Here is a 54,747-nt window from a genome sequence, read left to right as displayed (position 1 = left end):
CGACGAGCGACGCGGTGGTCGTCGGCGACGACCCGACCGGGGAGCCGGCGGCGTTCTCGGGCAGCGCTACCCCGGTCGGCGCGGCGGCCCGCGTCTGCGTCCGGGACGCGGTCCGCGCGAGCCTGCGGTCTCGGTACCCGGACGGCGAGTACCCCGGCCCGACGGCCGACGCCGAGCACGGCGTCGTCGCCGACGACCGGGCGGAGGTCTTCGATCTATGACAACAAACCACACAGACGGCGACGACGGCGACGCAGACGCATCGACAGACGAAGAATCGGCCGAGAGGGACGAGAACCCGGCCGCCCGAACTCCCGGCGGCGGCGCGGCCCCCGAACCGGCGCCGATCGAGCCGGCCGCGCCCGAGGAGTTCGGGCTCGTGCAGGCGTGGTGGGGCGACGGCAAGGGGAAGACCACGGCGGCGATGGGGATGGGGTTCCGGGCCGCGGGCCACGGCTACCGCGTCCACATGCTCCAGTTCATGAAGGGCGGCGCCGACAGCGTCGAAGGCGTCAGGGGGGAGTACAACGCGGTCGCCGCCATGCCCGGCTTCTCCTACGAGAACGCCGGACACTACGGCTGGCACGGGCTCCTCGACGGCTCCGCTGACGACGAACACGAGGCGAAGGCGAGCGCGGCGTTCGAGCGCGCGGAGGCGCTCGTCGCGGGCGCCGCCGACGCGGACCTGACCGAACCGCTCCCGCTCGACGGCGACTCCGACGAGGGCGTCCACATGCTGATACTCGACGAGGTGCTGTACGCCGCCGACCGCGGGCTCGTCGATCCCGACGATGTGGTCGCGCTCGCGGAGTCGAAACCCGAGGCCCTCGAACTCGTCCTCACCGGGAGCCACGACGAACCCGCGTACCTCGACGGCGTGGCCGACCTGATCACGAACGTCCGGAAGGAGACCCACCCGTTCGACGCGGGCCACCGCGCCCGGCGGGGGACGGAGTACTGAGGCCGTGAGCGAGACGGGAGACACCGGCGAGACGGCGGACACCGTGCTGATCGCTGGCACCGCGAGCCACGCCGGCAAGAGCACGCTCGCGGCCGGGCTCTGTCGGCTCCTCTCGCGCCGGGGCGTCTCGGTCGCGCCTTATAAGGCTCAGAACATGAGCAACAACGCCCGGGTCGCGCTCGCGCCGGACGGCGAGTGGGGCGAGATCGGCGTCTCGCAGCACGTGCAGGCGCGGGCCGCCCGCGTCCCGGCGACGACCGACATGAACCCCGTCCTGCTCAAGCCGCGCGGGGACGGCGAGAGCCAACTGGTGATCGACGGCGAGGCCGTCGGCCACTTCGCGGCCGGCGAGTACTACGAGTCGCACTGGGAGCGCGCGCGGGAGGCGGCGGTCGCGGCCCACCGCCGACTGGCCGCCGACCGCGACGTGATCGTCGCGGAGGGGGCGGGTAGTATCGCCGAGATCAACCTCCACGACCGCGACCTCGCGAACGTCGAGTGCGCCCGGTTCGCCGACGCCGACATCCTGATCGCGGTCGACATCGAGCGCGGCGGCGCCTTCGCGAGCCTCTACGGGACCCTCGAACTCCTCCCGGACGACGTCCGCGAACGCGTCGCCGGCGCGGTCATCACGAAGTTCCGCGGCGATCCCGCACTCTTAGAGCCCGGCATCGCGGAGATCGAGGAGCGGACCGGGGTTCCGATCGTCGGCGTCGTCCCCTACGACGACCCCGGGCTCCCGGCGGAGGACAGCCTCTCGTTACCGGACGCGGGAGAAACCGGCGACGGGGGCACCGGAGCCGCCCTCGGCGCCGACGGCGGCGCCTCCGACGAGGAGACCGTCCGGATCGCGGTCCCCCGGCTCCCCCGAATCTCGAACTTCACCGATCTGGCTCCCCTCTCGCGCGAACCGGGCGTTCGGGTCGTCTACGTCCCGCTCGACGCGTCCAACGGTGAGACCGATTCCCCCCTCGTCGGCGCCGACGCGGTCGTGCTCCCCGGCTCGAAGAACACGGTCGACGACCTGCTCGCGCTGCGCGAGGCGGGACTCGACGAGGCGCTCCGACGCTTCGAGGGGCCGATCGTCGGGATCTGCGGCGGCTACCAGATCCTCGGCGAGCGGATCACGGGCGCCGAGATCGAGGGCACCGGCTCGCGGTCGACGGTCACCGGCATCGGCGTGCTCCCGGTCGAGACCGACTTCTCGCCCGAGAAGCGCGTCGAGCACGTGACCCGGTCCGTCGACGGCGTCGGCCCGCTGGCGGGGGCGACCGGGACCGCCACGGGCTACGAGATCCGCATGGGTCGGTCGTCGCCGACCGCGGAGACAGCCCGGCCGCTGGGGCCGGAGAGCGCGGCGACCGACCGGGCGCTGGGGACCTACCTCCACGGCCTCTTCGAGAACGAGGCGGTTCGCGACGCCTTCGTGGCGGCCGTCTTCGAGGCGGCGGGCACACCGAGGCCCGCGGGAGGGTCGGCGTCGGCCGGGAGCGCGGACGACGCCGACCGGTCGCCCTACGACCGCGCCGCCGACCTCGTCGCCGACCACGTCGACCTCGCGGCCGCGGGGCTCGGCGACGCGTGCTGACCCCGCTCGCGACGACTCGGCTCGGGCGGGCTCCCGACACCGCCGCCGGAAGGTATATTGTTTTGAGTACCCAATACTGGTGTATGAGCGACACCGCGGACGCGACCGACGGGACCGATTCGGCGAAGAGCGAGCGCGAACGCATCCGCGAGCGCAAGCTGCGGGAGCTACGGGACGAACTGGAACGCGAGGGCGAGATCGGCGGCGGGCCGGCCGAGACGGCGGACGACGACCGGGCGTCGACGACTCCGGCCGAACCGATCGAGGTCGGGGGGCCCGAGGAGTTCCGGCGCGTCGTCGACGAGCACGACGTGGTGTTGGTCGACTGCTACGCCGACTGGTGCGGCCCCTGTCAGATGATGGAACCGACGATCGAGGCGCTCGCGAGCGACGCCGACGCCGCCGTGGCGAAGGTCGACGTCGACGCCAACCCCGAAATCGCCCAGCAGCTCGGCGCTCGGAGCATCCCCACCCTCCTCGTGTACGCCGGCGGCGAGGCGGTCGACCGGTTCACGGGCGCGCAGGACCGCGCGACGCTGGAGTCGGCGATCGAACGCGCCGCCTGACCGACGGGACCGCCCCGCGACCGCGGCGAGGACGGCCGGTCGCGCAACCCCTAAGACGCGAGCGACGCGACTGATCGTATGAATATCGCGATACTCGGCGGTACGGGCGACATCGGACAGGGGCTCGCGCTCCGGCTCGCGGCCGACACCCCCCACGAGGTCACCATCGGCTCGCGCGACGCGGAGCGGGCGGAGACCAAGGCCGAGGAGTACACGACCGAGCTCGACAGCCGCGGCCTCGACGCCGCGGTAGCGGGCGCCGAGAACGAGGCGGCCGCCGCCGGGGCCAAGGTCGTCGTGCTCGCGGTCCCGCCGTACCACGTCGGCGACACCGTCGAGGCGATCGCCGACGCGCTCGCTCCCGGCGACGTGCTCGTCTCGCCGGCGACCGGGATGAAACGCGACGACGAGGGCTTTCACTACCACCGGCCCGGCGCCGGCTCGGTGACGCGGATCGCCGCGGACGCCGCGCCCGACGGGGTCGACGTCGTGGGCGCGTTCCACAACCTCGCGGCCGCCCGCCTCGCGAACCTCGACGCCGACCTCGGGATCGACACGCTCGTGATCGGCGACGACGAGGACGCGAAGGCGACCGTGACTGACCTCGCCGAGGGGATCGAGGGGCTGCGCGCGCTCGACGCCGGCGGCATCGCCAACGCCCCGGAGATCGAGGCGCTCACGCCGCTTCTGATCAACGTCACGGAGAACAACGACGGGCTCAACGACCTCGGGATCGAGTTTAAGTAATCCGAGGCCGGCGACCGTTCCGTTAGGCCTTTGCGCGACCGGTCCCTCCGGGCGATAGATGGAGTACCTGGAGCGCCGGGTCGCGCTGGTCGAGGAGCGGCTGGAGGCCGTCATCGACGAGGTCGAGCCCGACGAGCTGTCCGAGGAGGTCGGCCACGTCGTCCTCGCCGGCGGCAAGCGGGTCCGCCCCGCCGTGACGATCCTCGCCTGCGAGGCGTTCGACGGCGATCCCGACGCGGCCGTCGACTTCGCGGCCGGGATCGAGTTCGTCCACAACGCGTCGCTCGTGATCGACGACATCATCGACCGCTCCGAGGTGCGCCGCGGGACGCCGTCGGCGTGGGCCGAGTACGGCTACGGCCCGGCGATCATCGCCAGCGACGGGCTCCTCGGCGAGGCGTTCGCGCTCTTCTCCGCCGAGCCCCGCGCGATGCGGACCGTCGCCGAGGCGCTCGTCGAACTCGGCGAGGGGGAGGCCACCGAGCTGGCCGCCCGCCCCACCACCGAGGACGAGTACATGGAGCTCGCCCGCCGGAAGACCGGCGCGCTGTTCCGGGCGGCCGCCGAGCTGGGCGCGATCGCCGGCGGCGCCGACCCCGACGCGGTCGACTCGTTCGGCGAGTACGCCGAGCGCGTCGGCGTCGCCTTCCAGATGCGCGACGACGTGCTCGACGCGACCGCGGACGCGGACGACCTCGGCAAGCCGACCGGGCAGGACGCGGAGATGGATCGGCCCTCGGTCCTGCAGGTCACGTCGCTGTCGCCCGCGGAGATCGACGAGCGCGCCCGCGAGCAGTCCGAACTCGCCTTAGCCGCGCTCGACGACGCCGACCCGCCGGAGACGGAGGCGATCGAGTACCTCCGCGATCTCGCGGAGTTCGTCGTCGTGCGGGAGCGGTAGGGGGAAGAGAAGAGCGGAGAACGACCCGCGCCGATCTGTTTCTCGACCAATCGCCAAAAATGCGCGCGGAGCTACCGCGACGACGCCCCGGCCTCCGGAGCGTCGTGGTCCGCTTCCCACTCCTCGCGGGCCGTCTCCACGTCCTCCGGCTGTTCGTTCAGCAGGCACGCGGAGGGGTGCTCCCCCGCCGGCAACGCGGGTTCGATCGCCTCGCAGGGCGACCGGTAGCGCTCCCGCAGCGTCGCCGCGGCGGTCTCGCGGTCGCCGTCGGCGAGCGCGCGGATCGCCTCGCGGACCGTCTTCTCGTCGTCGGCCGGGAGCTCCGTGTCGAACGCCTCCTCGCGGAGCGAGTCGACGAACGCCGCCCGGTCCTCCCGATCGGGGTCGCCGACCTGCTCCCACCGCAGGTCCACGTCGATGTCGCCGTTCTCGATCCGGGTCCTAAACTCGCCGATCTCGTGGAACGTCGCCTGCGGCACGTCCAGCCACGGCGGCTGGATCAGCTCCGGACACCGCGTCCGGAACGAACAGCCCGAGGGCGGGTTCCGCGGCGAGGGCACGTCGCCGCGGATCGTCTCGACGGTGCGGCTCCGCTCGTCGGTGTCCGCCCGCGGGACGGACTCCAACAGCGCCTTCGTGTACGGGTGTTGCGGATTCTCGAAGATCTCCTCGGTGGGGCCGATCTCCACGACCTTCCCGAGGTACATCACGGCGACCCGGTCGGAGATGTGTCGCACTACCGAGAGGTCGTGTGCGATGAACAGGTACGTCAGGTCGCGCTCGGCCTGCATGTCGGCGAGCAGGTTCAACACCTGCGCCTGCACGCTCACGTCGAGCGCGGAGACCGGTTCGTCGAGGACGATGAACTCCGGATCGATGGCCAGCGCGCGGGCGAATCCGATGCGCTGGCGCTGCCCGCCGGAGAACTCGTGGGGATACCGGTCGATCTGGTCGGCCGAGAGCCCCACCTCCTCTAAGAGGGTCTCGGCGCGCTCGCGCCGCTCGGCACTGGTCCCCACGCCGTGGATCGCGAGCGGCTCCGTGATGATCTCCCCGGCGGTCATCCGCGGGTCCAGGCTGGAGAACGGGTCCTGGAACATCACCTGCGCCCGCCGTCTGAACGCGTTCAGTCCGTCGCCGGAGAGCTCGAAGACGGGCTCGCCGTCGAACGTCACGGAGCCGCCGGTGGGATCGCGGAGGCGCATCAGCGTCTCCGCGAGCGTCGACTTCCCGCACCCGGACTCGCCGACGACGCCGAGCGTCTCGCCCTCGCGGACCTCGAAGGAGACGCCGTCGACCGCCCGAACCGCCTCCGGCTCCGCGCCGGTCAACCGGTCGAGCAGCGTGTCGTTCTCGTAGTAGTACTTCTCGAGGCCGTCGACGGTGACGAGGGGGTCAGTCATCGCTCACCTCCGCGTCGGAGGCGATCGACCCATCGGCCGCGGTCGATCCGTCGTCCGCGGCCGCCCCGTCGTCGGTCGGCCCCGCGAGCCGCTCGTCGGAGACCGCGTCGGCCTCGCTGTACTCGCGCTCGGCGAGGACGCAGCGGGCGCGGTGTCCGTCGTTCACCTCGTACTCCGGCGGTCGCGTGAGACAGTCGGTCATGGCTTTCGGACAGCGGTCGGCGAAGTAACAGCGGTCGGGCATGTTCGCGTCGACGAGGTCCGGCACGTTGCCGGCGATCGGTTCGAGCCGCTCGCCCGGCTGGTCGATGTCCGGCACCGAGCCGAGCAGCCCCTTCGTGTACGGGTGGACCGGGTCGTCGAACACGTCTCGCAGGGTGCCGCGCTCGACCACCTCGCCGGCGTACATGACGCTCACGCGGTCGGCGACCCGGGCGACGACGCCCAGGTTGTGGGTGATGAGCACGACGCTCATGTCCAACGTCTCCTGGAGGTCGGCGAGCAGGTCGAGGATCTGCGCCTGGATGGTCACGTCGAGCGCGGTCGTCGGCTCGTCGGCCACGAGCAGGTCCGGATCGCCGGCGAGCGCCTGCGCGATCATCGCGCGCTGGAGCATCCCGCCGGAGAACTGGTGCGGGTACTCCTCGGCGCGCTCGGCGGGGTCGGGGATGCCGACGCGTTCGAGCAGCTCGACCGCGCGGTCCCAGCTCTCCTCGGAGGTGTACGAGCGGTCGGGGAGGACGCCGTCGAGGAGCATCCGACCCAGCCCGTACCCCTGCGTCCGAGACCGCGTCGAGCGCGGGTTCGCGCTCGCTCGACGCTGCACCTCGGCCGCCTCGGCGATCTGCTCGCCGACGGTGATCGAGGGGTTGAAACTGCTCATCGGGTCTTGGAAGATCATGCTGAACGCCGAGCCGCGGAGCGACCGGCGCTCCGCCTCGGAGAGTCGGCGAAGGTCGACGAAGTCGCCGTCGACCGCTTCCGGTTGATCGCCTTCGACCCGCGCCGCGAGATCGGCGTTGTTGTACCAAATCTCCCCGCCCGTAATCCGCCCCGGCGACTCGACGAGGTCGATGAGCGAGAGGCCGGTGACGGACTTCCCGCTGCCGGACTCGCCGACGACGCCGAGGACGGAGCCGGCCTCGACGGTGAACGAGACGTTCTCGACCGCGTTGATCTGTCCCTCCTCGGTGAAGAAACGCGTCGAGAGGTCCCGGACGCGCAGCAGGTCGGTCACGGCGCACCTCCCTGTCCCTCGATGTCCGGATCGAGGGCGTCGCGCAGCCAGTCGCCGATCAGGTTGATCCCGACGACGGCGCCGACGATGGCGAGGCCGGGAACGGTCGCGATCCACCACGACGACGAGAGGTACTGGCGCCCCTGCGCGATGTCGAAGCCCCACGAGAGCTGCGCCCCCGAGAAGCCGAGGAACGACAGCGAGGACTCCAGCAGGATGATCGCGGCGATCTGGATCGTCGCGAGCACCAAGATCGGCGTCAGGCTGTTCGGGAGCACGTGTCTGAGGATCACGTGGAGGTCGCTTCCGCCCATCGACCGCGCCGCCTTCACGTACTCCTGATCGCGGACGGAGAGCGCCTCCCCGCGCGCGACGCGCGCGAACCACACCCAGTTCACGAGCGCGACGACAGCGATCACGGTCCCCGGCAGCACGATGTTCTCGGGCATCTCCGCGGACGCGATCCCGAACGCGACCAGCGGGTCGGGGATGCGCAGCGACGCCTGTCCCCACAGCCCGATGAGCGCGATCGCGAGCACGAGCGACGGGAACGCCAACATGACGTCGGCGAACCGCATCAGCGCGTCGTCGATCCGGCCGCCGTAGTAGCCGGCCGTGATCCCGACGGTGACGCCGAGCACGACGGCGATGGATGTGCCGAACAGACCGACCAGAAGCGACGTGCGCGCGCCGAACATCGTCCGCGAGAGCACGTCGCGGCCGAGCGAGTCGGTGCCGAGCGGATGCGCGGTCGTGGTGTTGACGACGACCTCCTCCTCGACGATCTGCACCTCTCCGTCGACCATCTGCGAGCTCGTCTGGTTCTCCGTCGCCGTGAACCCCAGCGGCGGGACGTTCGCGTTGTCGAGGTCCTGCTCCGTCGGATCGTGCGGCGCCAAGAGCGGGGCGAAGACCGCCGTGAAGAGGATGACCGCGAGGATCGCGATCCCCAGCTTCGCGAGGAGGCTCCGCGAGAGCTCGCTTCGGAGGTTTCGAAGGGTCCGCGGGGAGATCACCGGCGGCTCACCTCCGGATCCGTCTCGGGCGACGCCCCGCGCGCCGCCTCGGTCGTTCGCAGTTCGCCCGTGCGACACGCCACACCGCCCGAGAGAAGGGGGAGATATCGGTTCGTCATCAGTGGACCACCCGCGGATTGAGGTACGCGTACAGCGCGTCGACGAAGATGTTGATCAGCACGAACCCGGTCCCGATCACGATAAGCGACCCCTGGATCAGCGGCCAGTCGCGGACGTTGATCGAGTCGATGACCAGCGTGCCGAGCCCGGGCCACGCGAACACGGCCTCGGTGATCACCGCGCCGCCGATCAGGGTCCCCAGCTGGAGCCCCAACACGGTGACGATCGGGATGAGGGTGTTCTGGAGCGCGTGTTTGTACTGGATCAGCGACTCCGGGAGCCCCTTCGCCCGTGCCGCGCGAACGTACGGCTGTCCGAGCTCCTCGATCATCCCGCTGCGGGTCAGTCGGGTGACGAGCGCGGTGAAGTACGTGCCGAGCGTCACCGCCGGCAGCGCGATGTGCCACAGCCACGTCCGAAGCCCGTCGAGGAAGGCGCCGACGTTCATCGGGGCCGCGAACCCGTTCTCGACCGTGACGAGGAACGCGAACGTCTCGAAGAAGCCGATCGGCCGCCGGCTCGTCGGGAATATATCGAGCTGTACCGACAACACCAGGATGAGCATGATCCCGAGCCAGAAGTTCGGGGTCGAGATGCCGACCAGCGAGAACAGGGTCGCCCCGTAGTCGGCGGGGTCGCGCCGGCGCGTCGCGCTGATGACGCCGAGCGGGATCGCGATGACGACCGCGACGACGGTCGCCGCGACCGCCAGCTCGACGGTGGCCGGCACCCGGGCGAGCACGATGGTGCTCGCCTCCGTCCCGCGGAGGTACGAGTACCCCATGTCCCCCTGTAAGAGTCCGACGATGTAGTCGGCGTACTGGACGTACAGCGGCTGATCGAGTCCCAGCTCCGCGGCTATCTGCGCGCGAAGCTCCGCGCTCGCGTCAAGCGGCGCGACGAACGTCACCGGGTCGCCCGGAGTGATGAACCGCAGCAGGAACACCGCGGTCACGACCCCCCACACGACCAGCACGCCTTGGATCCCGCGTTTCAGGAGGAACCGTCCCAGCGCCATCGGACCTTAGTTTTCGCCCGGCAGGTTCTGAGACTCGGACATGAGCTCGTCGACTTCCTCGTCTTCCCGGTAGCTGGAGAGCGCCCCGTCGGAGGTGAGAAGCGGGATGATCGTCTGGCTGGCGTCGAACGTGGTGTTCCCCCAGCCGAGCAGGTAGAAGTGCGGCATGTTCTCGAGTTCGCCGCTCGTCACCTCGCCCGCGAGCGAGGCGAAGTCGCGCTGCTCGACCTCACAGGAGACGTTGGAGAGCTCGTCGATCTGGTTGGCGACCGCCTGCGCGATCTCCACGTCGCGGAGGTACCGCCCCACGGGCGTTTCGAGGGTGATCTCGGCGCCGGCGTGGCCGGAGTCCTCGACGAGCTGTTCGGCCTGTTCGACGTCTTGCGGGTACGGATCGACCTCCTCGTTGTAGCCGACGAATCCCTCGAGGGTGGGCTGGCCGGTCGGGTCGGCGAACCCCTGCAGGATGTTCTCGATGATGCTGTCCAAGTCGATGGCGTAGTTCAGCGCCTGCCGGAACTCCACGCTGGAGAACGGCTCCACGTCGTACCGCATGGCGTTGAACACGACGCGGGTGCTCGGTACCGCCGCGACCTCCGTGGTGTCCTCGTCGCGGACGCGGCTCACTTCCTGCGGCGGCACGTTGACGATGAGGTCCGTCTCGCCGGCGAGCAGTTGCGAGACGCGGGTGCTCGACTCGCTGGCCGCGCGGATCGTCAGCTCGTCGATCTCCGGCGCGTCGCCCCAGTAGTCCTCGTAGGACTCGTAGACGATCTGTACGTCCTGTTCGTATTCGACGACTTGGAACGGGCCGGTCCCGTTCATGTCGGAGTTGATCTCCGAGGACTCGCGCGACTCGATCCAGTCCTGCTGGACGACCTTACAGTACGAGGCGAAAAGCGAGAACACGATCGGGTTGATCCCGTCGGAGGTCACCTCGACCCCGCCGTCGACGACCTCGGCGCCCGTGACGCCGGCGAGCTGGTCCCTCTGCGGGCTCTCGATCCCGACCTCGCCGTCGACGACCCGGTTGACGCTGTAGGCGATGTCCGACGGCTGGAGCTCGTCGCCGTTGTGGAAGGTGACCCCGTCGCGGATCTCGAACCGGACGCGCCCCTCTTCGAGCCGCTCGTAGTCGGTCGCGAGCGCGTCGATGATGTCGCCGTCGGCGTTGCGGCCGAGCACGCCGTCGTGGGCCTGCACGACGATGTTGTCGGTCGGCGTCTCGCGGTGGTCGTGGGGGTCGAGCCCCGAGTCCATCGACGACTGGGTGATCGTGACCGACGGCTCGCCCTCTGTCACCGATATGGCCTGCGCCTCGATCCGCTCGTCGCGGCGGGCGGTCCAGTCGAGTCGGCTCGCGATGCCGTACACGCTGTACTGGCGGTTGAGGTAGATCCACGGGGCGCGCTCGTTGAGCCGGAGGTTCGCGCGCCGGAGGTGCTCCTCGCGGGTCTCCGGCTCCGGGAGCTCCTCTTCGTCCTCTCCGTCGGAGCCGTCCTCGCCGTCGCTGCCGTCATTTACGTCGCTTCCGTCGCTTCCGTCACTCCCGTCGCCGCCGTCGTCCGAACAGCCGGCGAGTCCGACGGTGGCCGCAGTGCCTCCGACGTACTTGAGGTACGTCCGGCGGTTCACGTCCGAGTCATCGCGTGACATAGGCGGTTCAATACTATCGGGGGATATAAGATCTGTGGTCACGTACCACGGTTATCAACGGCCTCAGGCCCCCGCATTCGGCTGATTTACCGGTCTCGCGACCCGCGGCTACGAGGCGAGAAGGTTTAATTCCCCGCGGGTCGCTCCCTCCCTATGAGCAGAGCCGATCTCGGCGAGCGGTGGCAGCGCGTGTTCGACGACACCGAGGCGACCGCGGCGGAGTACCGCGACCGCGGGTGGGAGGCGATCGCGCTCCACCCCGGCGACGTGAATCCGATCGCCGACGAGGCGCGGCTCCACGTCTTGTTACCCGGTTCGGAGTTCGACGAAACCAACGAACTGCTCTCCGGGGTCGCGGTCGAATCGGTTCGGGTGTACGCGGCGGCGGGCGAAACGGCCAGCTATCGGCTGGTGGTTGCGGAGAACGCGACGGAGGAGAGAGCCGTCTGCGTCCCGACGTTCGTCCTCGACTCGGACGCGGAGGCGCTCGAAGCGGCCGCGACCGAGGCCGGCGAGCTGGGGATCCGGCTCCGCCCGCTCGACGACCGCGACAGCGTGGAGTTCGCCGTCGACGACCCGGAGCTATTCTTCCGAGATCCGGCCGAGTAACCGCGATCGCGCCGCTCGCTCCCCTCCGGGTGCCACGTTCGTGGCGATCGCTCCGTCCGAGGACTTCGACGTATTCATACTTGTGCGATCACGATCATCGTCATGAACCGAGCAGAGAAGGCGGCCCTCCAGCTGCAGGCGGTCGCCGTGTTGCGGATGCTAAAGGAGACGCGAACCTACGAGGAGCTGTCCGAGGTGACGGGGCTGCCCGCGGGCGACCTGAACCGGTACGTCAACGGCCACGTGCTCCCCGGCACCGACCGCGCGAGCGAGGTCGTCGAGGAGGTCGGCCGCGAGGCGCTCGCGGACGAGCTGCTCGCCCGCGTCGAGTTCGACGACGGGGGGTACGTCGACAACTCCGGGGTCGTCTTCGACCAGTCGTTCCTCGATCTGGTCGCGCCCGTCGCCGCGGAGACGTTCGAGTTCGAGTCGCCGGACGTGGTGCTCACCGCGGCCACCGACGGGATCACCCTCGGCGCGGCGATGGCCTCCTTCTTCGACGCGCGGCTCGCGTACGCCAAGAAGTCGAAGGAGACCGCCGTCGAGGAGTTCATCGAGTCGCGCCAGCGCCTCGCCTCGGGGATCGAGCTCACCTACTACCTCCCCGCGAGCGCGATCGACGCCGGCGACACGGTCCTCGTCGTCGACGACCTGATCCGGTCGGGCGAGACGCAGGAGCTCCTCTTGGACATCGCTCTGCAGGCCGACGCCGACGTCACCGGCGTGTTCACCCTCATCGCCGTCGGCGACGAGGGGATGGAACGCGCGCGAGAGATCACCGACGCCCCCGTGGGCGCGCTGACGACGTTCGAGTAGGCGGGACCGCGCGGTGTGTAGGCACGTTCACGTATTTCTCTCGGCTCTCTAACGTTTTAAACCGGATTTATATACGCACACTTGCATACCGATCGCTAGCGTTCAGCAAGGCTTATCATTCGATCCCGGGGAACACTCACCCGTTCAATGGGGCTTACAGACACGCTCGCCGCGCGGTTCGACGTAGAGGAGCACGGCTCCGACGTCCGTACGGAGCTGGTCGCCGGGCTCACGACGTTCCTCGCGATGTCGTACATCATCGTGGTGAACCCGTTCATTCTGGCCGAGGCGATCCAGCTGCCCGGGTACGAGTTCTTCGAGGTCGTCCAGATGATCGCCATCGCGACGGTCATCTCGGCGGCTATCGGGACGGCCGTGATGGCGCTGTACGCGAACCGGCCGTTCGGGCTGGCGCCCGGTCTCGGGCTCAACGCGTTCTTCGCGTACACGGTCGTGTTGGGGCTCGGGATCCCGTGGGAGACGGCGCTCGCGGCGGTGTTCGTCGAGGGAGTCCTGTTCATGCTGCTCACCGCGGTCGGGGCACGAGAGTACGTCATCCGGCTGTTCCCCGAGCCGGTGAAGCGGTCGGTCGGCGCCGGTATCGGTCTCTTCCTGCTTTTCATCGGCTTTCAGGAGCTCCAGATCGTCGTTCCCGACGACGCGACGCTGGTCACGCTCGGCGGGATCTTCGGGAACCCGTGGGCGATCTTAGGGCTGCTCGGGCTCGCGTTCACCTTCGGTCTCTGGGCGCGCGGAATCACGGGCTCGATCGTGATCGGCATCCTGACGACCGCCGTCGCCGGCTGGGGGCTCACCCTCGCCGGCGTCTTCGAGCGCGGCGCGATCACGCCGGAGACGCTCCCGAGCGCCCAGTACGACATCACGCCGCTCGCGGGGGCGTTCGTCGAGGGACTGGCGCAGATCGACCCCCTCACGTTCGTCTTGGTCGTGTTCACGTTCTTCTTCGTCGACTTCTTCGACACCGCGGGGACGCTCATCGGCGTCTCGCAGTTCGGCGACTTCCTCGACGAGGACGGCGACCTCCCCGACATGGACAAGCCGCTGATGGCCGACGCGGTCGGGACGACCGCGGGCGCGATGCTCGGCACCTCCACCGTGACGACGTTCATCGAGTCGTCGGCCGGCGTCGAGGAGGGCGGCCGCACCGGTCTGACGGCGCTGGTCGTCGCCGGCCTCTTCCTCGCGTCGCTCGCGGTGATCCCCGTCGTCGCCGCCATCCCGGAGTACGCCTCCTTCATCGCGCTGATCGTCGTCGGCGTGATGATGCTGCAGGGACTCGTCGAGGTCGACTGGGACGACCCCGCGTGGGCCGTCTCCGCCGGCCTCACCGTCACCGTGATGCCGTTCGCCTACTCGATCGCCGACGGGCTCGCCGCCGGTATCATCGCCTACCCGCTGATCAAGGTCGCGGTCGGCGAGTACGACGACGTCGCGCTCGGCCAGTACGCGCTCGCGGCGCTGCTGGTCGCCTACTACGTGTTGCAGACGCGCGACGTCATCCTCTGAGACACGCAGCGTCGGTCTCCACGCGTCGACGCGGTCGCTTTCTCTCTCGCCGCCGTCCGCGATCCCCAGCTACGGCGCGGTCACGGCGAACTCGTCGAACTCCCCGTCTTCAACCGCCTCGACGGTGTCGGGGACGCCGGTGTCGAACGTCAGACCGACTCGGTAGGAGTCGGCCGCGATGTCGTCCGTGCACTCCTCGCCCGCCTCGGGGTCGCGCCGGCTGATCACTCTGACGGCGGCCGCGCCTTCCGCGGCGTCGTACGTCGCGCGGTCGAGCGCGACCTCGCCGCACGAGCTCGACGAGTAGCTGATCGTTCCCTCCACCGTCACCGTCGACGCCGCCTCGTCGAACGCGATCCGGGGCGGCTCGTCGGCCGCGGGCGCGTCGTCGATTCCGAGCGTGATCGTCGCGTCGCGGAGTTCGGTGGGGCGGTCGGAACCGCCGGAGCCGGAGTCACCACCGTTACCGGTGTCGTCACCGCCACTCGGCGACCTGTCGAGACACCCTCCCAGCGACGCGCAGGCGATTCCGGCGCCCGCGAGCAGCGCGCGGCGGTTCATACCTCCACGTCCGTCCGGGACCGATATATGCTTTCCAGAGGGTGAAAGCGGTCTTTCGGTCTCGCGCCTGTCGCCCGTGCGCGTCGCACGCACCGTCCACCGTACTTCTTTACGCGTCTACGCCTTATGCGGAGACGATGACGGACCTGACGCTCTACGAACTGGAAGGGTGCCCCTACTGCGCGAAAGTGAAGACCAAGCTCGCCGACCTCGATCTGGAGTACGAGTCGGTGATGGTGCCGCGCTCGCACGACGAGCGCACCGAAGTGGAGGAGATCTCCGGACAGACCGGCGTGCCGGTCCTCGTCGACGAGGAACACGGAATCGACGCGATGCCCGAAAGCGACGACATCGTCGAGTACCTCGAGGAGACGTACGGCGGCGCGAGCTAACTCCACGGCTGCCCCCGACCGATCGCGAGGCTATTTATCCGGCGCTCGCCACGTGCCCAGCGTGCGACTCGTCCACCGAAGCGCGTCGTCCGACGGCGACACACCGTCGACGCTCCTCGCGAGCGACGTCGACGTGGCGCGCTCGACGCTCGAACAGGGCCGCGGGCTGATGTTCCGGCGGTCGATCCCCGACGACTACGCGCTCGTGTTTCCCTTCGACGGCCCGGACACGCAGTGGCTCCACATGCTGTTCGTCCCCTTCGCGATCGACGCGCTATGGCTCGTCGACGGCGAGGTCCGGAAAGCGGAGCGGCTCGCCCCGTTCGTCGGGCTGGGCCGCGGCCGCGCGGACACGGTGGTCGAGCTCCCGGCCGGCGCGGCCGACGAGGTCGCCGTCGGCGACGAGGTCCGCCTCGTCGAGTGATTCGGTTTCGACGCCGCGACTCACCCGCCGTTCGGGGTCCGAAGCTCGATCTCGACCCGCGTCCCGCCGGCCGACGCGGAGCTGATGTCGAAGCCGCCGCCGCCGGCGCCGACGATCCAGTTGACGTACCAGAGCCCGAGCCCGCTGGCGTGCTCCAGCGGCGTCTCCTCGCCGGTGAGCACCGCGCGTTCGGCGGGCGGGATCCCCGGCCCGTCGTCGGCGACGACGAGCGACGCCCACGACTCGCTCGGGAGCTCGGCGGCCGTGATATCGACGCGCGGGCGCTCGGCGTCGCTGTGGCGGATCGCGTTGTCGACGAGCTCCGCGATCGCCTCGGCGAGGTAGCCGATCGCCGACACCGTGATCCCCGCCGGTACGTCGACCTCGATGTCGGCGGCCTCGCGGAGCTCCGGGGGGAGCGAGGCGAGCGCCTCCTCGACCGCGTCGGCGAGGTCGAGCCGGGTGGGCGCGGGTCGGTCGGAGAGCAGCCGCTCGACGCGCCGAGAGGTCTCGCCGACGCGGAGCAGGCGCTCGGCGGTGTCGACGACGCGTTCGAGCTCCGCCGTCAGCTCCGGGTCGTCGACGGCCTCGATGGCCCGCTCCGTGAACCCGGTCACCACGTTGAGGTCGTTCCGGAAGTTGTGCCGGAGCACCCGCGTCAGAACGGCGAGCCGCTCCTCGCGGATCGACGCCTCCGTGCGGTCCTCGGCGACGCCGATCGCGCCGACGACCTCGTCGCCGTCGACGACCGGTCCCAGCGCGAGGCGGTAGGGGACGCGCTCGCCGGACCGGGTCAGCAGCGTCGCCTCGCAGTCGGCCGGCTCGCGCTCGCGGTACACGCGCCGGAGCGCCTCGGCGACGGCACCGCGGGTGTCACGGTCGAACAGCGCCGTCAGGTCGGTCCCCGACAGCGCCTCGCCGTCGCGCTCGACGGCGGCGGCGAGCCGGTCGTTCCAGCGCGCGAGCGTCCCGTCCGCGGAACACTGGAACAGCGCGGTCGGCACCGTCGAGGCGACGGCGTCGACGACGCGCAGCTGCGACCGGAGCTCCTCCTCGGCGGCGACGCGGTCGGTCACGTCGGTCAGTCCGACGATGAGCCACCGCTCGTCGGCGATCGTCGTCGCGTGGAGCGACACCGCGAGGCGGCGACGCCCCCGCGCCCCGCCGATCTCCCACTCGAACTCGGTGACTCCCCCTCGCTCGATCGCGTCGTCGACGACTGCGGCCACCGACTCGCCGTCGACCGTCTCGTCGGTCTCGCCGAGGTCTGCGAGCCCCATCAGCGTCAGGGTCCCGCGGTCCTGCCCGAGCAGTTCGGTCGCCGGCGCGTTCGCCGCCCGGATCGCGTGCGTCTCGGGATCGCAGGCCAACGCGGGCGTCGGAACCGCCTCGACGAACGACCGCACGACGCGGGGTGTCGACTCGCCGTCACGATCCATCAATACCCCGCTTGATGGGCTCGGAACTTATAAACAGCGAGGGAGATCCCCGACGGCAGGGGGGCTTCCGGACGGCTAGCGGCTCAGTCCGCCTTCGCCTGCCAGTCGCGGACCGTGTCCGCGCCCACGCCGTCCACGTCGGCCGCCAGGTCGTCCGGATCGATCGACTTGAGGTCGTCGACGCCGTCGACGCCGGCGTCCTTCAGCTTCTCGGCGGTCTTCTCGCCGATCCCCTCGACGGTCTGGAGCTCGGACCCCTCCTGCCGAGCGGTGAACTCCCGGTAGTTGCAGATGGGGCAGCCGAGCTCCCACGGCTCGTCGCCGGAGTGGACCCGGAGGTGCGGGAGGTCGTGCTCCTCGCAGGTCTCGTCGGTGACCTCGATCTCGCCGCGGCGGGGGAGCGGGAGCGAGTAGTCGCAGTCGGGGTAGCGCGTGCAGCCGACGAGCCGGGAGCCGGAGCGGAGCCGCTTGATGGCCAGCTCTCCGCCGTGTTCGTCGCCGCAGTCCGGACAGACACCGATCACCTCGTCCTCCTGCTCGTCGGCCGCGTCGGCCTTGCACTGCGGGCAGCCGTGGACGAACGTCTTCCGGCCCGCGAGCATCTTCACGTGCCGGAGGTCGTGGTCCTCGCAGGTCTCGTCGAGGATGAGCGGCTTCCCCGTGGAGGGGAGCGGCAGGGTGTACTCGCAGTCGGGGTAACCGTCGCAGCCGACGAAGTACGACCCCTGTCGGGACTTCCGGACGAGGAGGTCCTCGCCGCACTCGGGACAGGGGCCGAGCGTCTTGTCCGCCTTCAGCGACTTCTGGAGGTGGTCGCCGACCGCCTCGCGCGACTCGGTGAGGTCGTCGAACACGCGGTCGAGCAGCTCGCGGGACTCCTCGGTCACCTCGTCGTACCCCTTCTCGCCGGCCGCGATCGCCTGCATGTCGCGCTCGAGCTGGGCGGTCATCTCCTCGCTGACGATGTGTTCGGCGAACTCCTCGGCCGCCTCGACGACCGCCTCCGCGAGCCGGGTCGGCCGCGGCGGGTCGCTCTCGATGTAGTTGCGGTCGTACAGCTTCTCTAAGGTCCGGTGGCGGGTCGCCTTCGTGCCGACGCCGCGCTTCTCCATCTCCTCGATGAGCCGGGACTGGCCGTACCGGCGGGGCGGCTGGGTCTCCTTCGCGTCCGTCCGCCGGTCGGTGAGCGCGAGCGTCTCGCCGACCTCGACGTCGGGGACGATCCGCTCGTCGCTGGAGCGGTACGGGTACACGTCGTGGTAGCCGGCCTCCAGCAGGCGCTTCCCGTTCGCCTTCAGCCGGAGCCCGCCATCGGCGACGAGGTCGCCGGGGCCGGCCGCCTCCTCGGGGTTCCGGAGGGCTGCCAGCCCGTCCGCCCCCTCGGCGATTCCGGTCGCTTCGCCGTTCGCGAGCGCGACGACGCGGAGCCGCTCCCACGTCGCGGGCTCGGCGCAGGTCGCGAGGAAGCGCCGGACGATCAGCTCGTACACCTCCCACTCGTCCTCGGAGAGGTCGGAGGCGGCGGGGAGTTCGCCGGTCGGGTGGATCGGCGGGTGGTCGGTCGTCTCCTCGTCGCCCTCTGTCGGTTCGATCTCCTCCTGATCGAGGAGGCCCTTCGCGTCTGTCCCGAACGTCGAGGCGGCCGAGAGCTCCTCGATCAGCTCGCGGGGGTCGAGATCCTCGGGGTACACCGTGTTGTCAGTCCGGGGATACGTGACGTAGCCGGCGGTGTACAGGTCCTCCGCGAGCGACATCGCGCGCTGCGCGGAGTAGCCGAGCGAGCCCGCGGCGCGGATGAACGCCGTGGTGTTAAAAGGGGTCGGCGGGTCGTCGGTGCGGGTGCGGCGGCGCACGTCGTCGACGACCGCGTCGTCGGCCGCGTCGAGCGCCTCCGTGAGCACTTCGGCGACGTCGCCGTTCCAGACGCGCTCGGCCTCGTTGCCCTCGTCGTTTAAGTAGAAGTAGCGCGCCTCGAAGGGGTCGCCGCCGGACTTGGTCAGGTTCCCGTACAGCTCCCAGTAGGCCTCCGGGTCGAACGCCTGGATCTCGCGCTCGCGGTCGACGATCAGCTTGAGCGTCGGCCCCTGCACCCGACCCACCGAGATGAAGTCGTCGCCGAGCTGGCGGGCCGATAAGGAGAGGAACCTGGTGAGCGCCGCGCCCCACGTCAGGTCGATCACCTGTCGGGCCTCCCCGGCGGCGGCCAGGTCGAAGTCGAGCTCGTCGGGGTTCGCGAACGCCTCGTTGACCTCGTTGTCGGTGATCGAGGAGAAGCGGACCCGGTCGATGGGGGCGTCCTCGTTCACCTCGCGCACCAGCTCGTACGCCTCCTTCCCGATCAGCTCGCCCTCGCGGTCGTAGTCGGTCGCGATGACGACCCGGGAGGCGTTGCGCGCGAGGTTGCGGAGCGCGGCGACGATCCCCTCCTGCGTGGGCTCTTTGGTGACCGGCGCGTCGATCAGTTCGACGGGCTCCACGTCGCGCCAGTCGTTGTACTCGGCGGGGAAGTCGACGCCGACGACGTGGCCCGAGAGGCCGATACAGCGCTTGCCGCCCCACTTGTACACGTTCACGTCGTTCTGCCGCTCCGCCGTCGCGGACTCGCCGCTCAGAATGTCGGCGATGCGACGCGCCGCGTTGTCCTTCTCCGTGATGATCAGCTCGGGACCCCGACTCATTGCCCCGAGGTAGGCCGCTCCCCCGTCTAAAGCTTTCGCGACGCCTGATCGCACGCGCGAGCGCGCGAAACTGCCGGGAGCGACATCCGCTTTCGAGGACCTGTCTCCGATCTGTGATCCGGGCGATGTCACTCCTATCGGCCGCCTTATCCCTGTTTCTACCGTTTGGTAAAACACAGATGTCAACCGACCTGTCCATCGACGCCGACTGGAGCGCGCAGTACATCGACGGCGAGTGGGTCGCCGCCGGCGACGACGAGACCATCGCCGTCGAGGACCCCTCGACGCGCGAGGCCGTCGCCGAGGTGCCGAGCGCGACCGAGGGCGACGTCGACGACGCCTACGAGGCCGCGGCCGCCGCACAGGAGGAGTGGGCCGAGACCCCGCCGGCGCAGCGCTCGGCGGTCGTTCAGCAGTTCCTGCAGGCCTTACGGGAGCACGACGAGGACGTGGTCGACCTGCTGGCCCACGAGGCCGGCGGCTCGGCGATCATGGGCGAGACCTCGATCCAGATCGCGTCCGACCACGCCGGCGAGGCCGCGACGCTGCCCCGCCGGATGAAGGGCGAGCACGCCGAATCGAACATCCCCGGCAAGGAGAACGTCGTCGAGCGCGGGCCGAAGGGCGTGGTGACGGTGATCTCGCCGTGGAACTTCCCCCTGAACCTGAGCGCGCGAGCCGTCCTGCCGGCCATCGCCGCCGGGAACGGCGTCGTCCTCAAGCCGTCGACGAACTCGCCGATCACGGGCGGGCTGCTGTTCGCGAAGCTCTTCGAGGAGACCGACCTCCCCGAGGGCGTGCTCAACGTCGTCACCGGTCGCGGCTCCGAGATCGGCGACCGCGTCGCCGGCCACCCCGAGAGCGACGTGGTCTCCTTCACCGGCTCCACGTCGGTCGGCAAGCACGTCGCGGGGCTCGCGGGCGAGAACCTCGCGGTGCCCGCGATGGAGCTCGGCGGCAACAACGCGTTCGTCGTCACGGACGACGCCGACCTCGACCGCGCCGTCGACGCGGCGACGTTCGGCTCCTTCGTCCACCAGGGGCAGGTGTGTATCTCCGTCAACCGCCACGTCGTCCACGAGGACGTGTACGACGAGTACGTCGAGAAGCTCACCGAGCGCGCCGAGGCGCTCGCGGTCGGCAGCGCCCACGAGCCCGACACGGTCGTCGGGCCCATCATCGACGAGTCCCAGCGCGACGAGATGCTGGAGTACGTCGAGCGGACCGTCGACGCCGGCGCGACCCTCGAAACCGGCGGGGAGACCGCCGACCTCGACGGCGTCGACGACTCGCTCGTCGTGCGGCCCACCGTCCTCTCGGGCGTCACGAACGACATGGCCGCGGCGTGTAACGAGCACTTCGGCCCCATCGCGCCCGTGATCCCCTTCTCGGACGTCGACGAGGCGGTCGCGATCGCCAACGACACCGAGTACGGGCTCTCCGGCGCCGTCCACGCCGGCGACCTCGCGGTCGCGAAGGAGATCGCCGGCCGCATGGAGACCGGGAACGTCCACATCAACGACCAGCCGATCAACGACGAGGCGCACGTCCCGTTCAGCGGGGTCGGCGCCTCGGGCGTGGGCGAGTACAACAGCGACGCGTTCCTGCGGGAGATCACGGAGACGAAGTGGATCTCCGTCCAGCACGATCCGCGCGAGTACCCGATCTGAGGGCCGTTCGAAGCGGCTCCCTCCGCTACTCCTCGTCTGCTTCGTCCGCTTCGTCCGCTTCGTCCGGCTCGGTCGGCACGCCCCCGAGGTTCCCCTCGTCGTCGAACAGCTTGGCGCGCAAAAAGCGGGTTCGGTACCGGTTCGCGCCCTCCTTCGTGTCGGCCTCGCGGATCTCGTCGATCCGGCCGTCGGCGACCGCGTCGATGATCTCTTCGACCTGCTCTTTCTCGCTCGGCGTCAGCTCGAACTCGTAGGTCCGGGGCTGCTCGCTCTCCAGTCGGGTCCACTTGCGCGCGGCGCTCACGACGACCGAGCAGGGCTCGCGGCAGGGGAAGGCGCCGTCGCCGCCGTCGACGTCGAGGTCGGTCTCGTCGTCGTACCCCCACTCGCGGCGCTTCAGACACTGCGAGTCGTCGCAGCACGCCTCCGCCACCCAGTCGACGTGCTCGTGGCCCTCGCCCCGGTCCCACGTCTTCACGACGCCGTAGATGCCGGACTGCCGCTCCATCGTCTCGCGCCAGTGGGTCACGTCGAGCTCGCCCTCGCGCTCGCGGTGCCAGTTGGCGACCGTCGCGGGGTAGACCGTCTCGACCGCCTCGTAGGCGTCCCGCGGACCGAGGTCGGGGAAGACCCAGCCGCCCGCGAGCGTCGGCGCGGTCTTGAGGGGCCGGTACCGTCCCTTCTCGTCGAGCTTGACGAGTTCGCGGGCGTCGAGGGGGTCGTCGTAGCGGTCGAGTTCGTCGGCCGGGACGCCGGCGTCGTCGGCGTGGCGCACGTCGTACCGGCGCTCGCCGCGGTCGGTGACCGTGGCCGTTATCTTCAGCTCGCCCCACGCGCGCTCGATTCCCTCCGCGAGCGCGGCGTACCGAGTCGCCACCGTCGCGCCGTCGGCGTCCTCCAGCCAGCGCAGGAACGCGCGGCGCGGGCCGAACTCGCCGACGACGCGTTCGAAGGCGTACCAGTCCGTCACCTCCGCGGCGCGCTCTGACAGCGCCTCGTGGAGTTCGCGCTCCGACAGCCCGGTCCGGCGGTCGCCGTCGGCGGGGTCGAGGCGGTACTCGCCCGTCGCGTCGTCGTCCCGCGCGACGCCGAACCCCTCGAACCGGAGGGGATCGCCGGCGTCGCGGTCGGCGAGCGCGTCGAGCACCGCGTCGAAGGCGTCGCTCGGCAGGTCGATGTCGGGGACCTCCGGACCGGCCTCGGGGTCGCCGCCGGCCGCGGCGCCCTCGCCCGTCGTCGCGTCGGAAGTGGGTTCCGGCACGGTCAGTCCCCCGTGGCGACGCGGGTCGTCTCGCGCACGTCGTCGAGCGCTGTCCCGAGGTCGGCGCCGGCGTCGGCCGCGCGCTCCAATATCACGTCGGCCATCAGGGGTTCGGTGCCGACCGCGCCCGCGTACCAGATCCGGGTGCCGTCGACCGTTTCGGGCACGTCGTACCCCTCCGTGTGGTCCTCGCAGAGCCCGACGTCCTCCGGGATGTCCTCCTGGGTGTGGTAGCCGTCGGCGATGAACAGCGGGACGAGGACGACGTCGTCGCTCTCGAAGAACTCGGGGAGGTCGTCGACTTCGGGCTCTTCGTCCATGTAGAGCGCCCGCACCTCGTCGAAGCGGTCGCGCTCGGCGATCCGGTCGGCGTGGTACTCGATCGCCTTCGCGCTGTTCTCGTTGCGCTCGGTGCCGTGGCCGACGACGGCGAGGCCGAACCCCTCGCCCACGTCGGGGTCGCCGGTGACCGACTCCGCGCGCCGGACGATCACGTCGGACATCGCGCGGTGGGTCCCCACCGGGCCGCAGTAGTGGACCTCGCGGTCGATGTCCTCGGCGACGAGGGTGGCCTGATCGGCCGAGAGGCCCTCGGAGTCCCACTCGGAGACGTCCCAGCCGTCGAGCCGGAGCTCGCGGGGGATCACCTGTTCGGTGAAGTAGCCCTCGGAGACGAACAGCGGGACGACGTATATCTCGTCGCCCTCGACGGTGCGAAGCACCTCGCGGAAGTGCGGCTCCTCCTTCCAGAAGCCGGTGCGCACCTCGTCGAAGGCGCCGGTCGCGCGGACGGTGTCCGCGTGGTCGTACGTCGGCGCGCTCGACCCCGGATTGAGGTGTGAGCCGTGTGCGACGATGACGAGCGACTGCATACGCACGCTGGGGGCGCGCCGCTCTTAGGGACTTCGGCACGTGCGAGGCCGTGGGAAACCGACGCCCGTCCCTCGCTCCCGAGGCGACGACCGAAACCGCCATGCCGCCGCGCGTCGCAGGTCCGCCCATGTCGCTCGCAGCCGAGACCCGCGAGGCCGCCCGGGAGCGCCCCTTCGTCCTCGACGCGCTCCGCGCCGGCGTCCTCAACCACAGCGCCGCCGCCGCGTGGCTGGCCGACGAGGCCGGCCTCGACGGCGACCCCGACGCGATCGCGACCGCGCTCCGACGGTTCCGCGAGGAACTGCCCGACTACGCGACCGTCGACCGCGCGGCCAGCGTGTCGATGCGGAGCGGGGTGGGAGTCGTCGACGGCGACGGTGGCGATGTCGACGGTTCCGCCGCCGACCCCCTCCTCCGCGCCGGCGGTGCGGCGGTCGTCCCCGAGGGGCGCGAGACGGCCATCCTCGCGACCGGCGCGGTCGACGCCGCGGCGCTCGCGTCGGTCCTCCGCCGGCTCGCGGCCGCCGAGGTGGCGGTCGAGGCCGCCGGCGTCGCCGGGGAGGCGCTCGTCGTCGTCGTGGGGCGGCGCGACGGCGCGACCGCGGTCCGGGTCGTCGAGGACGCGCTGGCGGCGGTGCCGAGCGACGGAGCCGTCGACGCGGGCGGATGAGACCCCGCACGCTTTTCTAACGCGGTCTGATAGGTAGGGGCGATGAACGCCGTCACGCTCGGCCCCGCCGGCACGTACTCGCACCGTGCGGCGCGGGCCGTCGCCGCCGAGGTGTCGTTCCGCGAATCGGTCACCGCCATCGTCGACGCCGTCGCGGCCGGCGAGTTCGAGCGCGGAGTCGTCCCCATCGAGAACAGCATCGAGGGCTCCGTCTCGGAGAGCCTCGACGCCTTGGCCGACCACGATGTCGCGGTCACCCGCGAGGTCGTCACCCCGATCCGCCACGCCCTCCTCGCGCAGGGGTCGGAGTTCGACGTCGTCGCCAGCCACTCGCAGGCGCTTGCGCAGTGTCGCAACTGGCTGGAGGCCAACCACCCGGACGCGGGACTCGAAGCGGTCGCCTCCACCGCCCGCGGTGTCGAGCGCGCCCGCGAGGACGCCCGCGTCGCCGGGATCGGGCACCCGGACAACGCCGGCGACGACCTCACTATCCTCGCCGAGGACATCCAGGACCGCACCTCCAACGCGACTCGATTCCTCGTCGTCGCGCCCGAGTCCGCGCGGTCGGACGCCGGTGGGAAGACGACCCTGATCGTCTACCCGAACGCGAACTACCCCGGGCTTCTGCTGGAACTCCTGGAGGCGTTCGCAGACCGCAACCTCAACCTCTCGCGGATCGAGTCGCGTCCGAGCGGCGAGCGCCTCGGCGACTACCTGTTCCACTTCGACGTCGACGCCGGCCTCTACGAGGACCACATGGCGGCCGCCGTCGAGGACGTGGAAGCGATCGCCGACAACGGGTGGGTCAAAGTGCTCGGGTCGTACGACACGGAGCACGTGTTGGAGTAAGGACTCATCGAGCCGTCGGCGATGCAATATTTAAACCCAGAACGGAGACGGCTGTTTATAACTGAACGCGGCGGTGCGGTGGCGCGCGCCACCGAGTGGCCGCCACCGGCGGCCACGAGGAGCGCGTGCGAGGTCGCCGGCGGCTTCGCCGCCGGCTGCCCCGGAGCGAAGCGACGGGCGACCGACGAGGCTGGGGATTTGGAAGAGTTCTCCGCCGATCTGCTGTCAACCATTTATAAACGATCGAGAGAGTTCGATGGTCGTCACCACGACGGCAACGACCACTTTGAAACGCGAATCCGCGCCCTACTTGAACCGGTACGTCGCGCCGTCCGGGCCGTCCTCGATCTCGACGCCGACGTCGCGGAGCGCGTCCCGGAGCTCGTCGGCGCGCTCGTAGTTGCCGGCCTCGCGCTCGGCCTCGCGCACGTCTAAGACGAGTTCGACCAGCTCGCCGGCCAGATCGACGTCGCCGTCGGTCGCCGACTCGAACTGGAGCCCCAACACGTCGCCGGCGAGGTCGTCGAACGCCTCGACGGCCTCGCGGAGGGCGCGGTAATCGTACGCTTCCGAGGACCCGTCGTCGACCCCGTCCACGTGCCGGTTCACCGCGTCGGTGAGGTCCAGCAGCGCCGCGGTCGCCTCCCGGAGGTTCAGGTCGTCGTTCATCGCGGCCGCGAAGTCCTCGCGAGCCGTCTCGACGGCCGCGCGAAGCGCCTCGTCTTCGGCCTTCGCACGAGCCGCGGTGGAGTCGAGCGCCTCGACCGCGCGGTCGTAGGTGCGCGAGAGCCGCTCCCAGCGCTCCTCGGCCTCCGCGATCGTCTCCTCGGTGAGCGCCTGCTCGGAGCGGTAGGCGGCCCCGGCGTAGAAGGTGCGGATCACGTTGACGCCGAGTTCGTCGAGGGCGTCGGGGACGGTCCAGAAGTTACCGATCGACGAGGACATCTTCTCGCCTTCCATCTCCAGCAGGCCGACGTGGAGCCAGTGGCGCGCGAACGTCTCGCCGGTGGCGGCCTCCGACTGCGCGATCTCGTTCTCGTGGTGCGGGAAGACCAGGTCACGTCCGCCCATGTGGACGTCGAGGGTGTCGCCGAGGTGCGTCGTCGACATCGCCGAGCACTCGACGTGCCACCCGGGGCGGCCCTCGCTCCACGGCGACGCCCACGTCTCGCCCGCGGGCGTCTCGTCGCCGTGGTCGTGCTTCGCGTGCTCGCGCGCGGCGGTCTCGCTCACGCCGTCGGCCTTCCACAGCGCGAAGTCCGCGGGGTTGCGCTTCTCCGACCGCTCGTCGGGCTCGCCCTGCGCCTCGAGCGCGTCGACCTCCTGGTTCGAGAGCTTCCCGTAGTCGTCGAAGCTCGTCACGTCGAAGTAGACGGAGCCGTTCGACTCGTAGGCGTACCCCCTCTCGATCAGCGTCTCGACGAGGTCGACGATCTCCGGGACGTGTTCGGTGACGCGGGGGTACACCTCCGCGCGCAACAGATTCAGCCCGCGCATCGCGCCGAAGGTGGTCGCGGTGAACGTCTCGGCCACGTCGCGCTCGCCGGTCCACTCGTCGCGCTCGCCGACGCGGGCCGTGATCTTCTCGTTGACGTCGGTGACGTTCTCGACGTGGCGCACGTCGTAGCCGACGTGTTCGAGCCACCGGTGGAGCACGTCGGCGTGGAACCACAGGCGGGCGTGTCCGAGGTGGGGGTCGTCCGACACCGTCAGGCCGCAGACGTACAGCGTGACGTCGCCGTCGGCCGTGAACTCGACGCGCTCGTCTTCCAGGGTGTCGGTAACGACGAGACTCATTACCGGCTCGTACCTCCGGAGAGCCTTTTAAACCGTCGGATCGAGCAGGTTGAATCTGTTCGTTATCCCGTGTTTGTACTTTTAAGAGTCAGAGAAAGAGCGTCATCCCGACTTGGATCGCTGCGTATCCGAGTACCATCACGACTATGAGCTTGATCAACAGCCCCGGGATGTTGTTCGGGATCTCGTTCCACTGCTCCGCGATCCCCGGTCCTTCCGTCTCTACTGCTGCCGGTGTCGTCCCGTTGTTTCCGAATATACCCTCTCCGAACATCCGCTCTAACTCGGAATCCTGCCTATCCATCATCGCGTCAAGCTCGTTGTAATCGTCGAACCGATTCTTGATCTGGCTGACGTACGATGCTGAACAGTCACACGCGTCCGCGATCTCCTGATTTGTTGCATTCGGATTTTCCCACCACGTGAGGAGGATGTCCCGTTGCAGCCCCGTTTTGGAACCATTTCCCATACCTGCGACAACATAATTCTCCTTGATAATGTCTTCTATAGAATAATGACTCATAGGACAATAACTCCGAGAATAGTAGTCGGCTGGACCGGTCGGTCTTCGAAATCCGGGCTCTCTGTTTATCTAATCGACCTCGCGCGCGTTACTCGCGGGTCGGGGCGTACGGGTCGTCCGCCTCGCCGCTCGTCCCGTCGTTTTCGTCCACGTGCGAGGAGGCGCCGCCGGCGACTGAGCCCTTTCGGGCCGCCGGTTTCGATTGAAAAGGACCGCGGGCCGCTACTCCACGATGTCGATCGCCGGGCGCCCCGGCTCGGCCTTCCGGACCACGCTCTCGTCGGCGTCCGCGGCGCGCTCGACGCGGACCGGGGCGTCGAATTCGCGCTCGATCAGCCACGAGGCCGCGCGCAGCGCGTCGTACTCCTCGTCGCCCGACAGGGTCTCCTGTAGCGCCTCGCGGTTCGCCTGCAGGTCCTGCCCGTACGAGGCGGCGTCGTCGCCCTGCTCCCGGATGTGGCTCTCCCCCATCAGCTCCGAGATGAGGTTGTCGGCGTCGCTGTCGATCGCGATGTCCAGCGCGTCGTACTTCCAGTCGGGCGCGACGACCACGTCGATGCGCTCGGGGTCCTCGATACCGGCGACCTCGACGATGTCGCGCACGTCCTCGCGGGTGTTCGCGACCAGTCGGCGGCGGCGCTCGACCGTCTCGCGGTCGACCGTCGCGGTCGGCCAGTCGGCCTCGACGACGAACCCGTCGCGGTCCAGCGTCGCCCACAGCTCCTCTGCGAGATGCGGGACGACCGGGGCGAGCAGGCGGACGGCGACGTCCAGCCCGCGCTCGTACGTCTCCGGGTGCGGCTCGGCGTGGTCCCGGTAGCTCCGGAGCGTCCCCACGAGGTCCTGCGCCTCGCGCAGCGCGACGTTGAACGTGAGGTCGTCGTACTCACCGCCCGCGATGGCGACGGCGGCGTCGATCTCGTCGGCGACGTAGTCGTCGATTTCATCGCGGTCGGCGTCCGCGTCCGCGGTCGCCGCGTCGCTCGCGGCGTACGCCTCGACCAGGTCAGTCAGCCGCGCCAGGAACCGGTGCGTCGACTTGACCCCCTCCTCGGACCAGTCGAAGTCGCGCTCGGGCTGGGCCGCCTGCATCATGAACAGCCGGGCCGTGTCGGCGCCGTACTCCTCGACGATGCGCTGCGGGGAGACCGTGTTCCCCTTCGACTTGGACATCTTCTCGCCCTCCAGCTGGACCATCCCCTGGGCCAGCAGGTTCGTGAACGGCTCGCGGTGCTGTAACCCCTCCTCGTCGGCCAGCACCTTGGTGACGAACCGCGAGTACAGCAGGTGCATCACGGCGTGTTCGATGCCGCCGACGTACTGGTCGACCGGCATCCAGTCGTTCGCGCGGTCCAGGTCGAAGGGGACCGCCTCGTCGCCGGGCGAGACGTACCGCAGGAAGTACCACGAGGAGTCGACGAACGTGTCCATCGTGTCCGTCTCGCGGGTCGCGGGCCCGCCGCACTCCGGACAGGTCGTCTGCTTCCACTCCTCGGCGGCGTCGAGCGGGTTCCCGGTCGTGTTGATGAACTCCGGCAGCTCGACCGGCAGGTCCGCCTCGGGCACCAGCACCGAGCCGCAGTCGTCGCAGTGGACGACCGGGATCGGGGTCCCCCAGTAGCGCTGTCGGGAGATCCCCCAGTCGCGCAGGCGGTACTGGGTGGTCGCCTCGGCGCTCTCGATGTCCTCGGTCAGTCGCTCGCGGGCGGTCTCGCTGTCGAGCCCGCTGTACTCGCCGGAGTTGATCACGACGCCGTCGTCGGTGAACGCCGCCTCGCTCACGTCGGGGGCGTCCGGAACCGTCTCGCCGTCCCAGTCGTCGGGCTCCGGGGCGACCACCGGCTCGATGTCGACGCCCATCTTCTCGGCGAACGCGTGGTCGCGGTCGTCGTGGCCGGGGACGGCCATCAGCGCGCCCGTCCCCACGTCCGAGAGGACGAAGTCGGCGACGAAGACGGGGATCTCCTCTCCCGTGGCCGGGTTGGTCGCGGTGAGGTCGGTCGCGACGCCGTTGGGCTCGTCGCCCTCGGGGTCGGCCTCCTCCTCGACGAAGCGCCGCACGTCCTCGTCCGAGTCGGCCAGCGCCTCGCTGATCGGGTGGTCGGGCGCGAGCGCGAAGAACGTCGCACCGTGGATCGTGTCGACGCGTGTGGTGAACGCCTCGACGGGGCCGTGGCCTTCGATATGGAAGTCCAAGGTCGTCCCGTGCTGGCGGCCGATCCAGTTGCGCTGCATCTGACGCACCGAGTCGGGCCACCCCTCCAGCTCGTCGATCGCGTCGATCAGCTCGTCGGCGTACTCCGTGATCTCCAGGAACCACTGGTCCAAGTCGCGGGTCTCGACGGGGGTGTCACAGCGCCAGCACAGCTCGTCGTCGCCCTCCACCTGCTCGTCGGCGAGGACGGTCTCGCAGGAGGGACACCAGTTCACCTCGGCGTCGCGGCGCTCGACGAGCCCCGCCTCGTGGAACCGGCGGAAGAGCCACTGGTTCCACTGGTAGTACTCGGGGGTGCAGGTGGTGACCTCGCGGTCCCAGTCGTAGCCGAACCCCATCGACCGCATCTGGCCTCGCATCGTGTCGATGCAGTCGAACGTCCAGTCGCGGGGGTTCGTGTCGCGCTCCTTGGCGGCGTTCTCGGCCGGGAGCCCGAACGCGTCCCACCCCATCGGATGAAGCACGTCGTCGCCGCGCATCCGGCGGTACCGGGCGTACGCGTCCGTGATCGTGTAGTTTCGGACGTGGCCCATGTGGAGCTTCCCGGACGGGTACGGGTACATCCCCAGCACGTAGGTGGGGTCGTCCACCTCGTCCGGCGTGCGATACACGGAGGCGTCGTCCCACGCCTCCTGCCACCGTTTCTCGACCGCGGTGTGGTCGTAACCCTCCTGAGACATCTGCTTATATACTCGTGGAGGGGTCGGCGTCGTATAGCTTTCCATCCGGTGGTGCGGCGTGGCACACCACCTCGTGGGCGGTGATCGACCGGCAAACGGAGATCGCCGCCTACAGCTTCTCGGCGTTCCGCGCCTGCTCGACGCGGCGCGTCGCCTGCTCGACTCGCTTCCCGGTCGCGTTCGCGAGCCCCGGCGGGAGTCCGTCTCGCGCCGCCGCGAGCCGCTCTTCGATCCGCGCGATCCGGTCGAGCACGTTCTCTAACTGGCGGTTCGTCCCCTCACCGTCGCCCTCGCGGGCGCGCTCCTCGGCCCGCTCCGCTTGGTCGACCGCGGCGGCGAGGGCGCGCTCGAGCCCGTTCACCGCGTTCGAGGGGCCGCCTCCCGCTCCGCCGCCGGGACTTCCGTCGCCATCGTCGTCGCTATCGCCGTCATCGCCGTCGCCGTCACCGCTCTCGGCCGCGGCCGCCGCCACCTCCGCCCGCGTCTCCTCGGCCACGTCGGCGACGTAACCGGCGAGCGACGCCGCGCCGGTCTCGGGCCGGTCGATCCGAATCGGGCCGTTCCCGCCGTCGTCCCCGCCGTTCGATCCCGGCGGGTCCGGATTGACCCGATACGCGCCGACCTCGTCGTCGGCGTCGCGCACCTCGGTCGTGTACGCGCCGCCCGCGTGGACGTACACGGCGTCGCTCCCGTCGACCGCCGAGTCGTAGATCCGGCCGGCGAAGTCGTCCTCGATCGCGTTTCGGGTCACGTCGACGTCGCTCTCGGCGTCCGACAGCTCCACCTTCGTCGCGTTCTCGCGGGCGACGAGCGGGATCTCGCCGTCGACGCCCGCGGTCGTCACGGGCTCGTCCGCGGCGACCGTCAGCTCCTCGCTGTGGGGGGCCTGCCCGGCACCGTTGACGGTCAAGCGGTGGTCGCCCTCCGGAACTCCGTTGGCGACCGCGACCCCGCCGGCGAACGTGGGGACCGCTTCCGGGTCGCTCTCGATCAGCACGAACGACTCGGTGACCGCGTCGGTCGTCGTCAGCCCCTCGCCGTCCGGGGCCTCGTCGGTCTCGGTCGCTCGGGTGACGCGGGCGACGACCGCGTCGAGCCCCGCGGCCGCCTCGGCTCCGAACGACTCGTCGGCGGCGATGGCCTCGTACCGGTCGGCGAGCTCCGACCGGTGGTTGCCGGCGGTCACGTCGAGCGCGGGGTTCTCGTAGCGCGGCTGGTCCCACGGGACGCCCGTGGTCGTGATGTGGCCGGCGACGGCGTCCTCGACCGCCTCCGGGACCGCGAACTCGAAGCTCAGCTGCGGGCCGGTGAACGACGATATCTCCTCCAGCTCGGCGGTCTCGACGAGCTCGTACCCGACCACCTCCTCGGCGGTCTCGTCCGCGGCCGCGTCCTCGCGGTCGGCGTGTCGGAAGGCGATCCCCGTCTCCCGGAGCGGGAGGTCGGTCGGCGGAGAGCGCAGCGCGTCGAGCGACCGGATCGTGAGCGCGCCGTCGACCAGCGACTCGGCGGTGACCGAGGGGAGGTCGGGGTGCTCGTAGATCGGCGCGCCCTCGAACTCGGGGACGACGAACGGGAGTCGGGCTCCCTCGTCGCGGGGGAGGCCGTACGCGATGGGGATCCCGAGGAGGTCCTCGACGGTGTCGATCGTCGTGTTCGTGATGTCCGCGAGCAGTCCCTCCTCGCCGACGCGCTGGAACCGGTCGGGGATCTCGTTGACCGAGAGCGTGCTGGAGTGCGAGCCGAGCTCGGAGAGGATCCGCGGGACGGCGTCTGGGTTCGGATCGAGGAACTCGTTGTTCGGCACGCTCCGGGAGTGGGAGCTGGCGACGAACAGCTGCGGGTCGCCGGTGTCGAGGTCGACGAAGACGTGGAGCACCTCCCAGTCGTGCCAGTGGAAGTTGGCGGTGAACTGGTCGAACGCGGAGTACATCCAGAACTGGACGACCGCGAGCGGGGAGTCCTCGTACCGGACCCCGTTGTAGAAGACGGTCGGGTTCGGCGGCTCGCCCGCCTCGTCGTACCGCTCGTGGTAGCCGTCGAACGCCGCGAACCCGTCGACGACCGTCTCGCCGTCCTCCTCGACCGCGTACGGCCGCGGGTCCGTCGGGAACCACGGCTCGGCGGAATCGAAGTACAGCGTCGGCGCGAACCGGGACGCGAGTTCGTCGAGGGTGTCCGGGTTGAGGCCGCCCGTTTCGGCGTCGCTCGGCATCGAATCGGAGCCGGAGCCGGAACAGCCCGCGACCGCGGCGCTCCCGGCCCCCGCGAGCGCGCCGAGGACGGTTCGACGGTCGACGCCGGATGCGGGCCGATCACCGCCGGACTCAGACCGATCACCGCCGGATTCGGGCCGACCGGCGCCGGAGGCGGCACGATCGGTCACGGGCGGACCTCCGAGCCGTCCGTGGGTGGGGCGTCCGTCGAAGACCGCGGCTCCGGATGCATTTCACTAGGTCACGACCGCAGCGCCGAATAAGTCTTCTGACGGACAGACGGGCGGAGCGGCCCACCGGGAGAAGGTATTTGCGGCCGGACGCGCCATATCCCCCGATGGCTCTCAAGAAGGCCCTCTACTACGGCGCGATCGCGCTCGCGGTCCTGCTCGCCGTCAGCGTCGTCGTCTCCGTGGTCTCGGCGATCCTGAGTCTCGCGTGGGCGATCGTCTCCGGCATCGTCTCGCTCGCGGTGTTCGTCGGCGTCGTCTACGTCCTTTATAAGGCCGGAACGTGGCTGTTCGGCGGCGACGACGCGAGCCGCTCGGCGGGCGACTCGCTCGGGAGGTCGCGGTCGTCTTCGGCGTCGTCGGCCGATACCGCTACCGAGAGCCGGCAAGACCGACTCCGCCGGCAGTACGTCGAGGGACAGATCGGCGAGGCGGAGTTCGAGCGCCGGATCGCGAGCGAGCTGGAGACCGATGAGCGCGACGACATCGATCGGGAGCTCGACAGTATCGACCGGGATATCGAACGGGAGAGATAGGGTTTAAAAACGGTCCCGAAGCTCCTCCCGCAGGTCGTCGAGGTCGAGGTCCTTCATCGCGAACAGCACCAGCAGGTGGTAGACGAGATCGGCGCTCTCGTAGGTGAGCTCGTCGAGGTCGTCGTCCTTCGCCGCGAGGATCGCCTCCGTGGACTCCTCGCCGATCTTCTCTAAGACGGCGTTTTCGCCCTTTTCGTGGGTGAAAAGCGAGGCGGTGTACGACCCTTCGGGCAGCTCCGCCTTCCGCGACTCGATGGTGGCGAACAGCTCGTCGAGGACGGCCTCGGGGGGGACATCCGGGCTCTCGGTCTCCCCGGCGGTTTCGGGATCCGGGTCGCTCACGCGACCACCTCCTTCTCGGGGTAAAAGGCGAGGTCGTGGATCCGCGAGTCGTCGGTGAGCTCCGGGTGGAACGCGGTGGCGACCACTGGGCCGTCACGGACCGCGACCGGGCGACCGTCGACGGTCGCGAGCGTCTCGACGCCCGCGCCCACCTCGTCGATGAGCGGCGCACGGATGAACACGGCGTGGAACGGGCCGTCGAGCCCGCTCACCGGCACCTTCGCCTCGAAGGAGTCCTTCTGTCTGCCGAACGCGTTGCGGTCGACGGAGACGTCGACGAGCCCGAGCGCGTCGACGCGGTCGTCCTTCGCGTCTCGCGAGCAGACGATGAGGCCCGCGCAGGTGGCCAGCACGGGCTTCCCGCTCGCGACGTGGTCTCGGATCTCCTCGTCGATCCCCTCCCGGCGGATCAGCCGCGAGATGGTCGTCGACTCCCCGCCGGGAACGAGGAGCGCGTCGCAGTCGGGGACGACCCCCGCGTCCCGGACCTCGACCACCTCCGCGGGCTCGCCGTGGGCGGCCGCGGCGTTCTCGACGGCGGCGGCGTGTTCGGCCACGTCTCCCTGGACGGCGATGACGCCTGCTTGCATGGGAACCGGTCGGTGGGGGACGGGCAAAAAGGGCGCGCTAGGAAGCGGGCAAAAAGGGCGCTGACGAAGGCGGAAGGTGCGGCGACGGGTAGGTCAGACTGGCCGACCTACGCGACGGTCAGCGAGAGGATCTGTACGAATACGCCGAAGAGGACGCAGAACGCGAGAACGGTCTTCGGGTCGATCGAGATCGCGTCCCGGCCTTGGTTGTCGAAGTAGCGGACGAGTCCCGCGCTGGACATCAGCCCGCCGGAGTTTGAACCACTGCTCATGGCTGGCCGTGCGTCTCGCGGCGTTCTAAACGTTTCGTTCGCCGTTCAGCGGGGGAGCCGCCTCGACGCGTCGGATCCGAGAGCGACGGCCGCGGTTCGAGCCGGAGCGTGCACGAGTGGGAAACCCTTATGCGCCGCCCGGCGGTAGGTTGCGCCGGATAATGACTGTTCGACTGCTGGATTTTCACGCTGACTGGTGCGGCCCGTGTAAGACGCAGGACCCGATTCTGGAGGAGATCCAGGAGGACCTCGGCGATGCCTTCGAGCTGCAGAAGGTGAACGTCGACGAGGAGCAGGACGTCGCCAACCAGTATCAGGTTCGCTCGCTACCGACCCTCATCGTCGAGAACGACGACGGCGTCGTCGACCGGTTCGTCGGCGTCACCCAGCGCGAGGACATCGAGTCCGCGCTCTCCGAAGCGGGCGCGTAACGGGGTATATCACGCGCGCTCGGGCCGCTCGGAGGCGACCGACCCGACCCGCCGCGTCTCGCAACCTTTTACAGCGTCGGCCCGACAGTACCGGTATGGCCAGTTTCGACGCCGCGGAACGCCGCAACCTCGACCGACACATCTGCATGCGCTGTAACGCCCGCAACTCCCCCGATGCGAACCGCTGCCGCAAGTGCGGCTACACGAACCTCCGCCCGAAGGCGAAGGAACGCCGCGCGGCGTAGACCGGTCGCCGACCGGCCCCTCGTTTCTCCTGCAGATCGCGCTTGCGGAGCGATCGGTATCCGACGGTAGGCGTGCCCGAGTGCGACTGGCGCGTTGCTGGCGGCTATCTATCTGCCGTTGCTGGCGGCTATCTATCTGCCGTTGCTGGCGGCGGCGCGGTGAACGCCGTCGAGGTCTCAGCGGCTCGCTTACGAGTGACCTCGCTCGGATCGGCGACGGGCACCGCCAAGGCCCCAGCCGCGCGTCTATTTATAAGTCGTCGCCGTCGTCGCCCGCGCGGTTCCCCCGCTACTCGTCGGGGTACTTCGGCTCGCGGCGCTCCGCGCGCCCGGTGGCGCGCTCGATGACTTCGCGGACCGTGTCGGGGCCGTCGCTCGCGCGGTAGACGTCGCCGTGGCCGGGATACATCGCCTCCACGGTGTCCGGGAGCACGTTGAGGACGGTGTGGAGGCTCTCGATCAACTCCTCGCGCGACTGGCCCGCCATGTCGGTGCGGCCGAACGAGCCGTCGTCGAACGCGCCGTCGTTGTAGACGACCACGTCGCCCGAGTAGAGCCGCTCTTCGCCCACCAAGGCGACGTGGTCGTCGGCGTGACCGGGCGTCTCGACGACCTCGCAGGGCTCGTCGCCGACGAGAATCTCGTCGCCGTCGACGATCCCCACGTCGCGTCGCGGGTGGGTGGCGTTGGCGTACAGCGTCGCGTCGAACCGGTCGAGCACCGCGTCGAGCTCGCCGACGTGGTCGTGGTGCTGGTGGGTCAACACGATCCGGTCGAGCCCGTCGACGCCCGCCTCGTCGAGCGCGTCGGCGATCACGTCGTCGACGCCCGGCATCGTGCCGGCGTCCACGAGGGTCGGCGCCTCGCCGGGCACGAGGTACGCGTTGCAGGTGAACTCCTCCGCGTCCGCGGTGACGGTGATCGGCTCCATACGCGCACGAAGGGCGCCGAATGGGTAAAAGCGTGCAGTCCCGTCCGGAAACGGACCCGCGGGGCCTCCCTCCGTCTCCCCGATTCGCCCGGGGATTTATCCGTCGCGGCGTGTTAATTCCACTCACATATGGGCTTCGGAAGCTACGACGAATCCGAACAGGAGAATCAAGACCTGGATGCGGATTTCGACGACGACGACGGAGTCCGAGCCGCGGAAGAGGTACACGAGGGGTCCGTCGACTACGAGCCCGGCGCGTCGAACGACGAGCTGCTCGACCGGCTCCAGGAGATCAAGTCCGAGGAGACCTGATCGGGTGACGCCACCGAGCCGGACGCTCGGTATCGCGTTCTCAGACGGCGACCGAACCAGTCGCCTAGCGGGGGCTATCGTCAGGGACGACGGCACTCTCGACGGGCTCGGGTTCGGGGCCTGCACCGTCGGCGGGACCGACGCGACCGACGCCGCGGTCGCGCTCTTCGACCGGCTCGGCCGCGAGGACGTGCGCCACGTCGCCGTCGCGGGGGTCGCACCGGCGTGGTTCAACATCCTCGACCTGCCGCGGCTCCGCGGTTCTCTCGACCGACCGGTGTACGCCGTGAGCTACGAGGAGAGCCCCGGGCTCGAACCGGCGCTCCGCGAGGCGTTCGACGGCGAAGCGCTCGCGCGGCGGCTCGACACCTACCAGTCCCTTCCACCCCGAGTTCGGGTGGAACGCGACGAGTCCGATTCGGCCGTGAGCGCTCCCCCCGAACCGCTGTTCGTCCGCGCGGTCGGGATCGACCCCGACGAGGCCGCCGCCGCGGTCCGCGGACTGGTCCGCGAGGGGTTCCGACGCCCGGAGCCGCTCCGGATCGGCGCGATCGCGGCGAGCGCTCACCGAGAGGCGACGGCCGAGGAGTAGCCCCACTCCGCCCGGCGCGTCGAGCCGACGCGTCGGCGCATCCAGATCGGCTCACCCGCGTCGGATATATGTCGCTCCGCCGAGAGCAACCGCTATGACCGACGACCCCGGCGTGACGTTCCGCGACCGCGAGCGACTCGATCGGACGCAGGCGCACGAGACGGCCCTCGACTGCCTCGCGGCCGGGATCGAGGCCGCGCTCCCGGAGCGGCTGATCCGCGACGTCGTCTCGGTTCGAGACGGGACCCTCCGGGTCGCGGGCGCCGACGGCGCGGTCGGCGAGTACGACCTCGACGCGTACGACCGAGTGATTCTCCTCGGCGCGGGGAAGGCGACCGCGGGCGCGGCGAAGGGGGTTGCGGGCGTGCTCGGCGAGAGCGACCGCGAGATCGACGAGGGGCTCGTCGTCACCGACGACCCTCCGGACGGACCGGAAGGCGAGCCGGCTGACTCGTTCGACTCGGTCGACCCGCCATCGTCCGCCGCGTTCGACGTGCTCCCGGGCGACCACCCGCTACCGAGCGATCGGGGGGCCGAGAGCGCCCGACGAGTCCTCGACGCGGCCGAGCGCGCCGGCCCCGACGACCTCGTTCTCGCGGTCATCACCGGCGGTGGAAGCGCGCTGCTGGCCGCGCCCGCGGATCCCCTCTCGGTCGGCGACCTCCGCGTGCTCACGTCGGAACTGCTCGCGTCGGGCGCGTCGATCGACGAGATCAACGCGGTCCGGAAGCACTGCTCGGCGGTGAAGGGCGGGGAGTTGGCGCGCGCAACAGCCCCGACGACGACCGTCACGCTCGCGGTCAGCGACGTGATCGGCGACCCGCTCGACGTGATCGCGAGCGGGCCGACCGTCCCCGACCCCTCGACGTACGCGGACGCGCTGGCGGTCCTCGACCGGTACGACCTCGACGTTCCCGCCGCGGTGCGCGAGCGCCTCTCGTCGGGCGCCGACGGCGACCTGCCGGAGACCCCGACCGCGGGCGACCCGGCGTTCGACCGGAGCGCGGCGTTCGTCGTCGGGAACGGGCGGACCGCGCTGGACGCGGCCGCGACCGCCGCGGCGGACAGGGGGTACGAGCCGCTGGTGCTCTCCGCGAGCGTCCGCGGCGAGGCGCGCGAGGCCGGGACGACCCACGCCGCGATCGCCGAGGAGTGCGCCGCCCGCGGGTCGCCGATCGAGCCGCCGGCGGTGTTGCTCTCGGGCGGCGAGACGACCGTGACGGTCGGAGACGCCGCGGATCCGGGGACGGGCGGCCCGAACGCGGAGTTCGTCGCGAGCGCGGGACTGGCGCTCGCGGAGGGGCCGGTGGGGGACGGAGCACGGACCGAGCACGGCGACGGCCCCCGAGTGGTCGTCGCGAGCGTCGACACGGACGGGCTCGACGGGCCGACAGACGCCGCCGGAGCCATCGCGGACGCGACGACGCTCGACCCCGACGCCGCCCGCGACGCCCTCGACCGGCACGACGCGTACCCCCTGCTCGACGACGCCGGCGCGCTCCTGCGCACCGGTCCGACCGGGACGAACGTCAACGACCTGCGAGCGATCGTGGTGGAGAAGCGGGACTGAGGGTCGGGAACACACCGATCACTTATAAAGAAACTGCGGTGGCGCGCGCCTCCGAGCGCCCACCGGGTGCGAGGAGCGTCGCGCGAGGCTGGGGCTTTGGAAGTATTCACTGCCGGATCGCTACCACCTTTTATAAATAGCCGACGCCGGCCACCCAGCCGAGACGCACCTCATCAAAACGTCGTCGTCGGAAGGCGGACGGACTTATGTCGACCCCGGTCGCACCTCGATCCATGACCGAGAACGGGGACGCGATCGATGGAGGATCTGACGAGGCCCCCAACGAGAGCGCGCTCGACGAGAAGCTCCGAGTGCCGTCCTGCGAGCGCTGTCCGGCGCTCGTCGAGTCACGGAGCCGGATCGTCGACGGCGTCGGCCCGACGGACGCGGACCTGCTGTTCGTCGGCGAGGGACCGGGCGCACGGGAGGACGAGGAGGGCGAGCCCTTCGTGGGGCGCTCGGGCGACGTGCTCGACGAGGCGCTCCGCGACGCCGGCCTCGCGCGGGCGGACGTGCGAATCACGAACTGCGTGCGGTGCCGCCCGCCGGACAACCGGGACCCGACGACCGAGGAGCTGGCGAACTGCCGCGGCCACCTCGACGCCGAGATCGACCGGCTCGCTCCCGACCTGATCGTCACGCTCGGGAAGGTGCCGAGCGAGCATCTCCTCGACCGGTCGGTGGCGATCACCTCGGAGTCGGGCGAGGTCGTCGACGCGCGGATCGCGGGGGCGTCCCGGCGCGTGCTGCTCTCCGTCCACCCGGCGGCGACGCTGTACGACCGGAGCCAGCGCGACGGGTTCTTCGAGACCATCGCGCGGGCCGGCGAACTGAGCGGGGCCGCCGGCGGCGAGTCGGGCGGTCAGTCGCGGCTCGGGGAGTTCTGAAACGAACGGATCGGCGGGAAAAGCCGTGCGAACGTCCGTAACAGTAGCTCTGCATACGAAACATAGAAAATAATATACCATGCGAGTCGAACCCACAACCGTATGTCCGACAACAGGTGGTCGGCGGATCGGCGAACATTTGTCAAGACGGCCGGTGCGGCCGGGGTAGTCGGGCTCGCCGGCTGTTCCGACAGCGGTGGCGGGGACGGTGGCGACGGCAGCGACGGCGGATCGGGTGACGGAAGCGACGGTTCGGACGGCGGCACGGCGGGCGACTCCGAGAACTCCGTGACGGAGGTCACGTGGGTGCTGAACCCCGCGGAAGAGGAGATCGACATTCAGGTGCAGTACCAGCCGCTGTTCGAGTACCTGGAGTCCGAGGCCGAGGTGGAGATCGTCGAACAGCCGACCGCGAGCTACTCCGGCACCGCACAGGAGCTCCGGCGCGCCGCGGAGGGCGACCGGCTCTTCGCTGACGTGTCGCCGGGCGCGGTCGCGCAGATCCCCAGCGAGCTCGACGTAACGGGGATGCGGGTGGCGTACGGCGCGGAGCAGTACTTCTCGCTCATCACGACGACGCCCGACAGCGGCATCGAGTCGCTCTCGGACCTGGAGGGCGAGGTCGTCGCGTCGGCCGCGCCCACGTCGGTCTCCGGGACGCTGTTCCCCCTGTACATGCTCAGTAACGCCGGGCTCGACATCGGGAGCGCTCCCTCCGGCTCGCCCGAGGACTTCGAGCTCCGGACCTCTGACCACACGACGGCCCGCGAACAGCTCATTCAGGACGACCGGATCGCGGCCGCCGGGACCGGCGCGTTCTCCACCGCCGCGCACGTGCCGCAGGAGCAGTTCGACGAGATGTCGCAGGACTTCGTCGACATCTCGGCGGAGTACGAGGGCGCCGGCGAAAGCGACCCCGAGCTGCAGCTCCTCGCGGTCTCCGACCCGATCCCGCGCGCGCCGATCGTGAGCAACGCCGCGTGGGAGGAGTCGCTCAAAGACGACCTCCGCCAGCTGATGATCGACGCGCCGCAGGAGGCGTTCGAACACGAGTCGCAGGCGGACATCGCCGAGGCGCTCAGCATCGACCCGGAGATCCTCGAGATGAACGAGTCCGAGCTCAGCGAGGAACAGCGGGACGACTTGGAGCTCGTCGAGGCCCACTCGCTCTGGTTCAGCGGCGTCGTCGACGCGAGCGTCGAGGACTACGACCCCGTCGCGGAGCTCGGTCAGGAGCTCGGCTTGGAGTGGAGCACGCTGTAGGCTGAGCGGCTACTTACAACGCTTTCTCTATGACTTACATCGAAGTAGACGGCCTCACGAAACGGTTCGGCGACACGGTCGCGCTCGACGACGTGTCCTTCGAGGTCCCCGCCGGCGAGTTTGTCATCGTACTCGGCGTCTCGGGCTCCGGGAAGTCGACGCTGCTGCGGACGCTGAGCGGACTGCTCTCGCCGACCGAGGGCGAGATCCGGATCGACGGCGAGCCCATGATCGAGCCGCGACCGGAGGTCGCGATGATCTTCCAGCAGCACAACATCATCGGCGACATGACGGCGTACTCGAACTCGCTCTCCGGCGGCGTCCACCGCTCCGGGTTCGTCTCCAGCGTCCTCCAGCTACAGGACCCCGACGAGAAGCACCGCGCCCTCGACGCGCTCGACACGGTCGGCCTCTTAGAGGAGGCCGAACAGAAGGCGCGGAGCATGAGCGGCGGCCAACAGCAGCGCGTGGGGATCGCCCGCGCGCTCGTCCAGCAGCCGAACGTACTGCTCGCCGACGAGCCGGTCGCGAGCCTGGATCCCGGCAGCGCACAGAGCGTGATGGAGTACCTCCGAACCGCCTCCGACGACCGCGATCTGACGACCTTCTGTAGCCTCCACCAGGTGAACATCGCCCGGAAGTTCGGACACCGGTTCATCGGCCTCAGGGACGGCGAGAAGGTGTTCGACGGGTACCGAGACGATCTGACGATCGACGTCATCGACGACCTCTACGGCGACATCGACACCGAGGGGATGTTCGTCCGCGACGACGGTGACGCCGACGGCGAGACCGACGAGGTCGCGACGACGTGACGAGAACGGAGCTGATCCACGAGTGACAACAGACACCACGGACTCCGACGGGACGCGCTCAGAGGCGGTCGGCGTCGACGACGCCTCCGACGTTCCGGACCGTATCGCAGAACAGTTCGAGAACATCAAGCGGACGCGTCGCCGCCGGGCGCTCGGGTGGGTCGGGCTCGCGACCTTCCTGGCGTTCACGACGCTGCAGGCGTTCGCCGCGACGGAGCTTCTGAACCCGGACGCGAGGCTGGACACGTTCACCGAGTCGCTGACCGGCTTCTTCCCGATCACGAACCACTTCGGCGTGATCCCGTTCCTCGACGTCCGCCAGTACACCAGCTTCATCAGACAGGAGAACCTGCTGTACGACCCCGAGATCGGCGGGCTACTGTTCCAGTTCCCCCCGGACCCGACGGACATCTACGCGTTCTTCTTCCAGGAACTCGGGATCTTCCAAATATTCGGGGAGGCCGGCATTACCCTCGCGATGGGGTTCGTCGGGACGATCCTCGGGTTCCCGTTCGCCCTGGTGTTCGGGACGCTCGGCTCGGAGCGGGTCACGCCGTTCCCCTTCAACTTCATCTTCCGCGGAACGATGTCGTTCATCCGGGCGATCCCGGCGATCATCTGGACGCTCATCTTCATCCCGTTCCTCGGGCTCGGGCCCGCCTCCGCCGCGATCGCGATCGCGTTCGACACGATCGGGAACCTCGGCCGGCTGTTCGTCGACGAGCTGGAGGAGATCGAGGACGGACCGATCGAGGCGATGCGCACGACCGGGGCGAGCAAGCCGCAGATCGTCTTCTTCGGCATGCTGAGTCAGGTCCGGACCGCGTTCATCGCGTGGACGCTGTACATCTTCGAGATCAACGTCCGCGCCGCCGTCACCGTCGGCGTCATCGGCGCCGGGGGGCTCGGCTACGTCCTCACCTCCCAGCAGAACCTGCTGCGGTTCACCGAGATGATGGCGACGCTGCTCGCCATCTTCCTGCTCATCATCTCCGTCGAGCTGTTCAGCCAGCGACTCCGGTCGCGGCTGCGCTCCGACGACGTGGAGATGGGCATCTGGGAGCTCATCACCGGCTTCCCGCGCCGGATGATGGAATCGGCGATGAAGTGAACGCGGGAGCGCTCCGCCCGCCGCGCCCCGTTCGAGGCGGGCCGCGGCCGTCGGAGTGAACGGCCGTCCACCGAACTGCCACAAGGGAAACCGACTTTTCCGTCCCCCTCCGAGGGGACGTATGAGCACCTTCGAACCGCCCGCGGAGACGCTGGCGGACGTCGTTTTAGTCGACTACGGCCTCGGGAACCTCCGGTCGGCGACCCGCGGGTTAGAGCGCGCGGGCGCGTCGGTCGAGATCACCGACGACCCCGAGGCGTTCGCGGCCGCCGACGGCGTCGTCCTCCCCGGCGTCGGCGCGTTCCGCGAGGGGATGGAGAACGCCGGTCCGCTTCGCGAGGCGCTGACCGACCACGCCGACGCCGGTCGTCCCCTCTTCGGGATCTGTCTCGGGATGCAGATGCTGCTCACCTCCAGCGAGGAGGCCGACCACGAGGGGGAAGGCGAGGTGACCGGCCTCGATCTCGTCCCCGGCACCAACGTCCGGTTCGACGTCGACCGCAAGATCCCGCACATGGGGTGGAACGAGCTCGAAATCGCGAGAGAGCACCCGATCGTCGAGGGGGTGGAGGGCGAGTACGCCTACTTCGTCCACTCGTACTACGCCGAGCCCGACGACCCGGACGCGGTCGTCGCCACCGCGGACTACGGCGTCGACTTCCCCGCCGTCGTCGCCAACGAGGCGGGCAACGTGTTCGGCACGCAGTTCCACCCCGAGAAGAGCGGAGAGACGGGGCTCCGGATCTTACGGAACTTCGTCGAGTACTGCGCGGACCGGTAGCGTCCGAGGATGGCTGACGACAGCCCGACCGTCAGGCTCGGCGTCGATGTCGGCGGCACGTTCACCGACGTGGCGCTCGTCGCCGACGGCGATCTCACGACCGCGAAGGTGCCCACGACGACCCCGCAACACGCCGGCGTCCTCGGCGGGGTCCGCGAGGCCTGCGACGCGGCCGGGGTCGCCCCGACCGACGTGGACGCCTTCGCGCACGCGACCACGGTCTCCGTCAACGCCCTCTTAGAGCGCGACGGCGCCCGGACCGCGCTCGTGACGACCGCCGGTTTCCGGGACGTACTGGAGATCGGCCGGCAGGCCCGCCCCGCCCTCTACGACCTCGGCGCGGCGAAGCCGGTCCCGCTCGTTCCCCGCCGACGGCGGTTCGAGGTCGAGGAGCGCGCGACGACCGAGGGGATCGAGCGCGCGGTCGACCCGGACGAAGTCCGAGATCTGGCGGCCGAGATCGCCGAGAGCGACGTCGAGAGCGTCGCTGTCTCGCTGCTCCACGCGTACGCGCACCCGGAGAACGAAACCGCGGTGGCCGAGGTCCTCCGCGAGGAACTCGACGTTCCGGTCTCCGGCTCTCACGACGTGCTCGCCGAGTTCCGCGAGTTCGAGCGCACGGCGACGACCGCCGCCGACGCGTACCTGACGCCGGAGCTCGACGACTACCTCGGGCGGATCGTCGCGGGCGCCGAGGACCTCGGGCTCCCCGAGCCGCGGGTGATGCGCTCGAACGGGGGCGTCGCCGACGCGGAGACGGTCCGAAAGAGCGCCGTGACGACGGTGCTGTCGGGCCCCGCCGCCGGCGTCGTCGGCGCGGCCGCGGTCGCGGGCGGCGCGACCCTCCGCGGCGCCGCCGAGGGCGACGAGACGGGCGAACGCACCGCCGCCGTCACCTTCGACATGGGCGGCACGTCGAGCGACGTGAGCCTCGTGCGCGACGGGCGCGCCGAGCGGGCCGCGGAGACGACGATCGCCGGCGTTCCCCTTCGCACCCCGACCGTCGACGTGGAGACGGTCGGCGCGGGCGGCGGGTCGGTCGCGTGGACCGACGCCGGCGGTGCGCTCCGCGTCGGCCCGGAGTCCGCCGGCGCGGAGCCGGGGCCGGCCTGCTACGGGAAGGGCGGGACCGCTCCGACCGTCACCGACGCCGACGTGCTCTTGGGCTACATCGGCCCGGACGCGGCGCTCGGCGGCGACCTCTCGCTCGACGTCGACGCCGCCCGCGAGGCGCTCGAACGGCTCGCCGAGGAGGCCGGGATCGAAGGGGAAGACGGCCTCGATGCTCCCACCACCGCCGCGCGGGGGGTGTACCGCGTCGCCAACGCGACGATGGCGCGGGCGATCCGGTCGGTGACCGTCGAGCGCGGCCGGGACCCCCGCGCGTTCGACCTCGTCGCCTTCGGCGGCGCGGGACCGATGCACGCGGCCGCGCTCGCCGACCGCCTCGGGATGGAGCGCGTGCTCGTCCCGGGGCCGGCCGGCGTGCTGTCCGCCTACGGGCTGCTCGCGGCCGACGAGACGCACGACGCGGCCCGCACGGTTCGGCTCTCGCTGGGGAGCGCGACGAGTGGGGAGCTTTCCGACGCCTTCGCGGAGCTCACCGACCGCGCTCTCGCCGACGTCTCGGACCCCGAGGCGGCGCGGATCGAACTGGCCGCGGATTGCCGGTACGCCGGACAGAGCTTCGAGCTGACCGTCGACGCCGGGGGTGGAGGGGATGATCCGGGTTCCCCGGTCGACCCCGACGCGCTCGCCGAACGCTTCGCGGCGGCCCACGAGCGCGCCTACGGCTACCGGCTCGACGCCACGGTGGAGGCGGTCACGCTCCGGGCCACGGCGACGGTCGGGGTCGACGCTCCGACCGTCTCGCGGACGGGCGCGCTCGACGCGAAACGAGGGGCTCGCGAGGTCGTCTTCCCCGACGCCGGCGCGGTCGAGGCGACCGTCTACGACCGCGACGCGCTGGCTCCCGGAGCGACCCTCGACGGCCCCGCGGTGCTCGCGGGGACCGAGAGCACGACCGTCGTCCCGCCCGCGTGGGGCGGTCGCGTCCGGCGGGACGGGACGCTGGTGCTGGAACGGGACGAGGGATCCGCGGGACGGACGGGAGGTGACGGGCGATGACCGGCGACGAGAGCGGGGCGGAGACCCCGGACCCCGAAATCGACCCGGTGACGCTGGAGGTCCTCCGCAACCAGTTGGAGGGCGTCGCCGAGGAGATGGGGACGGTGCTGATCCGCGGGGCGTACTCGCCGAACATCACGGAGCGGCGGGACTGCTCGACCGCTCTCTTCGACGCCGACGGACGGATGGTCGCGCAGGCGGAGCACATCCCGGTCCACCTCGGCGCGATGCCGGAGGCGGTCGCCGCGGTCCGCGATCGGGACCCCGCCCCCGGCGACGTGTTCGTCCTCAACGACCCGTTCACCGGCGGGACGCACCTCCCCGACGTGACGCTCGTCTCGTCGCTGGCGCTCGACGGCGACGTGGTCGGCTTCGCCGTCTCCCGCGCGCACCACGCCGACGTGGGCGGGATGACCCCCGGGAGCATGCCGGCCGGCGCCCGCGAGATCTACCAGGAGGGGCTGCGGATCCCGCCGCTCCGACTCGTCGAGTGCGGCGACCGGGTCGACGACGTCTTCGATCTGGTCTTCGCGAACGTGCGGAACCCGGCGGAGCGGCGCGCCGACTTCGAGGCGCAGATCGCCGCCAACGAGCGGGCCGGCGAGCGGCTCCGCGACCTCGCCGACGAACACGGCCGCGCTCGGCTCGAAGCCGCCTTCGACGCCGTGATCGGCTACTCCCGAGAGCGGACGACCGCCGCGCTCCGGGACCTGCCTGACGGGACCTACGAGGCCGAGGACGTCTTGGAGGGCGACGGCGTCACCGACGCCGACATCCCGATTCGCGCGGCGGTGACCGTCGACGGCGGGTCGCTCGCGGTCGACTTCGCGGGGAGCGCCGATCAGGTCGACGGGAACTGCAACGCTCCCCTCGCGGTGGCGAAGAGCGCGGTCTACTTCGCCGTGCGCTGCGTGACCGACCCGGAGATCCCGCCGAACCACGGCTGTTACGAGCCGGTGTCGGTGTCGGCGCCCGCGGGGTCGATCCTGAATCCCGAGCCGCCGGCGGCGGTCGTCGGCGGGAACGTCGAGACGAGCCAACGCGCGGTCGACGTGGTGCTCGCGGCGCTCGGCGAGGCGGCTCCCGATCGGGTGACCGCCGGGAGCCAGGGGACGATGAACAATCTCACGATCGGGAATCGGGGCGGGGGCGGGGATGGGGGCGACCGCGGCGAGAGCACCGAGTCCGCGTCGTTCACCTACTACGAGACGATCGGCGGGGGGTTCGGCGCGCGCCCCGACGCCGACGGGATGGACGGCGTGCAGGTCGGGATGACGAACACGCTTAACACCCCCGTCGAGGCGCTGGAGGCGGCGTACCCGCTCCGGGTGGAGCGGTACGCCTTCCGCCCGGACAGCGGCGGCGACGGGCGCCACCGGGGCGGGCTCGGACTGGAGCGGAGCGTCCGCGTCGAGACCGCGGCGACGGTCTCGCTACTGACGGAGCGGCGGCGACACGCTCCCGCGGGCCGCGAGGGCGGCGAGTCGGGCGCGCTCGGTGAGAACCTGATCGACGGCGAGCCCGTCCCCGCGAAGGCGACGGTCGACGTGGACTCGGGGACGACAGTGACGATTCTGACGCCGGGCGGGGGCGGGTACGGCGACCCCGCAGAGCGCGGTCCGGCGGCGAGAGAGCGGGACCGCGCGGACGGGAAAGCGACGGGGGAGTCGGGGGAGGAGAGAGAGCGGTCGGCGGAAGGGAACTGACGGCGCGCCTTACAGCCCGTCGTACGGGCCGGGCTTCGCGGCCGTGAGCCGGTCGACCTGCTCGTCGGACAGGTCGATCTGCGCGGCCGCGAGGTTCTCCGCGAGCTGGTCGGTCGTGCGCGCGCCGACGATGGGGGCGGTGACGCCGTCGCGATGAGCGAGCCACGCGAGCGCGGTCTGTGCGGGCGTGGCGTCGACCTCGTCGGCGACGGCGTCGAGCTCGTCGTGCACGTCGAAGTTCGCCTCGGTGAGGTACGCCTCCTGGAAGCGGCTCGACTCGGCGGCCTTCGACTCCTCGGGGAGGTCCTCGTCGCGGTCGTACTTCCCGGTCAGGAAGCCCTGTCCGAGCGGGCTCCACGGGGAGACCCCGAGGTTCTGCTGGCGCGCGAACTCCAGGTAGTCGCCCTCGACCTCGCGGTCGACGAGGTTGTAGCGCGGCTGGAGGACCGTGAACGGCTCCCACCCCTCGTTGCGGGCGATCTCGTTGGCGCGGGCGACCTTCCAGGCGTTCGGGCGGAGCGTGGAGGCGCCGAGGTAGTGGACCTTGCCGGACTCGACGAGCCCGTTGAGCGTCTTCATCAGCTCGCGGGCCGGCGTCTCGTCGTCCCAGCGGTGGATGTAGAGGACGTCGACGTAGTCGGTGTCGAGCCGGTCGAGCAGGGCGTCGACGCGGTGGCGGACGTTCTTGCGGTTCGTGCCGCGGCTGTTCGGGTCGCCGTCGCGGACCTGCCAGTACACCTTCGACGCGATCGTGTAGCGCTCGCGGTCGCGGTCGGCGAGCCAGTCGCCGATCCAGCGCTCGCAGTCGCCGCCGCCGTACACGTCGGCGGTGTCGATGTAGCGCCCGCCGGCCGCCTCGTACCCGTCGAGCAGCTCGTGGGCGCGGGCCTCGTCGATCTCCACGTTCCCCGCCTCGGTCACGCGGCCGAACCGCCACGTGCCGAGCTGGAGCTCGCTCGTCCGGAGACCGGTTCGGCCGAGCGGGACCGTATCGAGGTCGATCTCGTCGAGTTCGGGTGTCATCCGTCGATCGGTTGTGTCTATCGCCGCAAAAACCTACAGCAAGCGGATGTACCCTGTGAACGCGTGTCGGAGATCCGGGTGACGGGACGGCGGCGACGCGCCTACCACGGCTCGTTCTTCAGCCCGAGCGCGTAGGCGCCGACGTTCGTGACGACGTGGAGGATCGGCGTCATCACGAGGACGACCGCGAGGACGGACGGCGTGAACACCGAGAGCGCCCAGTCGGTGTCGACGACGAAGACGGCGGCGAGCGCGACGACGACGAAGTCGAGCTGGTCGAGCCCCGGGAACGACGCTCCGCGCTCTCGGCCCGATCGACGCTTGAGGAAGGAGGCGCCGATGTCGCCGCACATCGCGCCGAACGCGAGCGCGAACGCGGCCGGGAGCGCGAACGTCGGGAGGCCGACGCCGAGCGCGGCGCTCGCCGGGTCCGCGAGGGCGTTGAGCGCGAGCGCGAGGACGACCCCGGTCAGGGTGCCGACCGCGGTGCCGCGCCACGTCTTCCCGTCGCCGAGCACGCGGGCGCCGCGCCACTCGCGGCCGCCGTCGATGGGGCGGCCGCCCCCCGCGAGCACCGCGGCGTTGTTCGGCACGTAGGCGGGCAACATCGCCCAGAACGCGGTCGCGACGAGCGAACCGATCATACCCGACCGTCGCCCGTCTGGGGTATATAAATCCCGGATCCGACTCCGGTCCGCAGTTGCCGGCCGGCAGCCGGCGGTCGGTGGCCGGCGTTCCGAAGCCGCTCCCGCGACCGCTCGGCTCGACAACAATCAAGTCGCTACCGCCGCGAGTAAGAATCATGATCCCTCCGATCGCTCGGCGGTTCGTGGCGGGCGAGAGCGTCCCGGAAGCCCTCGAACACGCCCGAGCGCGCAACGAGGACGGCGTCGCCGTCATCCTGAACCTGCTCGGCGAGCACTACGACGACCCCGCAGACGCCCGCGCCGACACCGACGCGTACCTCGCGCTCTTGGCGGACATCGCCGACAGCGGGCTCGACGCCTGCGTCTCGGTGAAGCCCTCTCAGATCGGTCTCGACGTGTCCGACGAGGTGTTCGAGGAGCACTACCGCGAGATCGTCGCCCGCGCCCACGAGCTGGACGCGTTCGTCTGGTGCGACATGGAGGACGCCGACACCACCGACGCGACCCTCGACGCCTTCGAGTCGATCGCCGCGGAGTACCCGTGGAGCGTCGGGCAGTGCGTCCAGTCGAACCTCAAGCGCACCCGCGAGGACCTCGACCGCCTCAGCGACGTGCCCGGGGAGATCCGACTCGTGAAGGGCGCGTACGACGAGCCGAAGTCGATCGCGTACGAGGAGAAGTTCCGGGTCAACGAGGCGTATCGCGACGATCTCCGCTTCCTGTTCGAGGACCGGGATCGGGGGGTCGCCGTCGGCAGCCACGACCCGGCGATGATCGCGCTCGCCGACCGGCTCGCCCGAGAGTACGGGACCGACTACGAGGTCCAGATGCTGATGGGCGTCCGCGACGAGGCCCAGCGCGACCTCGCCGCGCAGGGGATCGACGTGGTCCAGTACGCCCCGTACGGGACCAAGTGGCTCTCGTACTTCTACCGGCGGGTCCGCGAGCGCAAGCAGAACCTGACGTTCGCGCTGCGAGCGGTCGCGGGTCGGTGACGGCGGATCGCGGACCGGCGAGCGCCCGCCGAGGCTCCCCGGTACGTAGAAGCCCCTTTAAGGATTGCCGACAGACATCGACTCGATAGATGTCCACGTGGAAACGCGACTTCGCCAGCGGCCTCATCGTGCTGGCCCCCCTGTTGGTGCTGCTCTTAGTCCTCCAGTGGATCTACCGGTACATCGCGTCGATCCCGCTGATCGAGGGGCTTCAGCCGGCGGTCATTCCCGCTCCGCTGGAGCCGGTGTCCCGGGTGATCATCGCGCTGGCGGTGTTCGCGACGGTCGTCCTCGCCGTCGGCTACTTCATGCGGACGACGCTCGGCCGACTGGCGGAGTCGGCCGTCGACGGCGCGATAAACCGGATCCCGGCGCTGCGCGTGGTGTACAACGCCTCGAAGCTCGCGATCGAGACGGCCGTCTCCGGGACCGACGAGCTACAGAGCCCGGTGTACATCGAGACGTGGCCGGGGATCCGCATGACCGCGTTCCGCACCGGGAAGAAGACCCGGGACGGGAAGATCGTCCTGTTCATGCCGACCGCGCCGAACATCACCACCGGCTTCGTCATCGAGGTCGAACCGGAGCGCATCGAGGAGACCGGCGAGACCGTCGAGGAGGGGATGACGCGCGTCCTCTCGGCCGGCTTTGCCGAGTCCGCGCATCAGGTCCCCGTCGAGGAGGAGCGGCCGCCCGAGGGCGCCTCCGGGAAGCCCGGCGGCGTCGGCGGCGTCCGTACCGACGGGACCCCGGGAGAGTCCGACCGCCCGTCCACGGACGGGGGCAGCGACGGGAGCTGATCGAGGACGACCGCGTCGCGGTTTATAAGTAGGTGAACCAGTCGTCGTGGGCGTCGGTCCGGCGCTCCACCAGATCGAAGAAGGCGCTCTGCAGTTCCTCGGTGACCGGGCCGCGGGTGCCCGCGCCGATCTCGGTGTCGTCGACCGACCGGATCGGGGTCACTTCGGCCGCGGAGCCGGTGAAGAACAGCTCGTCGGCGGTGTACAGCTGGCCGCGGGAGATGACGGCCTCGTCGTGGACGGTGTAGCCGCGCTCCTCAGCCAGTTCGATGACGGTGTCGCGAGTGATCCCTTCGAGGATCGACTGCGCGAGGCCGGTGGTGTAGATCTCGCCGTCGTTGACCATGAAGATGTTCTCGCCCGGCCCCTCGGCGACGTTCCCCTCCTTGTTCAGGACGATGGCCTCGACGTAGCCGTTGCGGCGAGCCTCCTCGCCTGCGAGCATGGAGTTGACGTACAGCCCGGTGGTCTTGACGTTCGTGGGCACCTGCGAGGAGGCGTGCTTCCGCCACGAGGAGACCATCACGTCGACGCCGTCCCGGAGCGCCTCCTCGCCGAGGTACGCGCCCCACGGCCACGCGGCGACGACGAGGTCGGTCGGGCAGTCCTTCGGCGAGACGCCGAGCGAGTCGTACCCGTAGTAGGCGATCGGCCGGATGTAACACGACTCCAGGTCCTGCCGGTCGAGCAGTTCCAGCGTCGCCTCGGTGATCTCCTCGCGGGACTGTTCGATGTCGAGGTCGTACAGTTTCGCGGAGTCGAACAGCCGGTCGAGGTGCTCGTCCCAGCGGAAGATCGCGGGTCCCTGCTCGGTGTCGTAACAGCGGACGCCCTCGAACACGCCGCTCCCGTAGTGGAGCGCGTGGGTCAGAACGTGAGTGGTCGCGTCCTCCCAGTCGAGGAACTCACCGTTCTTCCAGATCGTGTCGACGTCCATCTCGTCGAATCCCATACAGGGAGGTTGCGGTCGGCGGGCTTAAAACTGTAACAACCGGACGGCGGCTGCCGGAACGGTCGGCGTTGGATCGGTGCGTGGTTGAGCCTCTGTCCCGGTGCTGTGAAACGGTAACCACCGCCAAAGGCCAAGCCGCTCGCTTCGTCGCCGGCGCTTCGCGCCGGCTACATGAGGGACCGGAGGTCCCTCACTACTCGTGGCCGCCCTCGGCGGCCACTCGGAGGCGCACGCCGGCGGTCCGGCGGCCGGTTACTCGAGCGCCTCGACGAGCGCGGCCCCCTCGACGTAGGGGATCCCGCGCCGGCGGGCGTACGCCTCGGCGTCCGCGGGCGCCAGCGCGGCGCCCGTCTCGTCGTCGAGCATCTCGCAGACCACGGCGGCGGGGGCGGCGCCGACCGCCTCGGCCATCGCGAGCCCGAGCTCCGTGTGGCCGGTCCGCCCGCGCAGCCCGTCGCGGGCGCCCCGCAGCACGTGGACGTGGCCGGGCGCGCGGAACTCTGCGGCGAAGTCCTCCGGGCCGTACCCCGCGGGGTCGGCGTCGACCGCGGCGGCGGACGCCGCCAGCTCGACGATGGTTCGAGCGCGGTCCTCGTCGGTGATCCCGGTGAACGTCTCGCGGTGGTTCACGGGCAGCGAGAAGGAGGAGCGGTCGTCGTACTCGGGGTCGTCGTCGACCGCGGGGTGATCGAGCGCGTCCGCGAGGAACGGGAGCCCGAACGCGTCCGCGACGGGGTCCCCGACCGCGACGCAGATCAGTCCGCCCGCGTCGTTGCGCATGTGCGCGACGGCCGCCTCGTCGACGGCGCCGGCCGGGTAGACGATGTCCGTCTCGCCCTCGCGGTCCGCGAAGTCGTGGACGCAGACCGGGTCTCCCGCGCGGAACGCCTCAAGCGCGCGTCCGACCGGATCGACCTCAGCGTCCGGTGCGGATCCGGCGGCATCGGCCTCGACCTCGGTGTCGGCGTCGGCGCGCATCAGGCGACCTCCGTCTCCATCTCCGCCTCGTTGTCGGGCGTGTCCGCCCGGCTCGTGGCGGCCACGCGGACCTCGACCGCGTCGCCGTCGTCGAGGTCGAGCGCGTCGCGGAGCCGCTCGGGGGCGATCAGTTCGAGCTGGTCGTCGTCGTGATGGGTCCGGTCCGGCACGATCGCGTGGACCTCCTCGTAGCGCTCGTCGCCGGCGACGAGCGTGACGCCGTAACACGAGGCCGCGCCGTAGGTGCGGTCCTCTCCCTCCCACGCGTCGATCGGAACCGCGTCGATGCCGGCCATCTCGCCGCGCCGGCGGACGCTCTCCTCCGAGAGATCGACGTTGAGCGTGCCCGGGAACGGCTCGTAGCCCAGCCGGGATCGGAACTGATCGGCGTAGCCGGGCAGGGTGATGTAGTGGCGTCCCTCGCCCATGCCCCCGGTGACCGCGCCGCGGAGCACGAGATCCACGTCGGTCTCGAACAGCCGGCGGTAGTCGGCGTACTCGGCGCGGAGAGCCGCCTCGCCCGCGTCGGTGACGCGAACCCACTGCCCGTCGCCGACCACGTCGCGTTCGATGTACCCCGCTGATTCGAGCGTCTGGAGTCGCCGAGAGGCGGTCTGCGTCGAGGCGTCGAGCCGGTCGCCGAGGGCCGCACACGACACCTTCGTCTCGGTCAGGCCGCCGACGAGCCCGACGTGTTTCAGGGCCGCGATCGCGGCCGGGTCGGGGTCCGCCGTCGACGTCGCTTCTGCCATACGCGGATCTGGGTCGTCCGCACGCAAAAGGGTAACGGAAGTGAGATGCGTCCCAGAAACGTTAATCGGGTTGCGAGTGGGAACCGCGGGTACGACACCCCCGAAGTCACGTAACCGTCGTGGGGCCCCGTACCTAATCCCGTCGGTATCGGTGGTCATCGTCGCGAGCTGTGACGCCGTCGCGCCTGCACAAGAGTGAGAACTACCCGCGTGCGGGTCGCCGAAAGGTAAGGTACAAATACGAACGGCGATTGGTTCCGGGTGCGGGCTCGTAGATCAGCGGCAGATCGCTTCCTTCGCAAGGAAGAGGCCCGGGGTTCAAATCCCCGCGAGTCCACTTCTTCACTCACTTCGTACGTTCAGTGGCTCCCTCGCTTGGTCCCGTTCGTTTCACTCACGGGACCCCCGCGAGTCCATAGGCGACTTTTGCGAAGGTACCCAGTCGACAAGGAGGGGAGCCGCCTATTCCGTCTCACTCCGGAGCGGAGGAGACCAAGTCGATCACCGATCCGAGTGACAGAGGCGGCCGCTTCATCCCCCCGCGTCTGGCGAAGGAAAGGCGAGGTGTTCAGCCGTGAGAAGGGACGCCGTCTCCCGACCCAGACCGCTTATATACTCCGAGTCAGTTTGGCGACGTATGGGCATCTCCGAGATCCTTGAGGGCCAGAACCTCACGCACCGTCAGATGGGGATTATCATGGTCGGGTGGATCCTGCTCGTCTCGCTCGTCGCCGTCGGGCTGCTGCTGTACACGGCGTCGACGTAGCCGACGAGAGGTCGAAAGCGAGAGGGGAACGATGAGGGGTAATCGGAAATCGCCGCCCTTCAGGCGGTATGCTTCGCTTCCTCCGGGTCCTCGACGACTTCGACGCCGCGGTTGTTGACGGCGTGGGGATCGAGTCCGACCTCCTGCAGGAACTGCTTATAAAGGCGCTCCGCGGTCTCCCCGTCCTTCTGCTTGTCGCTGGCGTGGTCGCACAGCTCGATGAGGTTCTCCGGCACGTCGTTCTCGTGGACGATCCAGTGGTTGATCGTGTCCGAGAGCCGGCGGATGGGCGAGGTGAAGTGGCCGTAGATGTCGAAGTTGAGCGCGTGGTGGCCGCCGAACGGGTCGTTCATGTACTTCGCGCGGGGCATCACCTTCAGCACGGCCCGCTGGATCTTGTTGAGCTGGCGACCGGGCGACTCCTCCAAGGCGGCGTTGACGGCCTTCCGCGGGTCGTCGCCCCACGCGTCGCCGGGGATGGAGACGGAGTCGAGCTCCTGGATCTCTTTTAACGCCTCGTTCCACTGGTCGGGGGTCGGCTGCGGGTGGACGCGGTACATCGCCTCGACGCCGCGGTCCCACATCAGCGTGTGCGTCACCGCCTTGTTCGCCTTCAGCATCGACTCCTCGATGATGGTGTGGGCGCGGTCTCGCCGGGGATTCAACACGAGCGAGCCGTC

At 70.1% G+C, this 54,747-nt stretch carries 55 protein-coding genes and 1 tRNA gene (2 of these 56 running past the window's edge); 31 read left to right on the top strand and 25 right to left on the bottom strand.

What is annotated here, in order from left to right; genetic code table 11:
- The 6 genes from FGL94_RS10950 to FGL94_RS10925 all read left to right on the top strand — a co-directional run.
- Positions 1 to 221, top strand: the end of a protein-coding gene (locus tag FGL94_RS10950; RefSeq protein WP_144924799.1) for an adenosylcobinamide amidohydrolase. The gene continues 535 nt to the left of window position 1, outside the view; the window shows 221 of its 756 coding nt (coding positions 536-756); its start codon lies off the left edge, out of view; its stop codon occupies positions 219 to 221.
- The gene (locus FGL94_RS10945) at positions 218 to 961 is read left to right on the top strand and encodes a cob(I)yrinic acid a,c-diamide adenosyltransferase (protein WP_144924796.1); all 744 of its coding nucleotides are present in this window, start codon (positions 218 to 220) and stop codon (positions 959 to 961) included. The genes FGL94_RS10950 and FGL94_RS10945 overlap by 4 nt, the downstream gene beginning before the upstream one ends.
- A 4-nt stretch (positions 962 to 965) precedes the next feature.
- Positions 966 to 2,549: a cobyric acid synthase gene (locus FGL94_RS10940; protein ID WP_144924791.1), complete on the top strand. Its 1,584-nt coding sequence runs from the start codon at positions 966 to 968 to the stop codon at positions 2,547 to 2,549.
- Positions 2,550 to 2,632: 83 nt separating this feature from the next.
- Positions 2,633 to 3,115 (top strand): thioredoxin, encoded by a 483-nt coding sequence (trxA, locus tag FGL94_RS10935; RefSeq protein ID WP_144924788.1) that lies wholly within the window; start codon positions 2,633 to 2,635, stop codon positions 3,113 to 3,115.
- A gap of 78 nt (positions 3,116 to 3,193) precedes the next feature.
- Positions 3,194 to 3,862, top strand: a complete 669-nt coding sequence (npdG, locus tag FGL94_RS10930; RefSeq protein WP_144924785.1) for an NADPH-dependent F420 reductase — start codon at positions 3,194 to 3,196, stop codon at positions 3,860 to 3,862.
- A gap of 58 nt (positions 3,863 to 3,920) precedes the next feature.
- Positions 3,921 to 4,763 carry a polyprenyl synthetase family protein gene (locus tag FGL94_RS10925; protein WP_144924782.1) on the top strand — a complete coding sequence of 281 codons (843 nt, stop codon included), beginning with the start codon at positions 3,921 to 3,923 and terminating at the stop codon, positions 4,761 to 4,763.
- A gap of 71 nt (positions 4,764 to 4,834) precedes the next feature.
- Here the strand turns inward: FGL94_RS10925 and FGL94_RS10920 are convergent, their stop codons facing one another.
- From FGL94_RS10920 to FGL94_RS10900, 6 genes are read right to left on the bottom strand one after another with little or no spacing between them, the layout of a single operon-like run.
- Positions 4,835 to 6,166: an ABC transporter ATP-binding protein gene (locus tag FGL94_RS10920; RefSeq protein WP_144924779.1), complete on the bottom strand. Its 1,332-nt coding sequence runs from the start codon at positions 6,164 to 6,166 to the stop codon at positions 4,835 to 4,837.
- Positions 6,159 to 7,403: an ABC transporter ATP-binding protein gene (locus FGL94_RS10915; RefSeq protein WP_144924776.1), complete on the bottom strand. Its 1,245-nt coding sequence runs from the start codon at positions 7,401 to 7,403 to the stop codon at positions 6,159 to 6,161. The genes FGL94_RS10920 and FGL94_RS10915 overlap by 8 nt, the downstream gene beginning before the upstream one ends.
- The gene (locus tag FGL94_RS10910; protein WP_144924773.1) at positions 7,400 to 8,419 is read right to left on the bottom strand and encodes an ABC transporter permease; all 1,020 of its coding nucleotides are present in this window, start codon (positions 8,417 to 8,419) and stop codon (positions 7,400 to 7,402) included. The genes FGL94_RS10915 and FGL94_RS10910 overlap by 4 nt, the downstream gene beginning before the upstream one ends.
- A complete protein-coding gene (locus FGL94_RS18820) occupies positions 8,416 to 8,538 on the bottom strand; it encodes a hypothetical protein (RefSeq protein WP_277752622.1) in 123 nt (40 codons plus the stop codon). The genes FGL94_RS10910 and FGL94_RS18820 overlap by 4 nt, the downstream gene beginning before the upstream one ends.
- Positions 8,538 to 9,557, bottom strand: a complete 1,020-nt coding sequence (locus FGL94_RS10905) for an ABC transporter permease (protein ID WP_144924770.1) — start codon at positions 9,555 to 9,557, stop codon at positions 8,538 to 8,540. Before FGL94_RS10905 ends, FGL94_RS18820 begins: the two co-directional genes overlap by 1 nt.
- A 6-nt stretch (positions 9,558 to 9,563) precedes the next feature.
- Positions 9,564 to 11,213 carry an ABC transporter substrate-binding protein gene (locus FGL94_RS10900; RefSeq protein ID WP_144924767.1) on the bottom strand — a complete coding sequence of 550 codons (1,650 nt, stop codon included), beginning with the start codon at positions 11,211 to 11,213 and terminating at the stop codon, positions 9,564 to 9,566.
- A gap of 153 nt (positions 11,214 to 11,366) precedes the next feature.
- Between FGL94_RS10900 and FGL94_RS10895 the strand changes: the two genes are divergently transcribed.
- From FGL94_RS10895 to FGL94_RS10885, 3 genes are all read left to right on the top strand, one after another.
- A complete protein-coding gene (locus FGL94_RS10895; RefSeq protein WP_144924764.1) occupies positions 11,367 to 11,822 on the top strand; it encodes a DUF7529 family protein in 456 nt (151 codons plus the stop codon).
- Between the two features lie 102 nt (positions 11,823 to 11,924).
- Complete coding sequence (locus FGL94_RS10890; protein WP_144924761.1) at positions 11,925 to 12,638, top strand: phosphoribosyltransferase family protein; 714 nt, start codon at positions 11,925 to 11,927, stop codon at positions 12,636 to 12,638.
- Between the two features lie 147 nt (positions 12,639 to 12,785).
- Positions 12,786 to 14,165 (top strand): NCS2 family permease, encoded by a 1,380-nt coding sequence (locus FGL94_RS10885; RefSeq protein WP_144924758.1) that lies wholly within the window; start codon positions 12,786 to 12,788, stop codon positions 14,163 to 14,165.
- Positions 14,166 to 14,234: 69 nt separating this feature from the next.
- Here FGL94_RS10885 and FGL94_RS10880 read toward each other — a convergent pair whose 3' ends face one another.
- The gene (locus FGL94_RS10880) at positions 14,235 to 14,726 is read right to left on the bottom strand and encodes a hypothetical protein (protein ID WP_144924755.1); all 492 of its coding nucleotides are present in this window, start codon (positions 14,724 to 14,726) and stop codon (positions 14,235 to 14,237) included.
- Positions 14,727 to 14,863: 137 nt separating this feature from the next.
- On the opposite strand from FGL94_RS10880, the gene FGL94_RS10875 reads away from it, so the two are divergent.
- Positions 14,864 to 15,118, top strand: coding sequence for a glutathione S-transferase N-terminal domain-containing protein (locus tag FGL94_RS10875; protein ID WP_144924752.1), 255 nt, complete (start codon positions 14,864 to 14,866; stop codon positions 15,116 to 15,118).
- A gap of 52 nt (positions 15,119 to 15,170) precedes the next feature.
- Positions 15,171 to 15,542 carry a DUF192 domain-containing protein gene (locus FGL94_RS10870; protein ID WP_144924749.1) on the top strand — a complete coding sequence of 124 codons (372 nt, stop codon included), beginning with the start codon at positions 15,171 to 15,173 and terminating at the stop codon, positions 15,540 to 15,542.
- Positions 15,543 to 15,562: 20 nt separating this feature from the next.
- On the opposite strand, the gene FGL94_RS10865 is transcribed toward FGL94_RS10870, so the two are convergent.
- Entirely contained in the window at positions 15,563 to 16,981 is a 1,419-nt protein-coding gene (locus tag FGL94_RS10865; protein WP_144924746.1) for an ATP-binding protein, read from the bottom strand.
- Between the two features lie 83 nt (positions 16,982 to 17,064).
- Entirely contained in the window at positions 17,065 to 19,659 is a 2,595-nt protein-coding gene (locus FGL94_RS10860) for a DNA topoisomerase I (RefSeq protein ID WP_144924743.1), read from the bottom strand.
- Between the two features lie 179 nt (positions 19,660 to 19,838).
- Between FGL94_RS10860 and FGL94_RS10855 the strand changes: the two genes are divergently transcribed.
- Positions 19,839 to 21,329: an aldehyde dehydrogenase family protein gene (locus tag FGL94_RS10855; protein WP_144924740.1), complete on the top strand. Its 1,491-nt coding sequence runs from the start codon at positions 19,839 to 19,841 to the stop codon at positions 21,327 to 21,329.
- 25 nt (positions 21,330 to 21,354) lie between these two features.
- Here the strand turns inward: FGL94_RS10855 and FGL94_RS10850 are convergent, their stop codons facing one another.
- Both FGL94_RS10850 and FGL94_RS10845 read right to left on the bottom strand, forming a co-directional pair.
- Positions 21,355 to 22,506 (bottom strand): DR2241 family protein, encoded by a 1,152-nt coding sequence (locus tag FGL94_RS10850; RefSeq protein WP_241659161.1) that lies wholly within the window; start codon positions 22,504 to 22,506, stop codon positions 21,355 to 21,357.
- 86 nt (positions 22,507 to 22,592) lie between these two features.
- Positions 22,593 to 23,462 carry a CbiX/SirB N-terminal domain-containing protein gene (locus tag FGL94_RS10845; protein ID WP_144924734.1) on the bottom strand — a complete coding sequence of 290 codons (870 nt, stop codon included), beginning with the start codon at positions 23,460 to 23,462 and terminating at the stop codon, positions 22,593 to 22,595.
- Positions 23,463 to 23,590: 128 nt separating this feature from the next.
- Here FGL94_RS10845 and FGL94_RS10840 point away from each other — a divergent pair, with 128 nt between their 5' ends.
- Both FGL94_RS10840 and pheA read left to right on the top strand, forming a co-directional pair.
- Positions 23,591 to 24,133: a DUF7523 family protein gene (locus tag FGL94_RS10840; protein ID WP_144924731.1), complete on the top strand. Its 543-nt coding sequence runs from the start codon at positions 23,591 to 23,593 to the stop codon at positions 24,131 to 24,133.
- Between the two features lie 42 nt (positions 24,134 to 24,175).
- A complete protein-coding gene (pheA, locus tag FGL94_RS10835; protein ID WP_144924728.1) occupies positions 24,176 to 24,982 on the top strand; it encodes a prephenate dehydratase in 807 nt (268 codons plus the stop codon).
- Between the two features lie 306 nt (positions 24,983 to 25,288).
- On the opposite strand, the gene cysS is transcribed toward pheA, so the two are convergent.
- The 4 genes from cysS to FGL94_RS10815 form a co-directional block, all read right to left on the bottom strand.
- Entirely contained in the window at positions 25,289 to 26,779 is a 1,491-nt protein-coding gene (gene cysS / locus FGL94_RS10830; protein ID WP_144924725.1) for a cysteine--tRNA ligase, read from the bottom strand.
- 88 nt (positions 26,780 to 26,867) lie between these two features.
- The gene (locus FGL94_RS10825) at positions 26,868 to 27,248 is read right to left on the bottom strand and encodes a MarR family transcriptional regulator (protein WP_144924722.1); all 381 of its coding nucleotides are present in this window, start codon (positions 27,246 to 27,248) and stop codon (positions 26,868 to 26,870) included.
- 276 nt (positions 27,249 to 27,524) lie between these two features.
- On the bottom strand, positions 27,525 to 30,197 hold the full coding sequence (gene leuS, locus FGL94_RS10820) for a leucine--tRNA ligase (RefSeq protein WP_144924719.1): 2,673 nt from the start codon (positions 30,195 to 30,197) through the stop codon (positions 27,525 to 27,527).
- Positions 30,198 to 30,306: 109 nt separating this feature from the next.
- Complete coding sequence (locus FGL94_RS10815) at positions 30,307 to 32,583, bottom strand: hypothetical protein (RefSeq protein WP_144924716.1); 2,277 nt, start codon at positions 32,581 to 32,583, stop codon at positions 30,307 to 30,309.
- Between the two features lie 167 nt (positions 32,584 to 32,750).
- On the opposite strand from FGL94_RS10815, the gene FGL94_RS10810 reads away from it, so the two are divergent.
- A complete protein-coding gene (locus tag FGL94_RS10810) occupies positions 32,751 to 33,179 on the top strand; it encodes a hypothetical protein (RefSeq protein WP_144924713.1) in 429 nt (142 codons plus the stop codon).
- Between the two features lie 3 nt (positions 33,180 to 33,182).
- On the opposite strand, the gene hisE is transcribed toward FGL94_RS10810, so the two are convergent.
- From hisE to FGL94_RS10795, 3 genes are all read right to left on the bottom strand, one after another.
- A complete protein-coding gene (gene hisE, locus FGL94_RS10805) occupies positions 33,183 to 33,521 on the bottom strand; it encodes a phosphoribosyl-ATP diphosphatase (RefSeq protein ID WP_144924710.1) in 339 nt (112 codons plus the stop codon).
- Positions 33,518 to 34,111: a pyridoxal 5'-phosphate synthase glutaminase subunit PdxT gene (gene pdxT / locus FGL94_RS10800; protein WP_144924707.1), complete on the bottom strand. Its 594-nt coding sequence runs from the start codon at positions 34,109 to 34,111 to the stop codon at positions 33,518 to 33,520. The genes hisE and pdxT overlap by 4 nt, the downstream gene beginning before the upstream one ends.
- 107 nt (positions 34,112 to 34,218) lie before the next feature.
- The gene (locus FGL94_RS10795) at positions 34,219 to 34,383 is read right to left on the bottom strand and encodes a preprotein translocase subunit Sec61beta (protein ID WP_128905394.1); all 165 of its coding nucleotides are present in this window, start codon (positions 34,381 to 34,383) and stop codon (positions 34,219 to 34,221) included.
- 161 nt (positions 34,384 to 34,544) lie between these two features.
- Here FGL94_RS10795 and FGL94_RS10790 point away from each other — a divergent pair, with 161 nt between their 5' ends.
- Positions 34,545 to 34,814, top strand: coding sequence for a thioredoxin family protein (locus FGL94_RS10790; RefSeq protein WP_144924704.1), 270 nt, complete (start codon positions 34,545 to 34,547; stop codon positions 34,812 to 34,814).
- Positions 34,815 to 34,909: 95 nt separating this feature from the next.
- On the top strand, positions 34,910 to 35,059 hold the full coding sequence (locus FGL94_RS10785; protein ID WP_144924701.1) for a 50S ribosomal protein L40e: 150 nt from the start codon (positions 34,910 to 34,912) through the stop codon (positions 35,057 to 35,059).
- 289 nt (positions 35,060 to 35,348) lie between these two features.
- Here the strand turns inward: FGL94_RS10785 and FGL94_RS10780 are convergent, their stop codons facing one another.
- Entirely contained in the window at positions 35,349 to 35,990 is a 642-nt protein-coding gene (locus FGL94_RS10780) for an MBL fold metallo-hydrolase (RefSeq protein ID WP_144924698.1), read from the bottom strand.
- Between the two features lie 129 nt (positions 35,991 to 36,119).
- Between FGL94_RS10780 and FGL94_RS10775 the strand changes: the two genes are divergently transcribed.
- From FGL94_RS10775 to FGL94_RS10730, 10 genes are all read left to right on the top strand, one after another.
- The gene (locus FGL94_RS10775; protein ID WP_004049114.1) at positions 36,120 to 36,302 is read left to right on the top strand and encodes a DUF5786 family protein; all 183 of its coding nucleotides are present in this window, start codon (positions 36,120 to 36,122) and stop codon (positions 36,300 to 36,302) included.
- 4 nt (positions 36,303 to 36,306) lie between these two features.
- Positions 36,307 to 36,894, top strand: a complete 588-nt coding sequence (locus FGL94_RS10770) for an endonuclease dU (RefSeq protein WP_144924695.1) — start codon at positions 36,307 to 36,309, stop codon at positions 36,892 to 36,894.
- A 94-nt stretch (positions 36,895 to 36,988) separates the two neighbouring features.
- On the top strand, positions 36,989 to 38,464 hold the full coding sequence (locus FGL94_RS10765; protein ID WP_144924692.1) for a glycerate kinase type-2 family protein: 1,476 nt from the start codon (positions 36,989 to 36,991) through the stop codon (positions 38,462 to 38,464).
- A gap of 233 nt (positions 38,465 to 38,697) precedes the next feature.
- Positions 38,698 to 39,351 carry a uracil-DNA glycosylase gene (locus tag FGL94_RS10760; RefSeq protein WP_144924689.1) on the top strand — a complete coding sequence of 218 codons (654 nt, stop codon included), beginning with the start codon at positions 38,698 to 38,700 and terminating at the stop codon, positions 39,349 to 39,351.
- A gap of 102 nt (positions 39,352 to 39,453) precedes the next feature.
- Positions 39,454 to 40,614, top strand: coding sequence for a phosphate/phosphite/phosphonate ABC transporter substrate-binding protein (locus tag FGL94_RS10755; protein ID WP_144924686.1), 1,161 nt, complete (start codon positions 39,454 to 39,456; stop codon positions 40,612 to 40,614).
- 29 nt (positions 40,615 to 40,643) lie between these two features.
- Positions 40,644 to 41,429: a phosphonate ABC transporter ATP-binding protein gene (locus tag FGL94_RS10750; RefSeq protein WP_144924683.1), complete on the top strand. Its 786-nt coding sequence runs from the start codon at positions 40,644 to 40,646 to the stop codon at positions 41,427 to 41,429.
- Between the two features lie 22 nt (positions 41,430 to 41,451).
- Entirely contained in the window at positions 41,452 to 42,540 is a 1,089-nt protein-coding gene (gene phnE / locus FGL94_RS10745; RefSeq protein ID WP_144924680.1) for a phosphonate ABC transporter, permease protein PhnE, read from the top strand.
- 121 nt (positions 42,541 to 42,661) lie between these two features.
- Positions 42,662 to 43,321, top strand: coding sequence for an imidazole glycerol phosphate synthase subunit HisH (hisH, locus tag FGL94_RS10740; RefSeq protein WP_144924677.1), 660 nt, complete (start codon positions 42,662 to 42,664; stop codon positions 43,319 to 43,321).
- A 9-nt stretch (positions 43,322 to 43,330) separates the two neighbouring features.
- Positions 43,331 to 45,448 (top strand): hydantoinase/oxoprolinase family protein, encoded by a 2,118-nt coding sequence (locus FGL94_RS10735; protein ID WP_144924674.1) that lies wholly within the window; start codon positions 43,331 to 43,333, stop codon positions 45,446 to 45,448.
- Complete coding sequence (locus FGL94_RS10730; RefSeq protein WP_144924671.1) at positions 45,445 to 47,154, top strand: hydantoinase B/oxoprolinase family protein; 1,710 nt, start codon at positions 45,445 to 45,447, stop codon at positions 47,152 to 47,154. Before FGL94_RS10735 ends, FGL94_RS10730 begins: the two co-directional genes overlap by 4 nt.
- Before the next feature lie 9 nt (positions 47,155 to 47,163).
- Here FGL94_RS10730 and FGL94_RS10725 read toward each other — a convergent pair whose 3' ends face one another.
- Together FGL94_RS10725 and FGL94_RS10720 are read right to left on the bottom strand one after the other, a co-directional pair.
- Positions 47,164 to 48,177, bottom strand: a complete 1,014-nt coding sequence (locus FGL94_RS10725; RefSeq protein WP_144924668.1) for an aldo/keto reductase — start codon at positions 48,175 to 48,177, stop codon at positions 47,164 to 47,166.
- Between the two features lie 101 nt (positions 48,178 to 48,278).
- Positions 48,279 to 48,821, bottom strand: a complete 543-nt coding sequence (locus FGL94_RS10720) for a CDP-2,3-bis-(O-geranylgeranyl)-sn-glycerol synthase (protein ID WP_144924665.1) — start codon at positions 48,819 to 48,821, stop codon at positions 48,279 to 48,281.
- Positions 48,822 to 48,979: 158 nt separating this feature from the next.
- Between FGL94_RS10720 and FGL94_RS10715 the strand changes: the two genes are divergently transcribed.
- A complete protein-coding gene (locus FGL94_RS10715; protein WP_144924662.1) occupies positions 48,980 to 49,819 on the top strand; it encodes a proline dehydrogenase family protein in 840 nt (279 codons plus the stop codon).
- Between the two features lie 89 nt (positions 49,820 to 49,908).
- The gene (locus tag FGL94_RS10710; RefSeq protein WP_144924659.1) at positions 49,909 to 50,619 is read left to right on the top strand and encodes a DUF502 domain-containing protein; all 711 of its coding nucleotides are present in this window, start codon (positions 49,909 to 49,911) and stop codon (positions 50,617 to 50,619) included.
- A 22-nt stretch (positions 50,620 to 50,641) separates the two neighbouring features.
- Here the strand turns inward: FGL94_RS10710 and FGL94_RS10705 are convergent, their stop codons facing one another.
- The 3 genes from FGL94_RS10705 to FGL94_RS10695 form a co-directional block, all read right to left on the bottom strand.
- A complete protein-coding gene (locus FGL94_RS10705) occupies positions 50,642 to 51,571 on the bottom strand; it encodes a branched-chain amino acid transaminase (RefSeq protein ID WP_144924655.1) in 930 nt (309 codons plus the stop codon).
- Positions 51,572 to 51,823: 252 nt separating this feature from the next.
- Positions 51,824 to 52,549, bottom strand: a complete 726-nt coding sequence (ribB, locus tag FGL94_RS10700; RefSeq protein ID WP_144924652.1) for a 3,4-dihydroxy-2-butanone-4-phosphate synthase — start codon at positions 52,547 to 52,549, stop codon at positions 51,824 to 51,826.
- A complete protein-coding gene (locus tag FGL94_RS10695) occupies positions 52,549 to 53,301 on the bottom strand; it encodes a DUF120 domain-containing protein (protein WP_144924649.1) in 753 nt (250 codons plus the stop codon). Before FGL94_RS10695 ends, ribB begins: the two co-directional genes overlap by 1 nt.
- Positions 53,302 to 53,566: 265 nt before the next feature.
- On the opposite strand from FGL94_RS10695, the gene FGL94_RS10690 reads away from it, so the two are divergent.
- Together FGL94_RS10690 and FGL94_RS18815 are read left to right on the top strand one after the other, a co-directional pair.
- Positions 53,567 to 53,638 (top strand) — tRNA-Ala (locus FGL94_RS10690).
- 300 nt (positions 53,639 to 53,938) lie between these two features.
- Positions 53,939 to 54,067, top strand: coding sequence for a hypothetical protein (locus tag FGL94_RS18815; protein WP_004049095.1), 129 nt, complete (start codon positions 53,939 to 53,941; stop codon positions 54,065 to 54,067).
- A 59-nt stretch (positions 54,068 to 54,126) separates the two neighbouring features.
- Here FGL94_RS18815 and FGL94_RS10685 read toward each other — a convergent pair whose 3' ends face one another.
- Positions 54,127 to 54,747, bottom strand: the end of a protein-coding gene (locus FGL94_RS10685) for a ribonuclease catalytic domain-containing protein (protein ID WP_144924646.1). 681 nt of this gene lie beyond the right edge of the window; the window shows 621 of its 1,302 coding nt (coding positions 682-1,302); its start codon lies off the right edge, out of view; it ends in the stop codon at positions 54,127 to 54,129.

Origin of the sequence: Halorubrum salsamenti, from assembly GCF_007671685.1 — an archaeon.
Classification (GTDB): Archaea; Halobacteriota; Halobacteria; order Halobacteriales; family Haloferacaceae; genus Halorubrum; species Halorubrum salsamenti.
The sequence above is the reverse complement of the archived record's forward strand: the minus strand, read 5'-3'. Positions and strand labels throughout refer to the sequence as shown.

Bases quoted from the DNA above. Each gene is read 5' to 3' on its own strand.
- FGL94_RS10760 (WP_144924689.1), top strand. From the start codon at position 38,698: ATGACCGAGAACGGGGACGCGATCGATGGAGGATCTGACGAGGCCCCC.
- FGL94_RS10720 (WP_144924665.1), bottom strand. From the start codon at position 48,821: ATGATCGGTTCGCTCGTCGCGACCGCGTTCTGGGCGATGTTGCCCGCC.
- FGL94_RS10765 (WP_144924692.1), top strand. From the start codon at position 36,989: ATGACCGACGACCCCGGCGTGACGTTCCGCGACCGCGAGCGACTCGAT.
- FGL94_RS10730 (WP_144924671.1), top strand. From the start codon at position 45,445: ATGACCGGCGACGAGAGCGGGGCGGAGACCCCGGACCCCGAAATCGAC.
- FGL94_RS10750 (WP_144924683.1), top strand. From the start codon at position 40,644: ATGACTTACATCGAAGTAGACGGCCTCACGAAACGGTTCGGCGACACG.
- FGL94_RS10920 (WP_144924779.1), bottom strand. From the start codon at position 6,166: ATGACTGACCCCCTCGTCACCGTCGACGGCCTCGAGAAGTACTACTAC.
- FGL94_RS10695 (WP_144924649.1), bottom strand. From the start codon at position 53,301: ATGGCAGAAGCGACGTCGACGGCGGACCCCGACCCGGCCGCGATCGCG.
- FGL94_RS10860 (WP_144924743.1), bottom strand. From the start codon at position 19,659: ATGAGTCGGGGTCCCGAGCTGATCATCACGGAGAAGGACAACGCGGCG.
- FGL94_RS18815 (WP_004049095.1), top strand. From the start codon at position 53,939: ATGGGCATCTCCGAGATCCTTGAGGGCCAGAACCTCACGCACCGTCAG.
- FGL94_RS10875 (WP_144924752.1), top strand. From the start codon at position 14,864: ATGACGGACCTGACGCTCTACGAACTGGAAGGGTGCCCCTACTGCGCG.
- FGL94_RS10905 (WP_144924770.1), bottom strand. From the start codon at position 9,557: ATGGCGCTGGGACGGTTCCTCCTGAAACGCGGGATCCAAGGCGTGCTG.
- FGL94_RS10710 (WP_144924659.1), top strand. From the start codon at position 49,909: ATGTCCACGTGGAAACGCGACTTCGCCAGCGGCCTCATCGTGCTGGCC.
- FGL94_RS10845 (WP_144924734.1), bottom strand. From the start codon at position 23,462: ATGCAGTCGCTCGTCATCGTCGCACACGGCTCACACCTCAATCCGGGG.
- ribB (WP_144924652.1), bottom strand. From the start codon at position 52,549: ATGCGCGCCGACGCCGACACCGAGGTCGAGGCCGATGCCGCCGGATCC.
- pheA (WP_144924728.1), top strand. From the start codon at position 24,176: ATGAACGCCGTCACGCTCGGCCCCGCCGGCACGTACTCGCACCGTGCG.
- hisH (WP_144924677.1), top strand. From the start codon at position 42,662: ATGAGCACCTTCGAACCGCCCGCGGAGACGCTGGCGGACGTCGTTTTA.
- FGL94_RS18820 (WP_277752622.1), bottom strand. From the start codon at position 8,538: ATGACGAACCGATATCTCCCCCTTCTCTCGGGCGGTGTGGCGTGTCGC.
- npdG (WP_144924785.1), top strand. From the start codon at position 3,194: ATGAATATCGCGATACTCGGCGGTACGGGCGACATCGGACAGGGGCTC.
- FGL94_RS10705 (WP_144924655.1), bottom strand. From the start codon at position 51,571: ATGGGATTCGACGAGATGGACGTCGACACGATCTGGAAGAACGGTGAG.
- FGL94_RS10925 (WP_144924782.1), top strand. From the start codon at position 3,921: ATGGAGTACCTGGAGCGCCGGGTCGCGCTGGTCGAGGAGCGGCTGGAG.
- cysS (WP_144924725.1), bottom strand. From the start codon at position 26,779: ATGAGTCTCGTCGTTACCGACACCCTGGAAGACGAGCGCGTCGAGTTC.
- FGL94_RS10890 (WP_144924761.1), top strand. From the start codon at position 11,925: ATGAACCGAGCAGAGAAGGCGGCCCTCCAGCTGCAGGCGGTCGCCGTG.
- FGL94_RS10795 (WP_128905394.1), bottom strand. From the start codon at position 34,383: ATGAGCAGTGGTTCAAACTCCGGCGGGCTGATGTCCAGCGCGGGACTC.
- FGL94_RS10780 (WP_144924698.1), bottom strand. From the start codon at position 35,990: ATGGAGCCGATCACCGTCACCGCGGACGCGGAGGAGTTCACCTGCAAC.
- FGL94_RS10785 (WP_144924701.1), top strand. From the start codon at position 34,910: ATGGCCAGTTTCGACGCCGCGGAACGCCGCAACCTCGACCGACACATC.
- trxA (WP_144924788.1), top strand. From the start codon at position 2,633: ATGAGCGACACCGCGGACGCGACCGACGGGACCGATTCGGCGAAGAGC.
- pdxT (WP_144924707.1), bottom strand. From the start codon at position 34,111: ATGCAAGCAGGCGTCATCGCCGTCCAGGGAGACGTGGCCGAACACGCC.
- FGL94_RS10715 (WP_144924662.1), top strand. From the start codon at position 48,980: ATGATCCCTCCGATCGCTCGGCGGTTCGTGGCGGGCGAGAGCGTCCCG.
- FGL94_RS10945 (WP_144924796.1), top strand. From the start codon at position 218: ATGACAACAAACCACACAGACGGCGACGACGGCGACGCAGACGCATCG.
- FGL94_RS10900 (WP_144924767.1), bottom strand. From the start codon at position 11,213: ATGTCACGCGATGACTCGGACGTGAACCGCCGGACGTACCTCAAGTAC.
- FGL94_RS10825 (WP_144924722.1), bottom strand. From the start codon at position 27,248: ATGGGAAATGGTTCCAAAACGGGGCTGCAACGGGACATCCTCCTCACG.
- leuS (WP_144924719.1), bottom strand. From the start codon at position 30,197: ATGTCTCAGGAGGGTTACGACCACACCGCGGTCGAGAAACGGTGGCAG.
- FGL94_RS10755 (WP_144924686.1), top strand. From the start codon at position 39,454: ATGTCCGACAACAGGTGGTCGGCGGATCGGCGAACATTTGTCAAGACG.
- FGL94_RS10865 (WP_144924746.1), bottom strand. From the start codon at position 16,981: ATGGATCGTGACGGCGAGTCGACACCCCGCGTCGTGCGGTCGTTCGTC.
- FGL94_RS10840 (WP_144924731.1), top strand. From the start codon at position 23,591: ATGTCGCTCGCAGCCGAGACCCGCGAGGCCGCCCGGGAGCGCCCCTTC.
- FGL94_RS10885 (WP_144924758.1), top strand. From the start codon at position 12,786: ATGGGGCTTACAGACACGCTCGCCGCGCGGTTCGACGTAGAGGAGCAC.
- FGL94_RS10810 (WP_144924713.1), top strand. From the start codon at position 32,751: ATGGCTCTCAAGAAGGCCCTCTACTACGGCGCGATCGCGCTCGCGGTC.
- FGL94_RS10855 (WP_144924740.1), top strand. From the start codon at position 19,839: ATGTCAACCGACCTGTCCATCGACGCCGACTGGAGCGCGCAGTACATC.
- FGL94_RS10895 (WP_144924764.1), top strand. From the start codon at position 11,367: ATGAGCAGAGCCGATCTCGGCGAGCGGTGGCAGCGCGTGTTCGACGAC.
- FGL94_RS10790 (WP_144924704.1), top strand. From the start codon at position 34,545: ATGACTGTTCGACTGCTGGATTTTCACGCTGACTGGTGCGGCCCGTGT.
- FGL94_RS10775 (WP_004049114.1), top strand. From the start codon at position 36,120: ATGGGCTTCGGAAGCTACGACGAATCCGAACAGGAGAATCAAGACCTG.
- FGL94_RS10725 (WP_144924668.1), bottom strand. From the start codon at position 48,177: ATGACACCCGAACTCGACGAGATCGACCTCGATACGGTCCCGCTCGGC.
- FGL94_RS10735 (WP_144924674.1), top strand. From the start codon at position 43,331: ATGGCTGACGACAGCCCGACCGTCAGGCTCGGCGTCGATGTCGGCGGC.
- FGL94_RS10880 (WP_144924755.1), bottom strand. From the start codon at position 14,726: ATGAACCGCCGCGCGCTGCTCGCGGGCGCCGGAATCGCCTGCGCGTCG.